The organism is Chthoniobacterales bacterium (genome assembly GCA_036569045.1).
In the GTDB taxonomy this organism is placed as follows: domain Bacteria; phylum Verrucomicrobiota; class Verrucomicrobiia; order Chthoniobacterales; family JAATET01; genus JAATET01.
Genome location: DATCRI010000064.1, coordinates 1 through 56,274, shown reverse-complemented (window position 1 = coordinate 56,274; position 56,274 = coordinate 1). Strand labels below are relative to the sequence as shown.

At 65.6% G+C, this 56,274-nt stretch carries 54 protein-coding genes and 1 tRNA gene (1 of these 55 only partly in view); 20 read left to right on the top strand and 35 right to left on the bottom strand.

What is annotated here, in order from left to right; translation table 11 throughout:
* The 5 genes from VIM61_12290 to VIM61_12270 form a co-directional block, all read right to left on the bottom strand.
* Window positions 1–684, bottom strand: partial view of an aldo/keto reductase gene (locus VIM61_12290; protein ID HEY8901182.1) — the 5' portion only. 504 nt of this gene lie to the left of the window's left edge; the window shows 684 of its 1,188 coding nt (coding positions 1–684); the start codon lies at window positions 682–684; the stop codon falls past the left edge of the window.
* A gap of 8 nt (window positions 685–692) precedes the next feature.
* Complete coding sequence (locus VIM61_12285; GenBank protein ID HEY8901181.1) at window positions 693–1,757, bottom strand: TRAM domain-containing protein; 1,065 nt, start codon at window positions 1,755–1,757, stop codon at window positions 693–695.
* Window positions 1,758–1,848: 91 nt separating this feature from the next.
* Complete coding sequence (locus VIM61_12280) at window positions 1,849–2,232, bottom strand: Hsp20/alpha crystallin family protein (GenBank protein HEY8901180.1); 384 nt, start codon at window positions 2,230–2,232, stop codon at window positions 1,849–1,851.
* Between the two features lie 26 nt (window positions 2,233–2,258).
* Window positions 2,259–2,696: an Hsp20/alpha crystallin family protein gene (locus VIM61_12275; protein HEY8901179.1), complete on the bottom strand. Its 438-nt coding sequence runs from the start codon at window positions 2,694–2,696 to the stop codon at window positions 2,259–2,261.
* Window positions 2,697–2,905: 209 nt separating this feature from the next.
* Window positions 2,906–3,841 carry a type II secretion system F family protein gene (locus VIM61_12270; protein ID HEY8901178.1) on the bottom strand — a complete coding sequence of 312 codons (936 nt, stop codon included), beginning with the start codon at window positions 3,839–3,841 and terminating at the stop codon, window positions 2,906–2,908.
* A 62-nt stretch (window positions 3,842–3,903) separates the two neighbouring features.
* Here VIM61_12270 and ribD point away from each other — a divergent pair, with 62 nt between their 5' ends.
* Window positions 3,904–4,929, top strand: a complete 1,026-nt coding sequence (gene ribD / locus VIM61_12265; protein HEY8901177.1) for a bifunctional diaminohydroxyphosphoribosylaminopyrimidine deaminase/5-amino-6-(5-phosphoribosylamino)uracil reductase RibD — start codon at window positions 3,904–3,906, stop codon at window positions 4,927–4,929.
* A 15-nt stretch (window positions 4,930–4,944) separates the two neighbouring features.
* Here ribD and trpB read toward each other — a convergent pair whose 3' ends face one another.
* The 3 genes from trpB to VIM61_12250 form a co-directional block, all read right to left on the bottom strand.
* The gene (gene trpB / locus VIM61_12260) at window positions 4,945–6,159 is read right to left on the bottom strand and encodes a tryptophan synthase subunit beta (protein ID HEY8901176.1); all 1,215 of its coding nucleotides are present in this window, start codon (window positions 6,157–6,159) and stop codon (window positions 4,945–4,947) included.
* 50 nt (window positions 6,160–6,209) lie between these two features.
* Window positions 6,210–8,996 (bottom strand): hypothetical protein, encoded by a 2,787-nt coding sequence (locus tag VIM61_12255; protein ID HEY8901175.1) that lies wholly within the window; start codon window positions 8,994–8,996, stop codon window positions 6,210–6,212.
* 73 nt (window positions 8,997–9,069) lie between these two features.
* On the bottom strand, window positions 9,070–10,017 hold the full coding sequence (locus tag VIM61_12250; protein ID HEY8901174.1) for a hypothetical protein: 948 nt from the start codon (window positions 10,015–10,017) through the stop codon (window positions 9,070–9,072).
* Window positions 10,018–10,173: 156 nt separating this feature from the next.
* Here VIM61_12250 and rnhC point away from each other — a divergent pair, with 156 nt between their 5' ends.
* A complete protein-coding gene (gene rnhC / locus VIM61_12245; protein ID HEY8901173.1) occupies window positions 10,174–11,091 on the top strand; it encodes a ribonuclease HIII in 918 nt (305 codons plus the stop codon).
* 78 nt (window positions 11,092–11,169) lie between these two features.
* On the opposite strand, the gene VIM61_12240 is transcribed toward rnhC, so the two are convergent.
* The 4 genes from VIM61_12240 to VIM61_12225 all read right to left on the bottom strand — a co-directional run bounded on the left by VIM61_12240 (window position 11,170) and on the right by VIM61_12225 (window position 13,048).
* Window positions 11,170–11,646, bottom strand: a complete 477-nt coding sequence (locus VIM61_12240; GenBank protein ID HEY8901172.1) for a hypothetical protein — start codon at window positions 11,644–11,646, stop codon at window positions 11,170–11,172.
* 7 nt (window positions 11,647–11,653) lie between these two features.
* A complete protein-coding gene (locus VIM61_12235) occupies window positions 11,654–12,130 on the bottom strand; it encodes a hypothetical protein (protein HEY8901171.1) in 477 nt (158 codons plus the stop codon).
* A 61-nt stretch (window positions 12,131–12,191) separates the two neighbouring features.
* Window positions 12,192–12,638, bottom strand: coding sequence for a DUF2383 domain-containing protein (locus VIM61_12230; protein HEY8901170.1), 447 nt, complete (start codon window positions 12,636–12,638; stop codon window positions 12,192–12,194).
* Between the two features lie 149 nt (window positions 12,639–12,787).
* Window positions 12,788–13,048, bottom strand: coding sequence for a helix-turn-helix transcriptional regulator (locus VIM61_12225; GenBank protein HEY8901169.1), 261 nt, complete (start codon window positions 13,046–13,048; stop codon window positions 12,788–12,790).
* Between the two features lie 444 nt (window positions 13,049–13,492).
* On the opposite strand from VIM61_12225, the gene VIM61_12220 reads away from it, so the two are divergent.
* The 5 genes from VIM61_12220 to VIM61_12200 all read left to right on the top strand — a co-directional run bounded on the left by VIM61_12220 (window position 13,493) and on the right by VIM61_12200 (window position 17,020).
* Window positions 13,493–14,179, top strand: a complete 687-nt coding sequence (locus tag VIM61_12220; protein ID HEY8901168.1) for a hypothetical protein — start codon at window positions 13,493–13,495, stop codon at window positions 14,177–14,179.
* 150 nt (window positions 14,180–14,329) lie between these two features.
* Window positions 14,330–15,454, top strand: a complete 1,125-nt coding sequence (locus VIM61_12215; protein ID HEY8901167.1) for a helix-turn-helix domain-containing protein — start codon at window positions 14,330–14,332, stop codon at window positions 15,452–15,454.
* Window positions 15,444–15,944, top strand: coding sequence for a hypothetical protein (locus VIM61_12210; GenBank protein ID HEY8901166.1), 501 nt, complete (start codon window positions 15,444–15,446; stop codon window positions 15,942–15,944). Before VIM61_12215 ends, VIM61_12210 begins: the two co-directional genes overlap by 11 nt.
* 250 nt (window positions 15,945–16,194) lie before the next feature.
* On the top strand, window positions 16,195–16,536 hold the full coding sequence (locus VIM61_12205) for a hypothetical protein (protein HEY8901165.1): 342 nt from the start codon (window positions 16,195–16,197) through the stop codon (window positions 16,534–16,536).
* Between the two features lie 88 nt (window positions 16,537–16,624).
* Complete coding sequence (locus tag VIM61_12200; protein ID HEY8901164.1) at window positions 16,625–17,020, top strand: VOC family protein; 396 nt, start codon at window positions 16,625–16,627, stop codon at window positions 17,018–17,020.
* A gap of 209 nt (window positions 17,021–17,229) precedes the next feature.
* Here VIM61_12200 and VIM61_12195 read toward each other — a convergent pair whose 3' ends face one another.
* The 3 genes from VIM61_12195 to VIM61_12185 are packed head-to-tail and all read right to left on the bottom strand — an operon-like array spanning window position 17,230 to window position 20,772.
* Window positions 17,230–18,585 carry a solute carrier family 23 protein gene (locus VIM61_12195; protein ID HEY8901163.1) on the bottom strand — a complete coding sequence of 452 codons (1,356 nt, stop codon included), beginning with the start codon at window positions 18,583–18,585 and terminating at the stop codon, window positions 17,230–17,232.
* Between the two features lie 44 nt (window positions 18,586–18,629).
* A complete protein-coding gene (locus tag VIM61_12190) occupies window positions 18,630–20,051 on the bottom strand; it encodes a HAMP domain-containing sensor histidine kinase (protein ID HEY8901162.1) in 1,422 nt (473 codons plus the stop codon).
* A gap of 10 nt (window positions 20,052–20,061) precedes the next feature.
* The gene (locus tag VIM61_12185) at window positions 20,062–20,772 is read right to left on the bottom strand and encodes a response regulator transcription factor (protein ID HEY8901161.1); all 711 of its coding nucleotides are present in this window, start codon (window positions 20,770–20,772) and stop codon (window positions 20,062–20,064) included.
* A 174-nt stretch (window positions 20,773–20,946) separates the two neighbouring features.
* Between VIM61_12185 and VIM61_12180 the strand changes: the two genes are divergently transcribed.
* Both VIM61_12180 and VIM61_12175 read left to right on the top strand, forming a co-directional pair.
* Complete coding sequence (locus tag VIM61_12180) at window positions 20,947–21,291, top strand: hypothetical protein (protein HEY8901160.1); 345 nt, start codon at window positions 20,947–20,949, stop codon at window positions 21,289–21,291.
* 153 nt (window positions 21,292–21,444) lie between these two features.
* Window positions 21,445–22,011, top strand: coding sequence for a hypothetical protein (locus VIM61_12175; protein HEY8901159.1), 567 nt, complete (start codon window positions 21,445–21,447; stop codon window positions 22,009–22,011).
* A gap of 54 nt (window positions 22,012–22,065) precedes the next feature.
* On the opposite strand, the gene treS is transcribed toward VIM61_12175, so the two are convergent.
* Entirely contained in the window at window positions 22,066–25,398 is a 3,333-nt protein-coding gene (treS, locus tag VIM61_12170; GenBank protein HEY8901158.1) for a maltose alpha-D-glucosyltransferase, read from the bottom strand.
* Window positions 25,399–25,873: 475 nt separating this feature from the next.
* Here treS and VIM61_12165 point away from each other — a divergent pair, with 475 nt between their 5' ends.
* The gene (locus VIM61_12165) at window positions 25,874–27,604 is read left to right on the top strand and encodes a hypothetical protein (GenBank protein HEY8901157.1); all 1,731 of its coding nucleotides are present in this window, start codon (window positions 25,874–25,876) and stop codon (window positions 27,602–27,604) included.
* A gap of 158 nt (window positions 27,605–27,762) precedes the next feature.
* Here the strand turns inward: VIM61_12165 and murI are convergent, their stop codons facing one another.
* The gene (gene murI, locus VIM61_12160) at window positions 27,763–28,620 is read right to left on the bottom strand and encodes a glutamate racemase (GenBank protein ID HEY8901156.1); all 858 of its coding nucleotides are present in this window, start codon (window positions 28,618–28,620) and stop codon (window positions 27,763–27,765) included.
* Between the two features lie 207 nt (window positions 28,621–28,827).
* Here murI and VIM61_12155 point away from each other — a divergent pair, with 207 nt between their 5' ends.
* Window positions 28,828–29,805: a DMT family transporter gene (locus VIM61_12155; GenBank protein HEY8901155.1), complete on the top strand. Its 978-nt coding sequence runs from the start codon at window positions 28,828–28,830 to the stop codon at window positions 29,803–29,805.
* 17 nt (window positions 29,806–29,822) lie between these two features.
* On the top strand, window positions 29,823–30,338 hold the full coding sequence (locus VIM61_12150; protein HEY8901154.1) for a hypothetical protein: 516 nt from the start codon (window positions 29,823–29,825) through the stop codon (window positions 30,336–30,338).
* Here VIM61_12150 and VIM61_12145 read toward each other — a convergent pair whose 3' ends face one another.
* The 4 genes from VIM61_12145 to polX all read right to left on the bottom strand — a co-directional run bounded on the left by VIM61_12145 (window position 30,339) and on the right by polX (window position 34,253).
* Complete coding sequence (locus VIM61_12145; protein ID HEY8901153.1) at window positions 30,339–31,004, bottom strand: carbohydrate-binding family 9-like protein; 666 nt, start codon at window positions 31,002–31,004, stop codon at window positions 30,339–30,341. It abuts the gene before it with no gap.
* 3 nt (window positions 31,005–31,007) lie between these two features.
* On the bottom strand, window positions 31,008–31,397 hold the full coding sequence (locus VIM61_12140; protein HEY8901152.1) for a Rid family detoxifying hydrolase: 390 nt from the start codon (window positions 31,395–31,397) through the stop codon (window positions 31,008–31,010).
* A gap of 56 nt (window positions 31,398–31,453) precedes the next feature.
* Entirely contained in the window at window positions 31,454–32,404 is a 951-nt protein-coding gene (locus VIM61_12135; GenBank protein ID HEY8901151.1) for a hypothetical protein, read from the bottom strand.
* Between the two features lie 121 nt (window positions 32,405–32,525).
* Window positions 32,526–34,253: a DNA polymerase/3'-5' exonuclease PolX gene (polX, locus tag VIM61_12130; GenBank protein HEY8901150.1), complete on the bottom strand. Its 1,728-nt coding sequence runs from the start codon at window positions 34,251–34,253 to the stop codon at window positions 32,526–32,528.
* A gap of 111 nt (window positions 34,254–34,364) precedes the next feature.
* Here polX and VIM61_12125 point away from each other — a divergent pair, with 111 nt between their 5' ends.
* Entirely contained in the window at window positions 34,365–34,877 is a 513-nt protein-coding gene (locus VIM61_12125) for a hypothetical protein (protein ID HEY8901149.1), read from the top strand.
* Here VIM61_12125 and VIM61_12120 read toward each other — a convergent pair.
* Window positions 34,874–35,656: a hypothetical protein gene (locus VIM61_12120; protein ID HEY8901148.1), complete on the bottom strand. Its 783-nt coding sequence runs from the start codon at window positions 35,654–35,656 to the stop codon at window positions 34,874–34,876. The two genes, VIM61_12125 and VIM61_12120, sit on opposite strands and share 4 nt — an antisense overlap.
* Before the next feature lie 266 nt (window positions 35,657–35,922).
* On the opposite strand from VIM61_12120, the gene VIM61_12115 reads away from it, so the two are divergent.
* The 3 genes from VIM61_12115 to thrC all read left to right on the top strand — a co-directional run bounded on the left by VIM61_12115 (window position 35,923) and on the right by thrC (window position 39,236).
* Complete coding sequence (locus tag VIM61_12115) at window positions 35,923–36,726, top strand: methyltransferase domain-containing protein (GenBank protein ID HEY8901147.1); 804 nt, start codon at window positions 35,923–35,925, stop codon at window positions 36,724–36,726.
* 124 nt (window positions 36,727–36,850) lie between these two features.
* On the top strand, window positions 36,851–38,146 hold the full coding sequence (locus tag VIM61_12110) for a homoserine dehydrogenase (protein HEY8901146.1): 1,296 nt from the start codon (window positions 36,851–36,853) through the stop codon (window positions 38,144–38,146).
* A gap of 4 nt (window positions 38,147–38,150) precedes the next feature.
* A complete protein-coding gene (thrC, locus tag VIM61_12105) occupies window positions 38,151–39,236 on the top strand; it encodes a threonine synthase (protein HEY8901145.1) in 1,086 nt (361 codons plus the stop codon).
* Window positions 39,237–39,307: 71 nt separating this feature from the next.
* Here the strand turns inward: thrC and VIM61_12100 are convergent, their stop codons facing one another.
* Window positions 39,308–39,670, bottom strand: a complete 363-nt coding sequence (locus VIM61_12100; GenBank protein ID HEY8901144.1) for a hypothetical protein — start codon at window positions 39,668–39,670, stop codon at window positions 39,308–39,310.
* A 109-nt stretch (window positions 39,671–39,779) separates the two neighbouring features.
* On the opposite strand from VIM61_12100, the gene VIM61_12095 reads away from it, so the two are divergent.
* On the top strand, window positions 39,780–40,259 hold the full coding sequence (locus VIM61_12095) for an Lrp/AsnC family transcriptional regulator (GenBank protein HEY8901143.1): 480 nt from the start codon (window positions 39,780–39,782) through the stop codon (window positions 40,257–40,259).
* Window positions 40,256–41,443: an aminotransferase class I/II-fold pyridoxal phosphate-dependent enzyme gene (locus tag VIM61_12090; protein HEY8901142.1), complete on the top strand. Its 1,188-nt coding sequence runs from the start codon at window positions 40,256–40,258 to the stop codon at window positions 41,441–41,443. Before VIM61_12095 ends, VIM61_12090 begins: the two co-directional genes overlap by 4 nt.
* Window positions 41,444–41,495: 52 nt before the next feature.
* Here VIM61_12090 and VIM61_12085 read toward each other — a convergent pair whose 3' ends face one another.
* The 3 genes from VIM61_12085 to VIM61_12075 form a co-directional block, all read right to left on the bottom strand.
* Complete coding sequence (locus tag VIM61_12085) at window positions 41,496–42,122, bottom strand: L,D-transpeptidase (GenBank protein HEY8901141.1); 627 nt, start codon at window positions 42,120–42,122, stop codon at window positions 41,496–41,498.
* Between the two features lie 72 nt (window positions 42,123–42,194).
* Window positions 42,195–43,025: a Cof-type HAD-IIB family hydrolase gene (locus VIM61_12080; protein HEY8901140.1), complete on the bottom strand. Its 831-nt coding sequence runs from the start codon at window positions 43,023–43,025 to the stop codon at window positions 42,195–42,197.
* Complete coding sequence (locus VIM61_12075) at window positions 43,022–44,251, bottom strand: MFS transporter (protein HEY8901139.1); 1,230 nt, start codon at window positions 44,249–44,251, stop codon at window positions 43,022–43,024. Before VIM61_12075 ends, VIM61_12080 begins: the two co-directional genes overlap by 4 nt.
* A 70-nt stretch (window positions 44,252–44,321) precedes the next feature.
* Between VIM61_12075 and VIM61_12070 the strand changes: the two genes are divergently transcribed.
* Entirely contained in the window at window positions 44,322–45,218 is an 897-nt protein-coding gene (locus VIM61_12070; protein HEY8901138.1) for a LysR family transcriptional regulator, read from the top strand.
* 24 nt (window positions 45,219–45,242) lie between these two features.
* Here the strand turns inward: VIM61_12070 and VIM61_12065 are convergent.
* From VIM61_12065 to VIM61_12050, 4 genes are all read right to left on the bottom strand, one after another.
* A tRNA-Ser gene (locus tag VIM61_12065) sits at window positions 45,243–45,330 on the bottom strand.
* A 59-nt stretch (window positions 45,331–45,389) separates the two neighbouring features.
* Window positions 45,390–46,679: an aspartate kinase gene (locus tag VIM61_12060; GenBank protein ID HEY8901137.1), complete on the bottom strand. Its 1,290-nt coding sequence runs from the start codon at window positions 46,677–46,679 to the stop codon at window positions 45,390–45,392.
* A gap of 23 nt (window positions 46,680–46,702) precedes the next feature.
* Complete coding sequence (locus VIM61_12055; protein HEY8901136.1) at window positions 46,703–48,403, bottom strand: AarF/ABC1/UbiB kinase family protein; 1,701 nt, start codon at window positions 48,401–48,403, stop codon at window positions 46,703–46,705.
* Between the two features lie 49 nt (window positions 48,404–48,452).
* On the bottom strand, window positions 48,453–50,801 hold the full coding sequence (locus VIM61_12050; protein HEY8901135.1) for a hypothetical protein: 2,349 nt from the start codon (window positions 50,799–50,801) through the stop codon (window positions 48,453–48,455).
* Window positions 50,802–50,845: 44 nt separating this feature from the next.
* Here VIM61_12050 and VIM61_12045 point away from each other — a divergent pair, with 44 nt between their 5' ends.
* Complete coding sequence (locus VIM61_12045) at window positions 50,846–51,391, top strand: hypothetical protein (protein ID HEY8901134.1); 546 nt, start codon at window positions 50,846–50,848, stop codon at window positions 51,389–51,391.
* Here the strand turns inward: VIM61_12045 and VIM61_12040 are convergent.
* The 5 genes from VIM61_12040 to VIM61_12020 form a co-directional block, all read right to left on the bottom strand.
* Window positions 51,373–52,479: a DNA topoisomerase IB gene (locus VIM61_12040; GenBank protein ID HEY8901133.1), complete on the bottom strand. Its 1,107-nt coding sequence runs from the start codon at window positions 52,477–52,479 to the stop codon at window positions 51,373–51,375. The two genes, VIM61_12045 and VIM61_12040, sit on opposite strands and share 19 nt — an antisense overlap.
* Before the next feature lie 45 nt (window positions 52,480–52,524).
* Window positions 52,525–53,331, bottom strand: coding sequence for a DUF3108 domain-containing protein (locus VIM61_12035; protein ID HEY8901132.1), 807 nt, complete (start codon window positions 53,329–53,331; stop codon window positions 52,525–52,527).
* Window positions 53,318–54,049, bottom strand: coding sequence for an SH3 domain-containing protein (locus tag VIM61_12030; protein ID HEY8901131.1), 732 nt, complete (start codon window positions 54,047–54,049; stop codon window positions 53,318–53,320). The genes VIM61_12035 and VIM61_12030 overlap by 14 nt, the downstream gene beginning before the upstream one ends.
* Window positions 54,046–55,842 carry a BatD family protein gene (locus tag VIM61_12025; protein ID HEY8901130.1) on the bottom strand — a complete coding sequence of 599 codons (1,797 nt, stop codon included), beginning with the start codon at window positions 55,840–55,842 and terminating at the stop codon, window positions 54,046–54,048. The genes VIM61_12030 and VIM61_12025 overlap by 4 nt, the downstream gene beginning before the upstream one ends.
* A gap of 4 nt (window positions 55,843–55,846) precedes the next feature.
* On the bottom strand, window positions 55,847–56,274 hold a 428-nt coding region (locus tag VIM61_12020), incomplete at its 5' end, for a hypothetical protein (protein HEY8901129.1).

Here is a 56,274-nt window from a genome sequence, read left to right as displayed (position 1 = left end):
CGTGAGCGGCGCACAAAGCTCGGCGAGCTTTGGCGGCGGTTCGTAGAGCTTCCCGCCCTTGTCGTTCGGACTGATGATGAAGACGCCCATGTCCTGGCGCGTCGCCGCCTCGACGCACGGCCAGTTGATGCCGTTCACCCAATACCAGTGCAGGTTCACGTAATCGAACTCGCCCGTCTCGATCGCCTTGCGAATCACTCGCGGCAGTGCGTGCGTGGAAAAGCCGATGTGCCGCACGCGCCCATCGCGCTGGAGCTGGCGCGCCGCCTCGAGACAGCCGCCCGGGCGCAGGCTCTGGTCGAGCAGCTCGTCGGTATTGATGCCGTGGAGCGAAAGGAGGTCGACATATTCGAGCCCGAGGAGCGACATCGACTTTTCGAAGGTCTCCACGAATTCCGCGGGCGATTCGCGCGGGCTCACCTTCGTCTGCACGATGAGTTTCTCCCGCGGCAACGTCGGCAAAATCCGGCCGAGCTGCATTTCGGAGGAACCGTAACCCCGCGCCGTCTCGATGTGATTGATGCCCAGCTCGAGCGCGCGATGAATCGTCGCTTCGAGATTCGCCTGCCCTTCGGCGGGAATCTTCTCCGGCGCGACGTCGCTCCAGGAATGCTGGTAGCGCATCCCGCCGCAACTCAGCACCGGCATCGAAAGCTCCGTGCGCCCGAACCGACGATAGAACATGCCCTCCGTTACTCCACGCGGGCCAGCTCCGCCAGCACTTCGATTTCCGCCGTCTGCGGAAACATGTCGAACGGCGTCGCCGACACCAGCCGGTAGGAATTCGCCAACCCCTTCACGTCGCGGGCGAGCGTGGCGGGATTGCACGAAACGTAAAGAATCCGCGCCACGGGATAGGCCGTCAGCAGGTCGAGCACACGCGCATCCACGCCCTGCGCCGGAGGATCGAGGATCACCGTCACGCCCGCACCGTCGACCGTCGCAAGCACATCGCCGAGCTGATCGCCCACGTCTCCCTCGAGATAACTCTCGTTCGCCGCCGCGCGCTCGCGGGCCTGCGCCACGCTGCGCTCGTTCCACTCGATGCCCACCACGCGCTCGAACTTCGACGCCAGCCGGTTCGCAAAAAATCCGTCGCCGCAATAGGCATCGATCAGCGTCGCCCCGCCGCCGGCGCAGGCTGCGTCCACCGCCGCCAGCAGCAGCGCCGCGACCGCGTCGTTCGTCTGGTGAAAGCCATAGCGCTCGCGATGCTCCCGCAACGGCCGGGCGCCCTCGCGGAACCGCTCCTGGCGCAACTCGGTCAGCAACTGATTCACCCGCTCGGAGCCCAGCAGGCAGCGCTCGATATCGACGAGGCCCTTGCCGTCACGCCGATGAAAGCCGACCCGCCCGCCGACGCGATGCACCGTGATGCGGTTGCGATACCCATAGGGCAGCGGCGACGCCACGGCATCACGCACCTCCGGAGCGTCGATCCCGCCCAGCCTGCGCAACGTTTGCCGCACCTGCCCGGTCTTGAGCTCGATCTGATAACCGTAGTCGATGTGCTGATACGAACAACCGCCGCAGGTGCCATAATACGGGCACGGCGGCTTCACCCGGCGGGGCGACGCCTCCACCACGCGCACGAGCTCGCCTTCGGTGAAGCGCTTCTTCGCCGGGATCACACTCACCTCGACGCGCTCGCCAGGCACCGCATCCGCAACGAAACACACTCGCCCGTCGGCGAGGCGACCCACCGCCTTTCCGCCAAAGGCCACGTCGGTAATTTCAATGATTTCGGATGCAGACACGTTCCGAAGGTAGAGGGACCGCCGCCCGGAAAAAAGAAATCCCGCCGGCTTTTGAAAACCGGCGGGATTCCTGGAAACGCAGGCTCGGGCGTCAGCTCACCGCGATGCGACGCGGCTTCGCGCTCTCGGCCTTCGGCAGCCGCACAACGAGCAGGCCCTGGTCGATCGTGGCCTCGATGCGCGCGGCATCGATGGCGGGATCGAGTTCGAACCGGCGACGGTAGTCCGCCTCGGGCGACTCGCGATAAACGAGCCCTTCGCGGGCATCCGCACCGGCCCGACGGCCGACGAGCGTGAGCTTGCCGTCCTCGAAGGTCACCTCGACGCCGCCTTTGGAGACGCCGGGCATTTCGACCTCGAGCGTGTAGCCGTCAGCGTCCTGCCGGATGTTCACGGCGGGAGCGACGAAGTTCTGGTTCTGCGTCCGGACCGCTTGGACGGCGGACTCGGCGGGTTTTTCAATGATCTGGCTCATGGTGATTTTTCGGTGGAATGGTGGAGTTACTGGACGTTGACCTCGATCTTGCGAGGCCGGGCTTCTTCGGCCTTCGGCAGGGTGATCGTGAGCACGCCATCGGTGTAGGTGGCGGTGACGGCATCGCCCTTTACCGGGGCGGGAAGCGTGACCGTGCGGCTGAACTGGCCGACGAAACGCTCGCGGCGGACGGTTTCACCTTCGCGCTGCTCGCTCTCGGATTTCCGCTCTCCCGAGATCGTCAGATTGTCGTCGTGGAGCGCGATCTCGAAGTCGTCCTTCTTCAGTCCCGCGGCTTCGAGCGAAACGATCACGCGTTCGGAATCTTCGTGAATGTCGAGCGCCGGCGACCAGCCACGGCCCGCACGCGGGCCGGTCAGTTCAAAGGCAGAGTCGAAGAGGTCCCGAAGGGAGGTCAGCCGGGCGAAGGCCGGCACTTGAGGTTGATAGCTGATGAGTCTCATTTTGTGGAATCAGGTTGAGGTTGATGTTCTCAACTCCTCTTACAGCTTGGCGAATGCCGGACCGAAACAAGACAAGAAAACTCAACACAAGAGCCTGTATTTAAGCAACTTGCAGCGCAGAAATCTCAGAGTCAAATTTCGACAAAAGCGTCATCATGACTCATACGTCGCGTTATTTTACTCACAATATAAGTGCCAATTTGGCACTTCTATTGGAGGAGCGAGTTTACGGTTTGAAAGTAGCCGAGGTAATACGAGACGATTCTCCAGGCGACGACGAGCATCACAAGCAGGAGAATTCCCTTCCCGAGCGCGCCGGCGATCAGGTCGAGCCGGCGATCGAGTTGCTCGGTGAAGCGCGTGGCCTGGCGAGTCATTTCCTCGTCGAGCCGGCCCGACGTTTCGCCGATCTGGAAGGCCCGGTCGATGGCCTCCGGAAAAGCCCGCGTGCCGGCCACGGAAGCGCCCAGGGCGCCGCCACCCTGCACCGCGACCACGGCCGCCTCGGCGCCGTGTCGAAAGAGGGCACTCCCGCTCGCGTCGGCGGAGCGGCGCATGGCCGAGAGAATCCCGCCGCTCGCGCGCACGAGCATCCCCATCAGCATGCAAAAGCGCGAACCGACGAGGGCGACGCGCGTTCCGCCAATGCCCGGGATCGATTGCAGAAACTGGTCGACGGAGGCATTCGCCGCCCCGGCCTTCACCGCGAGTCGCACGAGCGCGACGGCCAGCCCGAACAGCACGTAAAAGATCGCGAGGAAGCCCAGCGCCTGCCCGAAAAACGCCTCGGGGCCGTCCGACATGAAGGCCGGCACCGCCAGGGCGACCGCGGCGAAATGCAGCAGAAAAAACGGATAGAGCACGCCGATGATCAGGCGTTTCCGGGCCCGCCCGAGCGCGGCGTAGTAGTCCCGCAGATAGGCCATCGCGTCGTCGAGGCGTCCCGAGGATTCGCCACCACCCACAATCTCGCGATCGAGCGCGCCGAAGACCGACGGCGTGCCCGCGAAATAACTGACCGCCGAGCCATCGCCGGTCGACGCTTTCATCGCGATCGCCGTCTCGCGCATCGCCGAGGATCGCGACCGGGCAACCACTTCGAGCGCGTCGGGCACCGATCGCCCGCTGCGGAGCAACTCGCTCATTTCGTGGAAGAACTGCTCTTTCTGCTGGAGGGAAAGGTGCATAGACGAGCTAGGCTCACCAAATGGTAGCACAGTCGACGACGGACGAAAGGCATATGCAGGCGGCGCTCGACGAAGCGCGGAAGGGCCTCGGCAAAACCAGCCCGAATCCCGCCGTCGGCGCGGTCATCGTGAAGGGTCGCCGGATCCTCGCCCGCGGCCACCACCACGCCGCCGGCCGGCCGCATGCGGAGATCGAGGCCATCCGCGCGCTCGCCTCGCCCGCGGAAGCCCGTGGCGCCACGATCTACGTCACGCTGGAGCCGTGCTCGACCCAGGGCCGCACGCCGGCCTGCTCGGACGCCCTCACGCGGCACGGCTTCGCCCGCGTCGTCTACGGCGCAACCGACCCCAACCCCGCCCACGCCGGCCGCGCCGACGCCATTTTGCAGGCCGCGGGGATCGCGGTGACGTCCGGAGTGCTCGCCGACGCGTGCACGAAACTCAACGCCGCGTGGAATCACTGGATCGTCACCGGCCGCCCCTGGGTGATCGCCAAATGCGGCATGTCCCTCGACGGCCGCATCAGTTCGCATCCCGAGTCGCGATGGATCACCAGCCCGGAAAGCCGCGCCGACGCCATGCGGCTGCGCGCCGGGGTCGACGCCATCCTCGTGGGCGGCGGCACCGTGCGCGCCGACAATCCGAAGCTGACCATCCGCGGCATTCCCGGCGCGAAGCAGCCATGGCGCGTGATCATGAGTCGCTCGACGACGCGCCTGCCGGCGGCGGCGCATCTTTTCACGGACCGCCACCGCGACCGCACTCTCGTTTTCTCGCGCGAAAAACTCGGCGCCGTGCTCGCCGCCCTCGGCAAAATGAACGTCACGAGCGTGCTGATCGAAGGCGGCGGTCGCACGCTCGGCGAGGCCTTCGACGCCGGCCTCGTCAACGAAGCCGTCATCTACATGGCGCCGCAACTTCTCGGCGGCCCGGTTCCCGCGGTCGGCGGTCTTGGCGTCGGCCGCAGCGAGGATGCCCCGCGACTTGCGGACGTCAGCTACACGCGAATCGGCGACGACGTCCGCATCCGCGGCCGCGTCGTTTGATCCGGGCGGCCGCCGCTACGAGGCGTCCATGCCGAGAAGGATCTTCGCGGCCTGGTTCACGTCCTTGTCCCCGCGGCCGGAGAGGTTCGCGATGATGATTTTATCGCGGCCCATCTGCGGCGCGACCTTGATCACGTGCGCAATGGCGTGGGACGACTCCAGCGCGGGAATGATGCCCTCCACCGACGCGAGCATCTGAAAGGCGGCGAGCGCCTCGTCGTCGGTCGCGTAGTCGTATTCGGCGCGGCCGATGTCCTTCAACCAGCAATGCTCGGGGCCGACCGCCGCGTAATCGAGACCCGCCGAAACCGAATGCGTGCCTTCGATCTGGCCGTCCTCGTTCGCGAGCAGCCACGTCTTCGCGCCCTGCAATACGCCAAGCCTGCCGCCCTGGAAGCGCGCCGCGTGCTCGCCGGGCCTGATGCCGTGGCCGCCAGCCTCGACGCCGACCATGCGCACGTTCTCGTCGTTGAGGAAGGCGTAGAAGAGGCCGATCGCGTTGCTGCCGCCGCCCACGCAGGCCACGAGCAGATCGGGCAGGCGCTCCTCGCGCTGGAGAATCTGCCGGCGCGCCTCGTCGCCGATCACGCGGTGAAAATCGCGCACCATCATCGGGTAGGGATGCGCCCCGTAGGCCGTGCCGAGGATGTAATGCGTCGAGCGGATGTTCGTCACCCAGTCGCGCATCGCCTCGTTCACCGCCTCCTTGAGCGTGGCCTGCCCGGCCGTCACCGCGACGACCTTCGCGCCGAGGAAGCGCATGCGGGCAACGTTCAGCGCCTGCCGCTCCATGTCGACGGCGCCCATGTAGATCACGCACTCGCAGCCGAAGCGGGCGGCCACGGTCGCGGTCGCCACGCCGTGCTGGCCCGCGCCGGTCTCGGCAATGATGCGTTTCTTGCCCATGCGGCGGGCGAGCAGGATCTGGCCGACTGCGTTGTTGATCTTGTGCGCGCCGGTGTGGAGCAGGTCCTCGCGCTTGAGGTAGATCTTCGCGCCGCCGAGCTTCTCGGTGAGGCGTTCGGCGAAATAGAGCGGCGTCGGCCGGCCGACGTAATTCGCCAGCAGGTCGGCGAGTTCGCGGCGGAATTCCGGGTCCTTGCGCGCGGCGGCGTATTCGTCCTCGAGTTCCTTCAGTGCGGTCCAGAGCGTCTCGGGCACGAAAATCCCGCCGTAAGGGCCAAAGTGTCCGCCCGCGTCGGGCATCGTGTCATATACCGAGGAACTCATACCCTCAACTTGAACGCTGCCGGCCAAAGTCGCAAGAGCGCCCGCCCGGCTCAGTCGGCGGGCAGGTGCAACGTCACCCGGTCGCCGGCCGGCAGCTCGACCGTAGCCGTGCCTTCGCGGGAATTCACCACGGGCGTCACCGTGGTTCGCCGGCCCCTCGCCTCGCAGACGATCGGCAATGGCGTCCCCGCTTTCGCGTCCGGGAACGTCCAGCGAATGGGCGCGTCGGCGGAGTAGCTCCAGGCGCCGCCAGCGTTCGAGATGCTGGCCGAGACCGGTTTGGAACCCGCCGACGCCAGCTCCTGCCTGCCCACCCGCAGCCGCTTGCCGCGTCCGAGATACAGCTCGCGGAGGCCTTCTGCATTCGTCGAGGCGACGGCGAAGGTTCCCTGGAAAAGTCCGCCATCGGGCGTCGCGTGCTCGGCATCGTCGACGGCATTGAGGATCACATCCTTTCGCCCCTGCAACTCGCGGTCGAGAGGCCGGCTCTCGACGACAAGGCCCACGAAGCTCCTGGATCCTGGCAACGCCGTGATCTTCGCGATCGATTTTCGACCGGCTTCGTGGGGCTCGAAGACCGCGACGAATGGCGCATTCCAGCCGTCCTTCCCCGTCTGTCGGACGATGATCGACGGCGTGGAGGCCGGCGCCTTGCTCGCGCCCGCGGGCGTCACGTCGACGAGCGTCGTAGGCGGCGCGTCGAATTGGAAAACGCTCCGGCCGGCGCCCCCGCGCATCCACATGTCCATGAAAAGCGTCGGCGAGGATTTCCCGGGAATCGTCCACTGCGCGAGGAAATCCCCATCGGCGTGCGTCCTGCTCACGTTGCGGAAGAACCGATAGAGCGCGGGATCCTTTTTGCCGAAGGCGGCGGGCTCCTCCGCCAGGGGACGATTGGCGGCGTCCGCGAGGCGCAGCGCGCTGCCGACGTTGTGGTAAAGGTAATCGTTATCCGGGAGCTTCGAGCGGAAGATGTCGACATAGTATCCGGTGGTCGCCGAGGTGCGCACGATCGCCACCAGCCGCCGCTTCTGGTCGGCGCCAATGTCCGCGAACGAGCACCACGGAGAGGTCTCCGTCGTATTCGTGAATCCGCCACGGGCCGGCGGCGGATCGATCGTGTGAACCGTGATCGGCCCCCGCGTGTAGCCGGGGAGGATCGTGTTGCTGCCGACCGCGGACTGGTGGTAGGCGCGGTCGTCGCTCCAATAGCTCTCGTAGGCCGAAGCGTCCGGACCGAGCGCCCAGCCCATGCCGTAGAGCTGCATCGCGAGGCCATTCTCGGAGAGATGCGCGCCCTTCCGGCCTCCGTAGAGCGTGGCCATGAGCGACGTCTTCGGATCGTTGCCGTTGCGCAGAACGACGTGCCGGTGGAAGGCGGAATACGCGGTGCGGGCCGCCGGCGTCGCGCCGCTCCCCGAGACATCGCCCACGTTCACGCAGATCCCAGTCCAGTCGACCTTGCTGCGATCGTAGATCCCCGCCTCCACGCCCTGGCGGATGGCGGCTGCCGCCGCGCGGGCATTCGCCTCGTCCTTCGTGCGGGTGTAATAGGCGAGCAGGTTCTCGAATGTCGAAAAATTCGCGGGGCCGCCGCGCATGTCGCCGAACACGACCAGATTCCCGCGGGCATCCATCCACGGGAACACCGCGAGCGCAGCCTTCTGCAGGGCCGGATTTTCCCTGATGATGTCCACGCCCTGGCGGGAGATCGGATGGTCGAACTGCAGGAGCGTATTGATCGTGCCGAAGGCGTAGCCGGGCGACTCGGGCCAGAGGCCGGTATCCTTGTCATAGGCGGCCACGATCTTCGGCAGCGCGTCGTGGTATTTCGTCGAATTCGTCGTGAAGAAGGGCAGGTAATAGTCCCGGCCGTGGCCATCGGCGTAGGCCTCGCTTTTCTCGAGCACGAGCATCGGCAACATCATCATGTTCCAGCCGTTCACGTTCCAGTTGCCATTATGCCCGCCTCTCACCCGTCCGATGTCGACGAACCGCTTGAACACGATGCCGGCCACCTCCGGCAGGCTCCTCCCGGTGGCCTGGAGCGCAGGCGCCGGATGCGCCTGCAGGTAATCGAAGAGGAAGTCGTAGACCGGGGCCGCGTGGAGGGCGAGGTCGTCGTGGATCTGCTCGTAATCGTAGTAGCCAAGGATTCCGCCGGGCTTGGTGCCTCCCGGTCCCTTGGACGATTTGCCCGGGTCGAGCACCGGCTTCATGTAATACGTGCCAACCAGCCAGGCGTTGAAAATATCGGCGGCGAACTTCGCGTATTTCTCCTCGCCGCTCACCCAGTAGGCGAAGGCGGCCTTCTCCGCGAGAGAGAGGATCTCCACGTTGTTCGACCGCACGAGATGCCCGGATTTCCGGTAGGGCACGATCACCGGCGGCTGGTCGGGATTCTTCCGGCTCAGCGCCTTCATGTCGCCGTTTTCGCTGTAGGGAATGCGATCCTCCAGCGGGACATTCTGGTAATCGTTCCAGGTGCGCATCCCCGGCAGGCGCACCGTCGGCACCGGCGCGTCCCCCGTGCCGCGATCCCAGTTCTCGTCCTTGATGTAGCACTGCGTGTAGCGCTCGCCCGGCTTCCAATACATCGCCAGCCGCGACACGATCCATTGCGGGTCGCTCTGGTGCCGGGTCACGTAGGGATCGATCGTCGCGAGCAGATTCCGGTAGGCCCCCGCCGCCCAGGCATGATCGCGGATCTTCGCCTGAATGGCGGGCTTGTCCGCGTCGGAGACATAGAGGCGGGGATGATCCTCGCCCGCCCGCGCCGCGGACAGCATCCCGAGCAAACAGGCGACACGAACAAGACGACGGAGGAAAACAGTCATGACGTTTGGGGGATCGCTCGCCGTGCGAGGCGGAGCGCGGCCAGCGATACCGAAAGTCTTCGCGGCCCGCAAGTCAACCCGCGCCCGGCGCACCGAGGGCCCGGATGGCCCGGCGATGCGGCGACGGGATCGGCACGGCATCGAGTTCCCCGAGCGGGAAGCCCCGCAGCGAGCGATCCCCTGCCGGCGGCGCGGCGCGCACCACCTCCATCTGCACGCGATAGCGCGTGATCGGATAGACCTCGACGTGATCCGGCGGCGCTCCGGGCTCCACCTCGGGCAGGATCCACATGCCCCGCCAGCGGCCCGCCGATTGCGCGAGAAAAATCCGCGTCCCGTCGGTGAAAAACGCCCGCCGCTCCGTCACGTTCGTCACCGCGGCCCGCGCCCGCTTCACCGGCAGCGACTCCGGCGCATCGGCCCGGCATTCCCCGCGGATCGGGCATACCCCGCAGAGCGGCGCGCGAGGCTTGCACACGAGCGCGCCGAGCTCCATCAGCGCGGAGTTCAGCTCCCGTGCTCCCGTGCCGGCCGGCTGCAACGCCAGGGCCGCCTCGCGCAAGGCCGCCTTGCCCGCCGTCGAATCGATCGCCTGCCGGATGTCGTTCCGCCGCGCCAGCACGCGCGCGACATTTGCGTCCACCACCGCTGCCGGCCGCTCGAAGGCAAAGGCCAGCACCGCGCCCGCCGTGTATTCGCCGATCCCCGGCAGCGCCCGCAGCGCCGCGAGATCGCCGGGAATCTCGCCGCCATGGCGCTCGACCACGGCCCTTGCCGCGCGATGCAGGTTCCGCGCCCGCGAATAATACCCCAGCCCCTGCCACCGCCCGAGCACCGCCTCCTCCTCCGCCGCCGCCAGCACCGCCACGGTCGGGAATGCCGCCATCCACCGCTCGAAATACGGAATCACCGCCGCCACCGTCGTCTGCTGGCACATGAACTCCGAGACAAGCACCGCGTAGGGATCAGTCGTCCGCCGCCACGGCAGATCGCGAGCGTTGGCCTGATACCAGGCTAGCAATTTTGGATTTGGGATTTGGGATTGGGGATCTGGCACTGCGCGACGGACCACGGATAGCACGGATTTCACGGATTGACGCTCCCCGTTTCCCCGCGCACTCGTTCACCTCGGCATTTCCCCATCCGAGTCATCCGTGCTATCCGTGGTCCCTTTCCTGTGTCCAACGTCACGACCTACACGTCCCCCCTCACCCCCGGGCAGGTGCAACTGCTCCGCGAGGCCCTCGTCGCGCAGCAGTTCGACTTCGAGGCAAAGCCCTACATGATCTTCAGCGCCCGCAAGGGGAAGCTGAACGTCGCCGTCTATGAGAAAGGCCCGAAGGTCGTCGTGCAGGGCAAGGACCTCGCCGACTTCATCACCTTCACCCTCGAGCCGCAGGTCCTCGGCGAGGCGAAGTTCGGCTACGACGAGGTTTACGAGCCCGAGAAATTCGAGCCGCACTTCGGCATCGACGAGTCCGGCAAGGGCGACTTCTTCGGCCCGCTCGTCATCGCCGGCGCCTACGTCGATGCCGACATCGCCCGCACGCTCAAGGAAGCCGGCATCCAGGACAGCAAGGCCATCGGCTCCGACAAGCGCATCCGCGAACTCGCCGCCATCATCCGCCGCACGCGCACCCCGCAGACCGTCATCATGATCGGCCCGGAGAAATACAATCAGCTCTTCGCAAAGTTCCGGAATCTCAACCGCCTCCTCGCCTGGGGCCACGCCCGCGCCATCGAGAACCTCTGCGAAATGCGCCCGGACTGCCCTCGCGCCCTCTCCGACAAATTCGCCGACGAGAGCCTCATCCAGCGCGCCCTCATCGACAAGGGCAAGGCCCTCCAGCTTGAGCAGCGCACGAAGGCCGAGTCCGACTACGCCGTCGCCGCCGCCAGCATCCTCGCCCGTGAGAAGTTCATCGACTGGCTGCAAAAGACCGGCGAAGGCCTCGGCGTCACGCTGCCTCGCGGCGCCAGCGCGCAGGTGAAAACCATCGCCCGCCAGCTCGTCGCCGCGAAGGGCGCAGACTTCCTCGGCACCGTCGCGAAGACGCACTTCAAGACCGCCGCCGAGGTGATCGACTCGGTCTGACCCAGGCCGCCGCCACCGGGTCGGCCCCCGTTTCCTCCCCCCTGGCCGGGATGTCGATCCCGCCCGGCGCGGCGCGGATCAGGCCGGCCGCACCGCGCGCATGCGCCTCACGGCCGCGACGCCGAGCGTGACGAACACCGCCAGCACGAGCAGCTGCGCCACCGCGAACGGCGGCTCCGATTGCGTGGGCGCCAGCGCCTTGAGCGCGGGCGTATGCTGAAAGAGCTGCGCCACGAGCACAAAGGCATTGAAATAAAGCGCCGTCACCGCCGCGACGAGGAACACCGTCTCCCAGCCGCCGGCCGCGCGCTTCACCCGCAGCGCGAAGATCGCCACCGCCAGCACGCCGAGCGACAGCCCGCCGACGGCGATGCCCGGCGTCACGCCATGAAACGGAAAGAAGAATCCCGTCACGCTCGTCGCCACCGTCGTGACGAGGAAGATCGAGCGCCAGCCCGGCAAGTGCCGGCCCGCCAGCCAGCCGCCCAGTGCGACGAAGCCCGAGGCGATGCCCGCCAGACTGATGAGAACGTGAACGAGCGTGAAGGTGTCCATCGCGCCCTTATCCCTCGCGGTTGTTCATGGGCTTCCCTATAGCGCGAGTTTCCTGAAAGGAAACAGAATTCCTCCGGCGGCGGGCCGCAACCGCCTTGCCCTTCTTCGGCGGCGGGATCACTCCGATGCGCGGGTCGCCCGCCGCGGCCAGGCGCATCAGTTTCTCCGCGACCGTCTCGAAGGCCTCGTCCGCCTCGGGCAGGTAGAGCCACTTCGGAAGCACGCGATGCGGCGCGAGCATGGGGAACTCCGCCCGCAGCGCCGCGTGGTGCTCGCGCGACGTCGCCACCAGCATCCCGCGCCACGGCTCCTCCTTCGCCATGAAGGCCGCCACCAGCCGCCCGTCGAGATACACCGCCTTCGCGCCAAACATCGCCCGCAGCGCGAAATCCGGCCGCGCCTCCAGCGGCTCCCACAGCCACGCATGGCGATACGGGATCACCACCCGCGCCGGGGAACGATCTCGGGAACCGGGCTTGCGCATGCCCCAGCCTGGGAAGCGCCGCCCGGTCCCGGCAATCAAAAAGGCCCACCGGCCCCGGCGGTCACGCCGTCTGCTGCAACCGCTCCAGCGCGGTGATATTCGCGAGGACGGGAGGCAGCAGCCGGGAGCGGATCAACTCCTTGCACTCCGGCAGCACGTCCTCGTCCTCGAGGCTCTTCTCGTAGTCGCCGCGGCCCGCGCTTTCCCCGCTCTTGAGCGATTCCAACGCAGAGCCTTCGCCGAAGAGGTTCGCGGTGGACTGGATCGCTGTCGCGAAGGCGCCCCACGCCCCGGCGTCCGCGTCGGGCTCCCCGCCCATCTCGCGCACATTCTCTTCGAGCAACCGCGCCGACGAGGCGTGCTGCTCGCGGATCCGCTCCAGCTCGAGCGAGACCTCCGCCCGGTCGTGGTATTTCTCGATCGCCTTGCCGTAGGTCTCGACGGCAGAGCGTTCGCCACGCAGGAGGGCGTTGCAGGTATTGATGCAGTGGGTGGGATTCGTGGTCATAAACGGAATTGGTTGAGGTGACGCCGCCACACCGGCGACAACCGGAGATCGGGCCTCGCCGGCGCCCCCGCCGTGCCCCCGGCCCACTTCCCCATCGGGCGCACCGCTGACGCGCCCGTCAGTCCCGCGGCGTCGCCCCCGCGGAGCAGCTACGCCCCCAGCGCCAGCCCGCCCAGCATCTGGGCCAGGCCGAGGAGCGCCAGCGCCCCGTCGCCGCCGCCCTTGCGATCGACGAAATGCCAGAAGACGCCGATGCGGTTCGCCACGCCGAGCTTCTCGTAGATGTGCTCGCAATGCTTCTCCACCGTCCGCGGGCTGATCCCCATGATCTGCCCGATCGCCTCGCTCGTCTTCCCCTCCCGCAGCCACTTCACGACCTCCTCCTCCCGTTTCGTAAGTCCCTGCCCCATGGTCCCTTGCCTCAGCAAAGACGATGCCGAAACCCGCCCGCCTCGTAAAAATACGTAGCTTTACGTATGGCCGGTGATCGTCCGGCACTGATACGGAGTTTTTCTGTGTTTCGACTGGCGCTTTTTTCTCACTGCCCACCGCTGGTCAACCTCCCACCAGCCCTGGTCGATCCTCCACCAGCCCTCGGCAGTCCCTCACCAGCGCTGGTGAGTCTTTCACCAGCCCTCGGCAACCCTTCACCAGCACTGGTGAGCTTTCCACCAGCGTTGGTCAATCCTCGACCAGCCCTGGTCGACCTTTCACCAACCTTGGTGAGTCTTCCACCAGCGCTGGTGCGCCCTCGACCAGCCTTGGTCAGCCTCTCACCAAGGCTGGTCGATCGCTGACCAGCCCGCCTTTACAGAGAAAACCCAACCCAAAACCCAAAAAACCCACCTCACACCATGGCCACCTCACCCTACCTCCCCGACACCGACGCCGGCAAAGACGCCTTCCTCACGAACTTCGCCCTCAAGCTCCCCGCCTACCAGACCGCCCTGCAGCTCAGCGCCGGGGACGTCACCGCCGTGCAGAATGCCGCCGCCCTCTTCCACTGGGCCCGCGTCACCCAGGAACAGACGGCCACCAGCGCCAAGCAATGGACCGCCTTCAAGAACCGCCTGCGCGACGGCGCCGTCGTCGCCCCCATCGTCCTGCCCGTGGACCCCGTCATCGGCGCCGCCCCCGCCCTGCCCGCGCCCGGCTACGGCATCTTCAAATGGATCGGCCAGCTCGTGCAGCGCATCAAGAACTCCCCCGCCTACACCGACGCCATCGGGCAGGACCTCGGCATCATCGGCGCCGAGCAGACCTTCGACCCCGAGGCCGCCAAGCCCGTGCTCACCCTGCGCCTCGTCGCCGGCGGCCAGCCCGAGATCGGCTGGAAGAAAGGCCCCTTCACCGCGCTCGAGATCGAGGTCAACCGCGGCACCGGCTTCGCCTTCCTCGCCATCGATACCGAGCCCGACTACGTGGACACCTTCACCCCGCCCGCCACGCCGACCATCTGGACCTACCGCGCCGTCTACCGCCTCGGCGAATCCATGGCCGGCCAATGGAGCGACCCCGCCGAAATCACCGTCGGCGGCTAAGCCCGAACCTCCAAGCGGCGGCGGCCAAAAGCCGCCGCTGCAGCGGATAAAAAGACAACATACTCTGTTGGTAATGGCATTTTATCGACATACGATAAAATACGAATTGACCAACACCGATGATCTGTGGTTCCTTGCGAAGTGCCTGCCATGGAACCCGCCGAAATATCCGCTCCCCCAGGGGATTTTTTGAAGACTGAACTCGAAAAGCGAGGATGGTCTCAATTGGATCTTGCATCAATTCTCAATCGACCAGTCGCTGCAATCAACGAGGTCATCAAAGGGAAACGTGCAATTACTCCTGAAATGGCAATCGCGCTTGCAGCTGCGTTTGGTATCCCCGCCGAAGAGTGGATGGCTCGTGAATCGGCCTTTCGCCTTAGCCTAGTTCGCAGCCAAGATTCGGATACTGGAAGGAAAGCGAAGCTGTATGAAATCGCGCCGGTCAAGGAGATGGAAAAAAGGGGATGGATCCCTTTCACCGACACCTTGGCTGAAACTGAAGCGGCTGTATGCCGTTTTTTTGGCGTTTCCGATCTGAACGACATCGTTGCGCCTCGCGCCTTCGCGAGGCAGACGCAGCGCGCGCTTGAATTTACTGGCGCGCAGACCGCATGGCTGCGGCGAGCGTTGCAGTTTGCGGAAATCCTGAATGTCCGCTCTTTTGACCATTCCAGATTTGTCGCGGCCTTACCCGAAATTCGACAGGCCGCAAGCTCCCTCGAATCGATAGGCGCAGTTCCTAGACTTCTCGCCGAGCTAGGCGTGCGGCTGGTAATCGTTGAAGCACTGCCAAAGTCGAGAATCGACGGGGCAATGTTTTGGTTGGAAAAATCGGAACCAGTGATCGTCCTAACGCTTAGATATGACCGGATCGATTGGTTCTGGCACACCCTTGCGCACGAACTCTTTCATATCGTGAATAACGACCATGAGTCCATTGATTCAAATCTCGTCGGCGAAACGAAGAATCAATTTCTGGATGAGATGGAAGATCGTGCTGATAGGCAGGGGTCCGCGTGGCTTATCGATAACGAGAAGCTTGAATCCTTCATCATTCGAACGAAGCCTTTTTATTCTAAAGTTAAAATCGTTCAGTTCGCAAAGCGGCTTGGAGTTCACCCTGGAATTGTAAACGGACAGCTGCAACATCGCCGTGAGGTTGGGTGGCACGCAAACCGCGAGATGTTAGTTAAAGTTAAAGATATACTCACAACCGTCGCCTTAACCGATGGCTGGGGAAAAACCGTCAAACTAAAGAGCGATGAGCTATAATAAACGTATTTTAGAGATGATAGAGGCCTACCGCCGCGAAGTCGCGGACGGTGCCCTCAATCCCCGAGAGATTGCTGCTTACTTGATCCGGGCAGGTAAATGGGAACCATCCCTGAAAGAAGCGATGTCCATCCTTTCCGAAGACATTAGCGATGCCATGCGAACGCAATACGCGATCGATTCAAAAGGACGTCGCGTTCGAAGGAAGCATTCTGTTCGCCATGTATCGAAGGACGCCAACGGCAACTCCAAGCAAATGGTCCTTTGGTATGACATCGAAATTGCGCCTCCGCAGTTTATGTTTGAGAGCTTCCAGCAACGACGCGGCTCAATCGCCGATGATTGCTGGCAATTGAAGCAGGATGTGGACAGCTACAACGAAAACTACAACAAAGCAGCGCCGATCCAAATTATGCTCGATTTCACGGACGATATGGCAGACCGCCAAGCCGACCTCGAGGACGGAGATTCCGGAGCGAAGGCAGCGTAGATATCGTTCAAGAGGTTAGTGCCAGGACTGTAGCTAATTTTACAGATTCTCATAAGCGATTCCTCCGGGATTTTCGTGGCGTCCGGGAAGCAAGCTCTGGAAATATTGGAGCAAGACGACCACCACTTATTTCGCGCCGATCAGCACTCACTATCGGCCGTTTAATTTTCCGCCTGCCTTTGAGTCGCTGCGAAATAAGTGTCCTGAAATCACTTCCCCATTCGTCGTCTTTTTAATCTCCAAAAGAACTATGGCCAAATATCTGATTTCCTTTCCCGCTGCGGCGATGGTCGTGCCGGACACCGAGTTGGCGGCGGTGGGCCGCGATGCTCACGCGGTGATCGAGGAGGCGAAGGCGGCTGGCGTCTACGCTTTTGCCGGCGGCATCGACGAAACAGTGCCACCGGCCCTTGTGTCGGCCGATGGCATCGCCGTCGAGGGAGGCTATCCGTGGGCGCCGCCGCTCAACGGGGGATTTACCGTGCTGGAGTTGGAGTCCCGAGAGGAAGCCGTGGCCTGGGCCGCCCGCATCGCGAAGGCCTGTCGTTGCCAGCAAGAACTGCGGGTCTTTGGGTCTGATCCCCAATCCTGAACCCGAGGGTTCGCGCTCCGAAGTCGAGTTGTCCTGACGTCACGCCCCCGTTTGTCGTCTTGATGAACCAACCCGAATCCCAATTCCCATGAGCCGCACCATCATCAGCCATTTCGCCACCAAGGACGTGCCACGGGCCCGCGCCTTTTACACCGCCCTCGGATTCCCCGTGGACGAGGAGATGAGCGGGGAGACGCATGTGTGCATCGTCCTGAGCGACACCATCAAGGTGATGTTCTCGGCGGAGGCCACGTTTGCGACGTATTCGCCGAAGGCGGTCTGCGACACCTCGAAATACCTCGAGGTGCTGAACTGCCTCACCTGCGCCAGCCGGACCGAGGTGGACGAACTGATCGCGAAAGCCCTGGCGGCCGGGGGCACGACCTTCGAGGAGGCGGAGGACCATGGCTTCATGTATGCCCACAGCTTCATCGATCCCGACGGCCACGGCTGGAACCTCATCCACATGGCGGAGGCGAGTTAGCTTCTTTTCACCGCGGAGGACACGGAGCGCGCGGAGGGGAGATGGCGGGGGGCGAGGACTCTTCCCACATCGATCAAAAAACAGGTCGAGAACCAGCGGAAGATTCGCCAGAACCAGCCGCGCGTCTCATCGGAAGAAGCGCGGAGGCAATTCGAGCGGGTTCAGAAGGGCTCCGTCAGTATCGGGCAGAATATCGGGCGCATGCCAACCTAGCTGGGCGGCAGGGTGGAGCTGGGGCGGGGCTCGCGGACCGGGGGGAGGATGAGGTTCAGCAGCAGGGCGGTGAAGCCGCCGCAGGTGACGCCGGATTCCACGAAGAGCTTCACGCCGGAGGGCAGCGTGGCGAGCCAGTCGGGCTGGCTGGGCAGGCCGATGCCGACAGCGAGGGTGAGCGCGACGATGAGGGCGTCGCGCTGGTCGAGGCCCGAGAGGAGGATGAGGCGCAGGCCGGAGACGGCGACCATCCCGAAGAGGAGGATGGCGAGCGCGCCGAGCACGGCGGGCGGCATGGCGGTGATCCATCGGGCGACGGGCGGGAGGAACCCGAGGATGGCAAGCAGCAGGGCCATGAGGGGGCCGAGGCGGCGGCTGGCGACGCCGGTGATCTGGATGACGCCGTTGTTCTGCGCGTAGGTGGTGCTGGGGAAGGCGCCGAAGACGGCGGAGGCGATGCAGGTGAGGCTGTCGGCGAGGATGCCGCCGCGCATGCGGGCCCAGTGGCCCGGCCCGTGGGTCTCGAGGCCAGAGAGGTGGGAGGTGGCGGTCATGTCGCCGAGGGATTCCAGCAGGGAGACGACGTAAAGAAAGGCGAAGGGCAGGAGGAGTTCCCAGCGAAAGGCAAGGCCGTGGGCGAAGGGGTGCGGGATGGTGACGGCGGCCATCCCCTCGCCCGGCGGGACGTGCAGCCAGCCGAGGGCGGCATAGACGAGGTAGCCGGCCGCGACGCCCAGCAGCAGCCCGGCGATGCGGGCCCAGGCGCGCCCGATGATCTGGGTGACGAAGATGATGGCGAGGACGAGGAGGGCGACGGCGATGCCGCCCCAGGCGGGCGCGCCGGGCGCGGGCGGCGCGAGGATTCCCGGCAGCCCGGTGGGCAGGAGCGAGAGGCCGATGAGCAGGACGACGAGCCCGGAGACGAGCGGGGTGAATACGCGCTGCAGCCGGGGCAGCGCGGGGGCGAGGAGCAGGCCGATGGGCGCGGCGGCGAGGGCCATGCCAAAGGCCAGGGCGAGCCCGCCCTGCTGGACGCACAGGATGAGGATGGGCAGGAAGGCGAAGCTGGTGCCGGTGACGCTGAGGAGGCCGGAGCCGAGGAAGCCGGGGCGCGTGGTCTGCAAGAGCGTGCCGAGCGCGGAGGCGAGCAGGGCCATGCTGACGAAATACGCGGTTTGCTCGGGCGGGAAGTGGAGGATGCCGGCGAGGATGAGCGGCGGGGTGATGGTGCCGACGAGCATGGCGCCGACCTGCTGGATGCTGACGACGAGCGCGGGGCCGGGCGGCACGCGGTCCTCGAGGCCATGGAGCATCGGGGAGCTGGCGAGGGGGGACGGCGGGGTATCGGTCACGGCGTGATCTCAGCAAAGCCCGTGCCGGTTCGCGGGCGGGGGAGTCAGCGCGGCTCGCCCGGCGCGGCGAGGCGGATGGTCACCTCGAAGCCACGGGGGCTGAGGTTGCGCCCCTCGACGGTGCCGCCGCAGGAGGTGACGCAGGTTTTCACGATGGCGAGGCCGAGGCCCACGCCGCCGGTCTCGCGGGTGCGCGAGGTATCCACGCGGAAGAACGGGTCGAAGATCTGCGCGAGCATTTCGGGCGGCACGCCGGGGCCGGAATCCCGCACGGCGACGGTGACGGCGCTGCCGCGGCGCTCGCCGTGAATGGCGATGGGGCCGGCGGCCCCGGCGTGGCGCAGGGCATTGCGCACGAGATTTGCCAGCGCGCGCTCCAGCAGCTCGGGCTCCGCCATGGCGGGAAGCTCGGCGGGCATCTCGAGGGTCACGCCCCCGGCGGCCTCGCGCTGGACGACGCGCCCGGCGATGCGCCGAACGTCGACCGGCCGCAACTCGGGAGCGGCGCCGCCGAGCGAGGCCTTCGAGAAGGACATCAGCTCGTTCACGAGCGCGGACATGTGGTCGGCCTCCTCGCGAAGGTCCCCCAGCCGCTCGCGCTGGGCGGGGGCCGCCCGTTCCTCGAGGATGCCGAGCGCCATCTGCATGCGGGCTAGCGGGGCGCACAGCTCGTGGGCGATGTCGCCAAGGAACCGCCGCTGGCCCGAGACGTAGCCATCCAGCCGGGCGGCCATGCGGTTGATCTCTTCGGCGAGCGCGCCGAGTTCGTCGCGGGACCGCACCGGCACGGCCTCCGCGAATTTCCCCTCGGCGAAACGCGTGGCGCCGGCGCCCATTTCCGCAATGGCCCCGGTGATCCGCCGCACGAACGGGAACCAAAACAGCGCGGACCCCGCGACGGCCGCCAGGGCGACGGCCAGCCACGGGCGCACGTCGAAGAACAATCCGCCCGCACTCAACGACATCGACTCGATCACAAGGGTGCCCGGCGGCTCGGGCGGGCGCCGCCCCGGAAGGTCCACGCGCAGGAGCGCCCAGTAGCGCAGCGGGTCCGCCGTTTGCACGAGCGTGCGCGGCGGCATCGGGCGTCCTGGAGGGACGCCTTCGCGCGGGCCGGGACCGGGACCGGGACCGGGCCGGCGGCCCACCAGGGCACGCACTCCAGGGGGAAACTCGTGCAAGCCTCCCGCGAGCCATTCACCCGCCGGGCCGAGCAGGGTGAAGGTCACCCCGTAGGCGACATCGTAGCGATGCAGCACTTCGCTCCATTGTTCCGGCGTGCGGCCGCGCAATTCGCCGAGGATCAAATGGCTGGCCGTCTCAACCTGATCGCCAGCTCGGCCGGACAGGAGGGCATCGAGCCCGAAACCGAAATGCGCCTGCAGGAAGATGACGAGGCCGACGGCGATGAGCAGGAGGTTCAGCAGGAACCAGCCGAGGATCTTCGTGTAGAGCGGGAGGCGCATGGCGGGGAGATCAGGCCGGGCGGCGCAGGAGGTAGCCAGCGGAGCGCACGGTCTGGATGAAGCGGGGATCGCGCGGGTCGTCCCCGAGCTTCTTGCGCAGCGCGGAAATGTGGACGTCCACCGAGCGGTCGAACACGTCGTAATCCCGGTCGCGAATTTCCTCGAGAAGCTGCTCGCGCGTGCGGATGCGGCCGGGCGTGCGGGCCAGCGCGGCGAGCAGGTCGAACTCGACGGGCGTGAGGGTGAGCGGGTGGTCGTCCAGCACGACGACGCGGGTGCCGAGGTCCAGCCGCAGCGCCCCGACGACGAGTTCGGCGGCGGGCTCCGCAGCCGCGCGGCGGGCGCCGCGGCGCATGACGGCCCGCAGCCGGGCAAGCAGCTCGCGCGAGGAAAAGGTCTTCGGCAGGTAGTCGTCGGCCCCCATTTCCAGGCCCACGATGCGGTCGGCCTCCTCGCCGCGGGCCGTGAGCATGAGCACCGGCGTGTCGTGCGTCTTGCGCAGCTCGCGGAGCAGCTCGAAGCCGTCGAGGCCGGGCAGCATGACGTCGAGCAGGATGGCGTCGAAGGCTTCCCCGCGGGCCTGTTCGAGGCCCTCCGGCCCCGTCACGGCCAGAGTGATCGTATAGCCCATCGGCTCGAGATACTCCTGGATGAGCCGGCCGAGCTTGCGATCGTCATCGATCACGAGCACGCGGTGCGCGGCGGGGGCGGTGGCGGACATGCCGGAAAAATAACGCGGGGCCGGCGGCGATTACGCTCAGATTTACAAAAGATTTACAAATCTCCGGGCCCGCGCTCACACGGCCTTAACCTTCGCGCGGTCTATTGATTCCAGAACGGCCCGCCTTGCCCCCGAGAGATCGCGCCGCTCGCCTCAAATCCAAAACCACATCCAATGAAAATCCTGCTCCTCACTCCGATCCTTGCGCTGGGCGCGATCACCCTGCTCCCGGCCCAGCAGCCTCCGAACGGCGGCGGTCCCCACGGCGGCCCCAACGGCGAACACCGCCCGCCGATGCCCCCGCCGCCCTCGCCGCTCATCCACATCCTCGACACGGACGACGACGGGATTCTTTCCGCAGCCGAGATCAGGAACGCCCCGCAGGCGCTCCTCACCCTCGACAAGAACAAGGACGGCCAGCTCAGCCCCAAGGAACTCTGCCCGCCGCCGCCAAAACCGCCGCAGGGTGAAAAGCCCGCCGACGACCAGAAATCCGACGGGACCAAGGCAGACGAGTAATCCAATCCTCGGGAAGAACGCAGGCCGGTGGGAAATTTTCCACCGGCCTGTTTGCATTCCCCCGATCTCGAGACGCGGAATTTACCGAAACTTTACAAATCTCCGCATCGCCGCACACACAAGCTTAACGTCCGGATGTTTTCCTTGGCGCCGATGAAAACACCAATCCTCCTCGGAACAATCGCCGCTCTCACCGCCCTGCCCCTTATGGCGCAGGACGACTCCCAGACCAGCGGGGAAACCCAGAAAATCGATCGCAAAGGTCCGCCGCCCTCACGACTGGTCCTCACGCTCGACGCCGATCACGACAAGGTGATCTCGGCGGCCGAAATCGCGAACACCCCGGCCGCCCTCGCCGCCCTGGACAAGAATGGCGATGGCGCGCTGTCGAAGGATGAATTCGCCCGCCCGAAGCCGCCCAAGGACAAAACGGCCCAGGCGCGGGACGACGACGAAAAGCCCTCCTCCCAGCGCCCGCCCCCGCCCGATCCGCTCGTGAAGGCGCTCGACGCGGACAAGGACCGCATCATCTCGGCCGCGGAGATCGCGGACTCTCCCGCCGCCCTCGCCACGTTGGACAAGAACGCCGACGGCCAGTTGACGCCCGACGAGTTCGCGCCCAAGCCGCGGCGGAAGCCCCATGGTCCCCGTAACGGGGGATCGTCCAGTGACCAGAGCGGCTGCGGACCTTCACAGGACAGCCAGGAGTCCTCTCGCTAATTCCCCTCTCCGTTGATCGAGATTCGAGGGCGGCGCGGCTCGATCCCGCGCCGCTCAACCCTCGAGGATGCGCGCGATGCCGCGGAGCGGGACGCGCAACCAGTCCGGCCGATTGTTCAACTCGTAGCCGACCTCGTAGACGGCCTTGTCGAGCAGGTAGGCATCGAGCAGCACGGCGAGATCCTCGGAGTTGTGCGGCAGGAAGACCGTGTCGCCGGCCGTGGCGAGGTAGCTCTGCAGGAATGTGCGACTAATGAATTCATACCACAGGTCGGCCCACGGCGCGGCGGTCGGGATGTCGATGTCGCGCACGGTAATCTGCTGCGCCAGGGCGGTGTAGGCGGCGTAGTGAAACGAGCGCAGCATGCCGGCGACGTCCCGCAGGGCGGAACGCTTCAACCGACGCTCGCTGATCGGGCGCGCGGGCTCGCCCTCGAAATCGATGATCACGAAATCGCGGCCGGTATCGAGCACCTGCCCAAGGTGGTAGTCGCCGTGGATGCGAATCTTATCCATCACGATTTTCCGGCCCACGATCCGAGCCATGCGACCGAGGATCTCGGACTCGCGGGCGAGCATGGCGCCGACCTCGTCCGTCGGCGCGGAACGCTGCCTCTTCGCGAGGAGCTGGAACGTGCGTCGCAGACCGTTGCGCATGGATTGATAGACGGAGCGCTGGTAGAGCGCGCTGAAGGGCTCGGGCTTGAACGCGGGATCCGTGCGCTCGCTCGCGAGGGCAATATGCATCTCGGCGGTGCGCTGGGCGAGCTGGCGCACGCGGTCGGGATACGCGGTGCCGAGCACGTGGACGAACTCGGGCGGAAACGGGTGCGGCGCCATGATCTCCGAGAGCGGCGAGAGGGCGACGCTGGGCAGCGGCGGCTTTTCCGTGAGGACGCGTTCGAGATACTGGCCGACGACGTTGAGCGTGAGAGACCACGCGTCGCCCTGGTTCTGCACGAGCGCCTGCGTCATGCACAGCATCCGCGGGGGCTTACCGGGCTCCTCGTAGGCCACGGCGCCGGCGAACGGCGGCACGCTCGGAAATCCTGCCCGCTCGGTGAGAAAACGGGTGACTTCGACGTCGGGATTCAGCCCCTCCTCGAGGCGGCGATAGAGTTTGAGGAACCACTCGCCGCCGAAGATGGCGGAGGTGTTGCTCTGCTCGGCGCGCAGGATGATCGAGGACATCGGCTCGCCAGACTCGACGCGGCGCCGCAGGGGCTTGCTCGCGAGGCCGGCGAGCTCGCCCGCCTGGCCCCTGGGCGAGAGGCCGCGGGTCATCATGGCGAGGAGCGCGGCGCGGAAGTTCGGCTCGTAGAGAGCGTCGAAGAGGATCGTCGCGTGGCCGTCATCCTGGAACTGCGCGATGATGGCCTGCGGATGGTCCTGCCGCAACGCGTGGGCCGCGTCCCCTTCGGCAATGGCGATCGGCAGCACGTAGGTCTCGTGGCTGCCCTCGACGTAATTCACGTCGATCAGAAGAATGCGGGCGTCGCAGCCCTCGGTGTCGACATGGATGATGTCCGCGAGCTTCATGTCGCGACGGGCGAGGGCCTTCCCGCCGAACCAGCGGCAATTCACCACGTAGGCCGGCAGCACGTCGCGCTCGAGCAGGCGGCGCCCCTCCGGGCTGAGCAGCTCCTTCCACGTGAAGCGGCCCGCGAAAGCCGGCGTCGGGCGCTTCTCCGGCATGTTCGTCACGTCGGCGAGCTGCTCGAGCTGCAGCCAGTAATGGCCGTGCGGCCCGAGCGTGAGGAGATAGGGCGCGTCCTTGACGATCGGGAATTTGTTCTGGCTGAAAAGCTCGGTCGGCGTGTGGCCGGCGTAGGCTGAGAGATCGAGCTCCACGACCTGCGAGTAGCGCGAGAGATTGACGACCACGAGGATGACCTCGCCCTCGTATTTGCGGAAGAACGCGAGGACCTTCGCGTTGTCGGGAAACAGGAACTCGATCGTGCCGCGGCCGAACGCCCGGAAGCGCTGCCGCATGGCGATGGTGCGCCGCGTCCACCACAGCAGCGAGGAGACGTTGCGCTCCTGGTTGTCCACGTTCACGGCCTCGTAGTGATATTCCGGGTCGATCGTGACGGGCAGGAAGAGCTGCTGCGGGTTCGCGGACGAGAAGCCGGCATTGCGATCGGGGCTCCATTGCATGGGCGTGCGCACGCCGTTGCGGTCGCCCAGGAAGATGTTGTCCCCCATGCCGATCTCGTCGCCGTAGTAGAGGATCGGCGTGCCCGGCAGCGACAGGAGCAGGATGTTGATGAGCTCGATCTTACGGCGGCTGTTGTTCAGAAGCGGCGAGAGCCGGCGCCGAATGCCGAGATTGATGCGGGCCCGCGCATCGGTCGCGTAAACGCGATACATGTAGTCGCGCTCCTCGTCGGTGACCATCTCGAGCGTGAGCTCGTCGTGATTGCGCAGGAACATCCCCCACTGGCAGGTCTCGGGAATCGCGGGCGTCTGCTCGAGGATGTCGATGATCGGGAAGCGATCCTCCATCTGCAGCGCCATGAACATCCGCGGCATCACCGGGAAGTGAAAACACATGTGGCACTCGTCGCCCACGGGGGCCCCGTCCTTGGATTGCCCGAAGTAGGCGACGGCGTCCTCGGGCCACTGGTTCGCCTCGGCCAGCAGCATGCGGTCGCTGAACTTCGCGTCGATGTGCGCCCGGAGCTTGCGGAGGAACTCGTGCGTGCGCGGCAGGTTTTCGCAATTCGTTCCCTCGGCCTCGTAAAGATACGGCACGGCGTCGAGCCGCAGACCGTCCACGCCCATCCCGAGCCAGAAGTCGATGACCTTGAAAAGCTGCCGGTGCACGAACTCGCTCTCGAAATTCAGATCCGGCTGGTGGGAGTAGAACCGGTGCCAGTAGTAGGCGCGGGCAACGGGATCCCATGACCAGTTCGACGTCTCGAAGTCCTGGAAAATGATGCGCGCGTCGGTGTAGCGGTCCGGCGTGTCGCTCCACACATACATCTCGCGCTCGCGCGTGCCCGGCGCCGCCCGGCGCGAGGCCTGGAACCACGCGTTCTGGTCCGAGGTGTGATTGAGCACCAGCTCGGTGATCACGCGCAGGTCGCGTTTGTGCGCCTCGCGCAGGAAATCGCGAAAATCCTTCAGCGTGCCGTAGGAGGGATTCACGCTGAAGTAATCCGCGATGTCGTAGCCGTCGTCCTTGAGCGGCGAGGGATAGAACGGGAGCACCCAGATCGCGGTGACGCCGAGATCCTGAAGGTAATCGAGCTTGCTGATGAGCCCGCGGAAGTCGCCGATGCCGTCGCCGTCGCTGTCGGCGAAGGTCTTCACATGCGTCTCGTAAATGACCGCGTCCTTGAACCAGAGCGGATCGCCAGCGACCGGGATAGCTTGTTTCGACATCGTCATGGTTCGTAACATATCGAGGTTCCGGCTGTGCGTATCAACCGGCGTCAACAGATGAGCCGAGGCGTCGCCGCCCGCAGCTTCAGCTCTTTTCGCGAGTCGAGCCGTCCGATGGCGTTTGTCCGCCAAAAACGGCCTTGCTCGCCGCGGCGAAAAGCATCTCACTCGGGCAGCGATGAAAAGGTGGTTCCCCCTCGCCGCCGCTTTCGTATGCGTCTTCCTGGCCGGATACGCATGCGCCGTATTTTTTTCCAACGTCTCCGGACGCGCGACACCGGCGGGAGACTCCGGACCAGCCGGAGCCTCTCAGGACCGACGCCCGGCCGACTCGAGCCACCCGAGCCCTGGCGCACCGCTTCCCTCCAAAGGCGGCGGCGCAGCGGTGTCGAGCGCGGATCTTGTCGCAGAAATTTCCAATCTCCTCGGCGAAACGTCTTCCGACTACCCGGAGCAAGCCGGCCGGCTATGGTGGTTGACCAGGAGCATTACCCGCGAAAACGCCAGACAGGTCGCGGACGGTCTCCGCGGGCGCACCGCTGGAAACGAGTCGGTCGCGCTCGACGCGGTAATCCGCGCCTGGGTCGCGGTCGATCCCCAAGCCGCCATCGAATACGCTCAGAAACTTCCCCTCAAGGCGCGCCAATCTCTCGTGCAGAGCGCCCTGATCAAATGGGCCGGCAGCGACTACGAGTCCGCCCGGCGCTGGGTCGGGCAGCAGCCGGAGGGAGAAATGAAGCGTCAGGCGGACGGTATCCTCCTTTCGGCCCTCGCCCAAAGTGATCCCGAGGCGGCGCTGAACATCGCATTGCAGCCGGCGGGCGGACGCCGTTCCGAGGAGGCCATCTACCCCATTTTCTCGCAACTCGTGAAACGCAATCCCGCCGAAGCCGCGGCCCGGGCCCTCCAGCTTCCCTCCATGGCAATGCGCGTCGCCGCCATCATGGTCGTCGCCGATCAATGGAGCCTGATCGACCGCGAAGCGGCCATGAATTGGGCCAATGGCCTGCCGGATCTCAGCTCCCGGCAACAAGCGGCGTCCGCGGTCGCCCAACAATGGGCGCGCGCCGATTTCGACGGCATGCTGAACTGGCTCGACCGCCAGCAGCCCAGCACCCAGCGCAGTAACGTGGCCCGCAATCTCCTCTACTCCATTGCGAACGAAAGTCCGGAAAAAGCCCTCGCCCTGACGGAAATGGTGACCTCCATCAGCGATCAAAACGAGATGCTGCGCAGCATCGCCCAGCGATGGGCGCAAACCGATGCCGCCGCCGCCCGGCGCTGGGTGGAATCGCAAACCGACCCCTCCGTGAAAAAGGCAGCCCTGCGCGGCCTCATCCAGGGGCTGGCGAACGAAAACCCGGAAGCCGCCGCCCAGCTCTTCGAGAGTTTTCCCGACGGCGAAAACCAGGCCAACGCCATCGCCTCCATCACCTCGAACTGGGCCCGACGCGACGCCCCGGCAGCAGCCAAATGGGCGGCCTTATTGCCCTGGGGAGAAAGCGCGAAAAACGCCATGCGAGAAATCGCCGCCAACTGGACCCAAACCGACCCCAGGAGTGCCGCCGCCTGGGCCGCCACCTTGAAGGACGGGCGCGGGCTCTGGGCCTCCCTTGAATCCGTGGCGTCGAACTGGGCCCGACAGGACCCCGCCGCCGCTGCGCAATGGGTCGCAAGCCTCCCCGCGGGCAGCGGCACGAAAGGCGTCTACCGCGAACTCGTCTCCAGTTGGGCCCAAAACGATCCCGCCGCAGCCAGCCGCTGGGCCATGCAAATCGCCGAAGGTCCCGCTCGCGACCAATCGATCCGGACCATTGCATCAAGCTGGTCCCAAAGCGAGCCCGCGGCGGCGGCGGAATGGACCCTTGCCCTTCCGAGCGGAAACTCCCGGAGCAGCGCTCTTGGCAATGTGATGCAAACCTGGGTCCGACAGGATCCCGACCGAGCGTTGCAATGGTTTGCCCGCGTGCCACCGGGCAAAGAACGGGACGACAGCATCGCCAGCTTTTCCGGAGCCCTCGCGGCGTCAAATCCTCAGCTGGCCATGGACTGGAGTTCCTCGATAGGCGACGCCAGGCAAAGACTGCAACGCCAGCAGAAACTGGCCGAAACCTGGATGCGCAACGATCCGCCAAAAGCCCGGGCCTGGGTCGCCGGCTCCAGCCTGCCGCCGGAGCTGAAAAAGCGCCTGCTCACCCAGCCGTAGTGAGGAAAACCGCCGCGTTCCAGCGGATAGCCGAAGCGCTTGCGAACATCCACAGGAAATACTCCCGCGAAGACGCTGCCGAGCGGAGGCGAAATATTGCGAAGGCGGAGCTGATGGGCGCTCCTACCCGGCTGGCTCCTGCTCGCCGCGGCCTTCGCCTACGCCGCCGCCTGCACCGCGCGCAATTTGACGTCGCCGATCTCGAGCTCGAGCGCCTCCTCGGCCACGCGAAGGAAGCCCTCCGTCGCGTCGGTGAGCGCCACCTGCAGACTGCCGAGCTGAAGCTCCGGGGCGGCCAGGCCCCGCTCGTGCAGGATGTCGTTCACCGCGAGCGCGCAATTGTGCGCCGAGTCCACCAACGTCACGCCCTCGCCCGCCACGCGCCCGATCGCCGCGCGCAGCAAGGGATAATGCGTGCAGCCGAGCACGAGCGTGTCGATCCCCTCGTCCAGCAGCGGCGCGAGATAGCGATGGAGAACCTGATCCGTGATCGGGTCGTCGAACCACGCCTCCTCGATGAGCGGCACGAGCACGGGGCAAGGCTCCGCGAACACCTCGGCATCCGGCGAGAGCGCGTGGATCGCCTGCTCGTAGGCGCGGCTCGCGATGGTCGCCCGCGTGCCGATCACGCCGATACGACCATTCCGCGTGGACCGCACCGCCGCGGCGGCGCCGGGATCGATCACGCCCTGCACCGGCAGGTTGAGGATTTTCTTGAGGCGCGGCACGCCGAGCGCCGAGGCCGTGTTGCACGCGACGACGATGAGCTTCGCCTGCTCGGCGAGCAGCAGCCCGGCGATCTCCACGCTGTAACGCTCGATCGTGCTGCGACTCTTGCCGCCGTAGGGCACCCGCGCCGTGTCGCCAATGTAGAAAATTTTTTCCGCCGGGAGCAGCTTCTGCAGGGCGGCGACCACCGTGAGCCCGCCGATGCCGGAATCGAAAACGCCAATCGGCCCCGCGGACGGATGCGCAGCCGGCTCATCCACGGCCGCCGGCAAATCAGGTAACTCCATGCCCGCGACGATAACCAAGGCTTGTCCTTCCCACAAGACGCCGCCACATTCCGCGAACTCCATGGCGAAGCGAATTCCACTCCTTATCTGGCTTGTCGGCCCTCTCGGTCCGGCCCGGAGGAATTTCGCCCTCGCCTAGCGCCTCGCGAATTTTTCCCTTCCGCAGCCCGCCCGAGATTCCCTCTCCGGCGGGCTTTTCTTTTTTCCATGAAAACCACCACGGCATCACCCACGACCACCCACCCCGGCGGCCCGCTGGCAACCTTTGCCATCGTCGCGGGCAGCTCGATTCTCTTTTGCTCGAAAGGCGTGGTCGCAAAGCTCGCCTACGCCCACGGCGCCGACGCCCTCTCCGTGCTCACGCTGCGCATGGGCATCTCGCTGCCCTTCTTCATCGCGATGGCGCTCTGGTGGTCCCGCCACGCGGAACGGCTCACCCGCAGGGACTGGGCCCGGCTGGCCGGCCTGGGATTCATCGGCTACTACGTCTCGTCGCTGGTGAACTTCACCGGCCTGCAATACGTGAGCGTCGGCCTCGAGCGCATCGTGCTCTACACCTACCCGTCGATGGTGCTGGTGATCTCGGCCTTCGTGCTGCGCAAGCGCGTGCCGGCGATCACGTGGACGGCGTGCATCATCGCGTGGCTTGGGATCGTCGCGGCCTTCATCGGGGAAACGCATGCCCCGGTCGGCAACGACCGCACCACGTTCGGCACCGCCCTGATCTTCGCCAGCGCGTTCACGTATGCGCTGTTCATTCTGTGGAGCGGCGGCGTGATCAAGCGCGTCGGCGCCATGCGTTTCGCCGGCATCGCGGGAAGTTTCTCCTGCGTGTTCATGCTGGCCCATGCCTTCCTGGCGCGCCCGATTACGCCGATATTCCACCTGCCCACCTCCGTCTATGGCGACGGCGCCATCCTGGCGATCCTCGGCACCGTCGCCCCCACCCTGCTCCTGAGCGTGGGGCTGCGGCGGACGAACGCGCAGCGCTTCGCGATTATTGGCACGGTGGGACCGATCGCCACCCTGTTGCTGGCCTGGGCGGTGCTGGGAGAACGTCCGAACTTCGGCCAGATTCTCGGGTTCGCCCTGACGATGGGCGGCGGCCTGGCGGTCAGCCTCATGAAGGCTGAACCCGCCCCGCGGAAAGATCCCGCCAGCCGCGCAACCGACAGCGCGAACTAGAGTTTCATCGTTTGAATATGAAACGGATTCTCCTTCCCTCCCTCCTGGCCGCGGCGCTGCTTCCCGCCGCGTGTTCCCGCAAGGCGCCTCCGGCGGAAACCACCGCGACCGCGCCAGCTCCCGCCGAGGAAACCGCTTCCACGGTCACCGCGGCAACTCCCGCCCCGGATAACGCCGGCGGCAATCGTCCTGGGAGCGGTCCCGGTGGCGGCGGCAATTTCCAACAGCGCGCCGAGCAACGCATGCAGCAGATGAAGACCGAGGTCGGACTCACCGATGACCAGATGCAGAAGATCCGCGCGATCACCGAGTCGCAGTTCGCCTCCCTCCGGCTGGGGATGGATTCCTCGATGAGCCGCGAAGATCGGCGCGCAGCCTTCCAAAAGGCCCGCGAGGCCGCCAACGCCCAGATCGAGCCGCTTCTCACCGCCGAGCAGAAGCCGAAATGGGAAGCCTTCCAGCAGCAGATGCAGGCCCGTCGGAATGGCGGGGGGCAGGGCGGCGAAGGCCGGAGGAAGCCCGACCAGCAGTAATCAGCGGAAATTCAATTCCGCCTCGGTCCATTCCTGCGACCGGTGGAAGTCCAGCTCGCCGTGCGGGGCGCTCGCGGATACCACCGGTCGCAGTCTTCCCCTCGTGTAATCGTAGCGAGCGAAGTTCACCCGCAGCCGACTGCCATTCCACGGCGGGCTTTCCTCGAAGATCCTCCGCAGCGGAATCTCCGCATACGCCTCCCATCCGCCTCGCACCTCGCGCGTGCGCGCCCGGATGCGCCAGCGGCTGACCTTGTAGCCGAGCAGCGGATCGGGCAGCCCCGCCCAATCGAGCGGGATGTCGCGCATCGGCTCCGGCCACCGGAGCTGCAAAATCGCCCCGCCCGGCGTGATGTGAAATTCGAAATACGCCCGCTGGCCGGACGGCTGCAGGAAGATCTCGAACGTATCGCCGTGCGGAAAGGCCGGCATGTTGAAATGCGTGACGGGATTGAAAACATCCCGATCCCGGAAGGTCGCCAGCACCGCCAGCGACATCCCTTCGAGCGCGACGCGCACCTGCCCCGCCGCGAAAAGCGGCTCCGGAGCGCCCCGCCACGCCTGGCTGAGAACCAGCGCGGGACGCCCGCGAAACCGCCGGCGCAGCGCCTCCCAGCCCGGCTCGCCCGCGGGCGGCAGCGGCGTGAGAGGAATCGCTGCGCCCATGAACTAGCCGAGCGCGACGACGGCCTCGATCTCGACGTCAAAGCCGAGCAACTGAGCCCCCACCGTGGTGCGGGCCGGCTTGTGCTCGCCGAAGAACTTCGCGTAGATGCCGTTCATCTCGGCAAAATTTTCCTTCGTGAGGTCCGCGAGGAAAACGCGGCATTGCACGACCTGCGCAAGCGTCGCGCCGGCGGTCTTCACGACGCGCTCGAGATTCGTGAGCGTGATCTCGGTCTGCTCGGCGACCGTGCCGCGAACGATTCCTCCGGCGGAGGGATCGAAGGGGATCTGCCCTGAGATGAAGAGCGTGCGCCCCTCCGTGATCACGGCGGGCGAGTAGGGGCCAATGGCGGGCGGACCGCCGGGAATGATGGAAAGGAGTTCTAACGACATCCCGTCTGCTTACCTGATCGCTGGCGCGTGGTCGAGCGGCGCGAATTCGTCCCGGTCTATTTTCGCAAAATGACGACCTTCCTCTGGTCGATCACGGCTCCCACAGCGTTTAGCAGGCGCACTTTTATGAAGTTTTTGCCCGGGGCAAGCTTGCGGACCCGGAAGGACCACTGGGTCGAGGACCCTCTCGCCGCCGCCCAGCGTCGCTTTCCCGGGGCGCGCACCTGGACCCTCACGTTGTCGTCGGCCGCCTGCGTGCCACGGAGGGTGTAGGAGGATTTCCGCGTGCGATGCTGCTGCCACCGGCCACCGGAAAGAGTCGGCGCCGGAAAGGCCTCGACCGAAAACGAGTCGGCCAGCAGGTAGTTGTCCCCCGCCGTCCCGGTGGAATTCACGATCCACCCAAAATCGAACGCGCCCAGGTTCAGCGACCGCCCCGTGGCGTTGAACGTGCGATTCGAGAACAGCGAAAAGGTCGATCCGTCGGGGTTCGTCGCGATCGCCGACGCGAGGTTGGTCGAGAAGTCGATCGTCCAGGTGATGCGAAAATAGACGCCGGCGGAAAAATGGCCGGGAAGGACATGGTCGACATTGCCGCCATCGTTGTAGGCCAGCGAAAAATCCGCGTTATTAAACAAGATCACGCCCAGCAATTCGCCGGCCGCATTGTAGAGCACCAGGCCGAAGGCATCGAATCGGGAGTTGGTCGAATCGACGATCGCCATCTGCGTGTTGATCTTCACGATCGGCAATCCACGCGCCACCGGATCGAACATGAAACTGCGTTCAACGAAGGAAGCGCTTCCTGCCGGCGGAGTGTAGCCGAGATAGACCGCGCCGCCATCCGAGGCCACCGCCGCCGAGCCATTGCCGGGATCGCTCGCATACCACCCGTCCACGCCCGACCAATAGCTCGCCGCCACGAACGGCGGATTGTTGAACGACGTCTCATACAGGACGATCGAGGCCGACGCCCCCTTCACACCCGCCAGGACCAGGACCGCCACGAAAATCGCCGAAGTCAGCCCGCTCAAAAAATCCGCCCCCACATTTCGGCTCATAAAAAAGCAGCCACTTATACCCTCGGCTTCGAGAGGGCAAAGCTTTTCACTTCCCCGCGCGGGAGCGCTACCGCTTCAGGAGTTCCGTCATCTTCGACAGCGGCAGGCAGTTCACGACGTCGTCACGCGTGAGCCAGCCCTTGCGCGCGAGCCGCACACCGAACACGAGATCCTGCAGACCGCGCGTGGAATGCGCGTCGGGATTGATCGCGCATTTCACGCCTTTCTCCCGTGCGAGCGGCCACCAGCGCCAGTCCATGTCGAGCCGACGCGGGTTCGCATTCAGCTCGATGATCGTGCCGGTCTCGGCCGCGGCCTCGATCACGGCCGGGACGTCGACCTTGTAGGCATCGCGCGTCGTGAGCAGACGCCCGGTGAGATGGCCGAGCATCGTGACGTGCGGATTGGAAATCGCGCGAATGATGCGTTTCGTCATCTCGGCCTCGCTCAGCGTGAACGAGGCGTGCACCGAGGCGACGACGTAATCGAGCGTGGCCAGCACATCGTCGGGAAAATCCAGCGAACCGTCCTTGAGAATGTCGCACTCCGTGCCGGCGAAGAGGCGGAATCCGTCGAACTCCGCGTTCAGTCGGTCGATCTCCGCGCGCTGCGCGGCGAGGCGCTTCGCGTCCAATCCGTTCGCCTGCACCGAGCTTTTGCTGTGATCGGCGATGCCGAGATATTCGAGCCCGAGCTCCCGCGCCGCCTCCGCCATTTGCTCGAGCGTCGCGCGGCCATCGCTGGCCGTCGTGTGATTGTGAAAGGTGCCCCGCAGGTTGTGCAGTTCGATCAGGCGCGGCAGGTCTCCACGCTGGGCCGCATCGATCTCGCCGCGATCCTCGCGAAGCTCCGGCGGAATCGCCCGCAGGCCAAGGGCGCGGTAGATGTCGCCCTCCTCGCGCACCTCGGGCAGTGGCTCGACGAGCTTACGCCCCTCGGCGACGCTGAAGCGGTATTCGTTGAGCGACCATCCCCGCTCGAGCGCGCGGCTGCGCAGGCGGACATTGTGCTCCTTGCTGCCGGTAAAATACTGGATCGCGAAGGGAAACTCGGCGGCGGTGACCACCCGAAGATCGCATTGCAGCCCGCTCTTGAGCACGACGCTCGTCTTGGTCGCCCCGGCGGCGAGCACGCGATCGACGAACTCGTGCGCGGCGAAATCCTCGCTCACAAGCTGCGCCTCGCGGGTGGCGACGATGAGATCGAGATCGTGAACGACCTCTTTCGAGCGCCGGTAGCTGCCGGCAATTTCTGCGAAGAGCACCTCGGGATGCGACCGCAGATCGTCGAGCAGCCGCTGGGCGACGCCCGCAACATCGCCGAGCAGGAAGATGCCGGAGTTCTTCTTGCGATGCTCGATCGCCGCGAGAATGTTCGTCTCGGTCTTCTCGCCAAAGCCCGGCAGGGCAGCGATCCGGCCATCCCGGCAGGCGCGCTCCAGCCCGCTCAACGACGAAATTTTCAGCGCGTCGTAGATCGCCTTGATCTTCTTCGCACCGAGGCCTTGCAGCTCGAAAAGGAGCAGGATGTCCGGCGGGAACGAGTCGCGCAGTTCCTCGTATTGCGGGAGGCGACCGGTCCGGACGAGCGTCGTGATCTTCTCCGCGATCGCCTTGCCGATGCCATCCACGGAGTCGAGCCGATCCTCGGCAATCAGGGTTTCCAGCGGCTCGCCGAGCGTCTCGAGTGCCCGCACGCCATTTGCGTAGGCGCGCACCTTGAACGGATTTTCCCCCTTGAGCTCGAGCAGCCGGCCAAAGTTTTCGAGCACCTCCGCGATTTCCTCTTTCGTCATCGGGTCCGTTCTCCCGCGCGACGCCGGTGCTGACAAGTCACTTTCCGCGCACTAGGCGTGCCAAAATTTTGACACCGCCCGCCCGGGGAAATAACTTCCGGCATCGCCTTCATGAAAAGTCCCCGCCTTGTTTCGCTTCTCGCCGCGATGCTCTGCCTCGGCGCGGACGTTTCGGCCGCACCGAGCCTCGTCAATCTCGCCGGTTCCTACACCGGCAAGGCGACCTCCACCGGCGGCGGGCAGACATTCACCGCGCCGGCCACGCTCACGTTCACCGGAAATCCCGGCTCGCCCAGCGGCACCTTCCTCTTCAACGGGATTCTCGCGCAGGCGGGATCGGCGGAACCCTGGGCGGTCACGCACACGCTCAAGTTCAACAGCAAGGGCAACGCCCACGGTCGCGTGACGCTCGGCACGTGGCGCGGTCACGGCGGAGGGAAGATCATCGCCTCCGGCCGGACGATGCGGGTGAAACTCAAATACCGCATCAATGATAACGGTCGCACGTTGATCAACCTCAACGGCAAGGTTTCCTTCCACGGCAGCCGGGCGAAGTTCACGGCCAGCGTGACGTCCAGCGATCCGGCCTTCGCCGGCAAGTTGAAGGTCACCGGCAAGCGCTAGCCGCCCGCGTAGCCGGCGACGCGATTACGCCAGCCCGGGAGCCACTGGGACTCGTGGCGCGCCTTGGGAGAATTCTCCACCCGGCGAGTCAGCACGACATTCGCCGCCCGCGCAAATTCCGGGAGCGCCGGGCCGGACTTCATCGCCGCCAGCACCTGCATCAGGCCCCAGCCCTGGCCCGCGTAACGCTCGGTCGGGCTCACGCCCTCGCCCTTGAAGTTCACGTAGTCGATGAGCGCATACATGCCCATCGGCTCGGCCGCGACGCGGTAGAAGTTTGCGCGAATGCGCTCCCGCTCGCTCTTCGGCGCCGCCGCGAGCATCTTCGGCAGAGCCCGCTCCAGTCGCTGCGCGCAGAATCGCGCCTGCAACGCGACGGTATCCGCGAGCAGGGCGCGGAGTTGCTCGAGCCGCGGCCCGTCGAACTCCGCCATGAACGCGGCGCGCGTCTTCCAGGGGCAGGGTCCGCGCAGCCAGGCCGGAACCTTTACGCCGCCGCTCGCAAGGAAGCCCACCAGCGCCGGAAAACTTTCCTCGAACGGGCCGCGCCCGCCGGCGGGATACCAGATGAAATGGCCGATGCCCAGCGACGCAAAATCCTCGCCGCGATTCCACGACGTCAGCCCGCTCACCGTGCCCGCGCACTCGTTTTTCCAGATGCGCCGCCCGATCGCGAGCGCCTGGGAATCGGAAAGCGACACCGTCTGCGCGAGCGCGGCGCCGAGCGTCAGGGCGAGAACGAAGATCATCCGGGAGAGCATGGCGAAGAGCCTACGCATCCACCTGCCCGCCGCCAAGCGGCAGGATTGCCCGTTGACAAATCCCGCTTCCCGGTCTACGTCTCCACCCAGTGTTGAAGCACATCGCCATTCTCGTAGCAGTCTCCGCCGTCGTCGTTACCGACGCCGCGGGTCTGCTTCGTTTGGATTGATGCCTCACCACCCCTAACGAAAAACCAGCAAACCCACGGCACTCGACGGCCGTGGGATTTTTATTTTCCGCGGGCGTCGAAGGCCGGGGGTCACCCAAACCAAACCCACCGACCATGCAAACACTCGAAGCTCCCACGCGACCGCCCCGGCGACCCCGCGAGCCCTATACCTATACACCGGGCCAACGCCCCAGTCCCACCGCCGCGTTCCTCGCGGTTCCCACCGGCGAATCGCCCGCAACCTTCGTGCTGCCACTGCTCGACCGTGGCCTCGAGGTGCTCGACGCCGGTTGCGGCGCCGGCACGATCACGCAAAGCCTCGCCGAGCACGTGCTGCCCGGGCGCGTGACCGCCATCGATCGCGATGCCGCCCAGGTGGCCCGTGCCTCGCGCCTCGCCGAGGGTCGCGAACTGACCAACGTGCGCTTCACCACCGCCGAGGCCGATGCCCTGCCGTTTGGCGACGCGTCGTTCGATCTCGTGTTCGCGCACGCCCTCTTCGAGCACGTGATGGACCCGAAGGCGGCGCTCCGCGAAATGCGTCGCGTGCTGCGCCCCGGCGGTTTCATCGCGCTGTGCAGCCCGGATTGGGACTCGTTCGAGATGCGCCAGGCGACTCCGGCCGCCGAGGCCGCCCTCCAGGCCTGTCGGGATCTCATGGACACCGAGGGCGCCAATCCTCGCGCCGGCGGACAACTGGCCGCATGGCTCACCGACGCCGAGTTTGCCGTGCTCGAGCAGGGGCAGCGCTTCGAGAACTACGGACCGGCCGTTCGCATCGCCACCCACCTCGCGCTCCAGCTCGACGCCGCCGGGAACCCTGGTGCGGCTCACGCCCTCATCGACTGGAGCACGGAACCCGGCGCCGAATTGCTCGGCTGCTGGCGTCACGCCATCGGAATGAAGTGGAATCGCTGAGGGGGGCGCGAAATGCGGGGCTCTCCGCCGCTCGGGCGGAGGCCCTCGGAATCCAACTATCGGTCCACCCGGAGCAACTTCCGCTTTACCCTCGCCCGACGGTCGGTGAATCTCCTCGGTTCACATGGAAAAGATCGGCATCGGACTCGCGGGCTTCGGCACCGTCGGCGGCGGGGTTTACAAGAACCTCGAGGCAAACCGCGCCCTGCTCACGCAGCGGCTCGGCGCGGAATTCGAAGTGCGGCGCATTGCCGTGCGCGACCTCGGCAAGGCCCGCGGCGTCGACGCGCCCGCCGAACTGTTCACCACGGATCTCCATGAACTTCTCGCCGACCCGAAGATTCTCGTCGTCGTCGAGCTGATCGGCGGCATCGACGAGGCCCTCGCCTTCGTCCGCGGCGCCCTCGAGGCCGGCAAGATCGTCATCACCGGCAACAAGGCCCTCCTCGCCGAACACGGCGCCGAGCTCTTCCAGCTCGCCCGCGAAAAACGCACTCCCATTTTCTACGAAGCCGCTGTCGCCGGAGGCATCCCCATCATCAAGACGGTGCGTGAAGCCTTCATCGCGAACCGTTTCGAGAGCATCCACGGCATTCTCAACGGCACAAGCAACTACATCCTCACGCGCATGACCGCGGCTGGCCTCGACTTCGCCGAGGCCCTGGCCGAAGCCCAGTCGCTCGGCTACGCGGAGGCCGATCCCACGCTCGACGTCAATGGCTGGGACGCCGCGCACAAGGCCATCATCCTCGCATCGCTCGCCTACGGCTTCTGGGTGCGCTCCGAGCAGGTCTACGTGGCCGGCATCGACCGCCTCACCAGCGAGGATATCGAATTCGCCGCCTTGCTCGGCTACACGATCAAACTGCTCGCCACGATCAAGACGGACGCCACGAACGCCATCGAGGTGCGCGTCTGCCCCACCCTCATTCCCAAGAGCCACGTGCTTGCGTCCGTGCAGGGCGTCTTCAACGCGATCTGGCTGCGCGGTGATGTCGTCGGCGAGGCCCTGTTTTACGGCCGCGGCGCCGGGCAGGATCCCACCGCGAGCTCCGTCATCGCCGATCTGGCGGAAACCGTCGTCGCCATTCAGGCCCCGCGCCGCTGCTACGGCTTCACCTCGCACGACCTCTACGGCAACCTCAAGCCCGTCGAGGACGCCGTGTCCCAATTCTACCTCCGCCTGCTCGTCGACGACACGCCGGGCGTGCTCGCGCAGATCGCCGGAATCCTCGGCGATGCCGGCATCGGCATCTCTTCCGTCATCCAGCCGGAATCCCACGAGCCCGGCCCGCTGCCCCTCGTCCTGATGATCCACGACGCCACCTTTGGCCGCATGCGCAGCGCCGCCGCTCGCATCGGCGCCCTCGCCTGCGTGAAGACCGAGCCCATGCTCCTGCCGGTGGAAAATTTTTCCTGATTTCATGAAGTTTCTGCCCAACGATCGCGGCGTCATCGCCCGCTGGCATGCCTACCTCCCCGTTTCCGAGGCCACGCCGGTCATCTCGCTCAACGAAGGCTCCACGCCGCTCATCTATTCCCCTCGCCTCAGCGAACTCTCGTCGCGTCGCGTCTTTCTCAAATACGAGGGGCTCAATCCCACGGGCTCGTTCAAGGATCGCGGCATGACCATGGCCATGTCGAAAGCCGCCGAGGCCGGCGCCACCACGGTCGTCTGCGCCTCCACCGGCAATACCTCCGCCGCCGCCGCCGCCTACGCCGCCCGCGCGGGAATGAAGTGCGCAGTCATCCTGCCGGCCGGCAAGATCGCCATGGGCAAGCTCGTCCAGGCCTTTGTCTACGGGGCGACCGTCGTCGCCATCCGCGGCAATTTCGACGACGCCCTGCGCCTCGTCCGCGAACTCGGCGCCGACGGCTCGGTCGCCGTCGTGAACTCGATCAATCCCGCCCGCATCGAAGGCCAGAAGACCGCATCGTTCGAGATCATCGACGAACTCGGCGACGCGCCCGACCTTCACATCCTGCCGGTGGGCAACGCCGGCAACATCACCGCCTACTGGCGCGGCTACGGCGAATTTCACACTTCTGGAAAATCCACCCGCCTGCCGCGCATGCTCGGCTTCCAGGCCGCCGGCTCGGCCCCGATCTTTTACAACCGCGTTGTGGAGAATCCGGAGACCGCCGCGAGCGCCATCCGCATCGGCAATCCCGCCAGCTGGGAAGGCGCCACCGCCGCCATCAGGGACTCGGGCGGCGGCATCGACATCGTCACCGACGAGGAAATTCTCGCGGCCCAGGCCTGGCTCGCCAAGAACGAGGGCGTCTTCGTGGAGCCCGCCAGCGCAGCCTCGGTCGCCGGCCTGATGAAATGCCTCACGAGTCCCGGCGACAAATGCCCGCTGCCGGCCGTTCCCGAGGGCGGCACCGTCGTATGCACGGTCACCGGCCACGGCCTCAAGGATTCGGACACCGCCATGCGTGGTCACGGCTACGCGCCGATCGAGGCCGAGCCGGACATCGACTCCGTGCGTCGCGCCCTCTCCGCCTGAAAAACAAGGGAGCGCACGCTTTGCGCATGCGCTCCCCGAAAAACGGATGACCGCCGGAACCCGGCGATCGGTTAGATTTTTCCGAGCAGATTCTGCAGGGCCGAGGCGCTGTCGCCGATCGCCTTGGAAAGATTGTTGGAAGCCTTGCCGAGCAGCGCGTTGGCTTTCTTCTTCGCGGCGATGCGGCTCTTTGCCGTGGTCTCGGCGCCGGAGCGGATGCCCGTGCGGAGAACCGACGCGGCTTCGTCAACGAGTTTGAGCGCCTGTTCGGCGAGCTTGGCTTCACGGCCGGAAGGAATGCTCGTCGTCTTCGTATTCACCTTGGCGGCCGCGGTCTTTTTCGGCGTCGCCTTCTTCGGCGCAGGCTTCACGGCGGCCTTTGCCTTCGCGGGGGTGGATTTCTTCGGGGCGGGTTTCTTTTTTGCGGTGGCCATGGAGGGGAACATACCGACTTTCCTCTCAGGAAACCACCTGATTCAGAGCTCGGCGCGACATGGCTCCGCTTGCCAAGCGCGCAGGCGGCGTCCATGCTTTTCCGCTCCAATGGACGCGCTCATCGATCTCCTCAAGCACAACCCGCTCATGGCGCGGGAAGACGTGGCCCGCCTGCTCGGACTCACCGTGGAGGCCGTGAACGCCCGCATCGCCGAGCTCGAGCGTGATGGCGTCATCATTGGCTACCAGACGGTCATTAACCGCGAGAAATGGAATCCGGACACCGTCACTGCCGTCATCGAGGTGAAGATCACGCCCGAGCGCGACGGCGGCTTCGACCGCATCGCCTCGCGCATCTCGAAATTCGAGGAAGTCCAGAGCTGCTACCTCATGAGCGGCGGCTACGATCTGCTCGTGCTCGTCGAGGCCGGTAACCTCCGCCAGGTCGCCAGCTTCGTCGCCGAGAAGCTCAGCACGATCGACGCCGTGGTCTCGACGGCCACGCGCTTTCGCCTGAAGACCTACAAGGAAAACGGCGCCTTCCATCACTTCGACGTCGCGCCCGAGCGGCTGTCCGTTTCGCCATGAGCATCCCGATCGCCGACCACGTCCGCGACATCCCGAAATCCGGCATCCGCGACTTCTTCGAGATCGTGCAGTCCATGACCGATGTCATTTCTCTCGGCATCGGCGAGCCGGATTTCGTCACGCCCTGGCACATCCGCGAGGCCGCGATCTACTCGCTCGAAAAAGGCCGCACCGGCTACAGCTCGAACCTCGGCCTGCCCCGGCTGCGTCGCGCGATCGCCGATACCGTGCAACGCGCGACCGGTGTGCGCTACGACTCGCTCACCGAAGTTCTCGTTTCCGTCGGCGTCTCCGAGGCGATCGACATCGCCCTGCGCGCGATTCTGAATCCCGGCGACGAGGTGCTTTACCACGAGCCCTGCTACGTTTCCTACAATCCCAGCGTCGCCCTCGCGTTCGGCGTCGCCCGCGCCATTCCCACCCGCGCGGAGGATGAATTCGCCCTGCGTCCCGAGGCCCTCGAGGCCGCCATCGGCCCGCGCACGAAGGCCGTGATGCTCAATTTCCCGACGAATCCGACCGGCGGCGTGATGAGCCGGGCGCAGATCGAGGCGATCGCCGAAGTCTGCATCCGCCGCAATCTCACCGTCCTCTCCGACGAGATCTACAGCGAACTCACCTACGACGGTCGCGAGCATTTCAGCATCGTCTCCGTTCCGGGCATGAAGGAACGCACGATCTATCTTCACGGTTTGTCGAAGGCCTACGCGATGACCGGTTTCCGCGTCGGCTACGCCTGCGGTCCGAACGCCGTGATCGAGGCGATGATGAAGATCCATCAATACTCCATCCTCTGCGCGTCCATCACGAGCCAGGACGCCGCGATCGAGGCGCTCGAGCGCGGCGAACGTGCGATGCTACGCATGCGTCGCGAATACGAACTCCGCCGCAACTACGTCGTAAGCGCGCTGAACGACATGGGACTGGAGTGCTTCCTCCCGCGCGGCGCCTTCTACGTGTTTCCGAAGATCACTTCCACCGGGCTCACCAGTCAGGAATTCTCCATGCGGCTGCTCCGCGAAAAAAGCGTGGCCGTCGTGCCCGGCACGGCCTTCGGTCCTTCCGGCGAAGGTCACGTGCGCTGCAGCTATGCGACCGGTCTCGAGCAGATCAAGATCGCCATGCAGCGCATTGCGGAATTCGTCGCGGAGAATCGCGCGCAATCGGCCCGCTCCGCCGCCTGAATTTTCAGGGCGTCGAGAATCACGCGTCCTCCCGCCAGCGAGTGCGAGGAGCTCAAAGTTTCGCTCCGCGCAGCGAGGTCGCCGCGGAAGCAATCAGCCCCATGATTCCCGCGCCCGGGTCCGAGGGCAGCCGCCCGACCACGATGGAGACATCCGTCCCGACCGGCGTGGCCGCATAAAGTTCCATCACATCGGTCGAACGCATGCGGATGCACCCGTAGCTGACCGGTCGCCCGAGGCGCTTTTCATCGGGCGTGCCGTGAATGTAGACGCAGCGGCCGTAGGCGTTGCGATTGCCGGCCTCGAGGCCGTTCAGCCAAAGGATGCGCGTGACGATGGGGTCGCGGCCCGGCGCATTCGGCGCCAGGACCTCTCCCGTGGGACTGCGATGTTTGAACACCGCGCCCGCCGGCAGGCCATCGCCAATCTTGTCACTGACCTGAAGGTGGCCAATCGGCGTGCGATACGTCCCATAGGCATCGCCGACGCCAAATCGGGAGGTGGAAACCGGATAACGCCGAATCACTTCGCCGTTCTTTTTCAGCACTAATTTCTGCTCCGCAATGCTGACAACAATCTCGACCCGGTCCGCTTTTGGAGCCTCGTCGACGGCTTTGGCGGTCGAAATCGACAGCGTCAGAACGGCGAAAATGGCGAATAGCGAACGAGTTAGAAGCATCGGCAAAGTATTCAGGCAGAGATTGGGAGCGCGAAACATGCCAATCTTTCCAAAAAGTGCAAGGATCCTAATTCAAAAATATTTTCGGCTCCCTTCCCGGGTGCTCAACGCCAGGTTAACCGCGCGAGCGAACGCACTCTCCTCCGGCCCGGGCGGCGACACGAATCGCGCGGATTTTCGAGCGCTCTCGCGGCCGTGATTCATCGCGACCGAAAAGCCGGCCCAGCGCAGCAATTCCACGTCGTTGTTGCCATCCCCAAAGGCGAGCGTGCGCGCGGGAGCCACTCCCAGTTTTTCGGTGAGAGCCACCGCCCCGACGGCCTTGTTCGCCGCTGGCGCCAGGAATTCAAGGAGCTCCGGATCGGTCACGACGACGTGCGCCCGGCCTTGAAATTCGCGCTGGATATCCGGCGCGACGGCGGCAATCCGTGCCGCCCCCTCCGACCAGATCACCTTTTGGAATCCATCCGCGGGCAGCGATCGGAAGTCCGCAATGCGCGGCTTCCAGCCGGACTGGCTGGCGTAGAGGTCCGTCCACTCCGACTCGCGCTCGATGTAAGCCCCGTCGCGATGGTAGGCGATCAACGTCATCCCGAGTTCCCGGCCGCGGGCGGCAACCTCGGCCACCCGCTCCGGAGCCATCGCCATTTCCAGCAGCCATTCGTCAGTCCGCTGGTGGCGGACCACCGCGCCGTGCGAGGAGAGAGTCCAACCGGACTGTCCGATCTCGCGAAACGCGGCGATGTTTGCATGGTGCCGGCCCGAGGCCGCGACGACCTGCATGCCCGCCTCGCGGAGACGATCCAACGCCCGCCGGTTTGCGGGGCTGACCGTCTTGTCGGGACTCAGCAGCGTGCCGTCGAGATCGACGAACGCAAGGTCGTAGGCGCCGTGCGGGTTCATTGGTCCTCCTTCGTCAGCGAATTCCGCGCGGGGCTCACCGCGGCGACGCCAAGGGTCGCAATGATCGCGCCAAACAGGATGACGCTCGCAAAGGCCACCGGCAGGCCGGCCGCCGCCGCGACCAGGCCGATCACCGGCGGACCGGAGAGAAACCCGAAATAGCCGAGTGTGCTCACGGTCGCGAGGCCTGGCCCCGCCCCGCGCTCGTCCACGCGTCCCGCCGCGCCAAAGATCACCGGCACGAGATTCGCCACGCCAAAACCGACCAGCGCAAACCCCGCAAATACCGCCGGCCACTCCGGCACGAAGACCGCGACCGCAATGCCGGCAGCCATCAGCACTCCGCTCGCGCGAAGCGTGGCGATCGCACCCATTCGGGCGATGAGAACGTCCCCCAGAAATCGTCCGCCGGCCATGCAGAGCGCGAAGACCGCAAAGGCCATCGGCGCAAACGCGACCGGCACGTCCGCAATCGTGCGCGCATAGACCGCGCTCCAGTCGAGCAGCACCCCTTCGCTGAACAAGGCCAGGAAAGCGAGGGCCCCCAATCGAAGCAACCGACCGGAAGGCAGCGCGAACGCCCCCCTGCGGCCGATCGCCGGACTCGCGGCATCCGGAAGCAGACTCCCAAACGTCGACAGCACCACCGCAAAGAGCAGGACGGCCATGCCAATCATCAGTCCCGACGGCGCAAAGCCCTGATGCATTGCCAGGCTCAGCAAAAACGCCGCGCTCAAGCCACCGAGGCTCCAGAACCCTTGGAACGATGAGATGATCGGCCTGCCCACCGCATTCTCGACCGTGATACCCTGCGAATTCACGGAAACGTCCAGCGCCCCCTTCCACGCGCCAAAGAGCACCGCGGCGGCGATCAACCAACCGGGAGCAGGCGCAAGCGCGAGCAACGGCAGCGTGCCGGTGAACCCGAGTGCCGCCGGGAAAACCACGCGCCGGCTGCCCCACCGGGCGATCAACCGGCCGGCAAGCGGCATTGCGACCAACGCCCCCAGCACCAGACCGAACAGCACCGCACTCAGTTGCCCGGCCGACAGTGCGAACCGCTGCTGGAACGAGGGAATGAGCGCGGCCCAGGTTCCGAAAGTCATGCCGTCGACGAGGAAAAGCGCCGAGGTCGCGAGACGGGCGCGGCCGGCAGGGTTGCTGGTTGTCTGGGGAAAACACCGGTCGAGAGCCCACGGGGGCCGATTTGCGATGTCCTGATTCATGGCATCAGCATCCCGATCTCTTCGCGATTCCGCCAATGGCATGTTTTCATGACCGTGATAACATCTGGTTATGGAACTGCGCGAAGTTCGCTCCTTCATCACCCTCGCCGACCAGTTGCACTTTGGCCGGGCGGCGCGCCTGCTGAACCTCAGCCAGCCCGCCCTCACGAAGCAGATCCGTCACCTCGAGGGTGAACTCGGCGGCGACCTTCTCCTTCGCGGCCGCCATGGCACGAAGCTCACCACTCTCGGCGAAAACTTTCTGATCGGCGCCCGCGCGCTTGTCCGCGACAGCGACGAGCTCATCAATCTCACGCGCCGCGCGGCCAGCGGCAAAGGGGGACGGTTGCGCGTCGGCTTTGGATTTCACACGTTCGAACTCGTGCCCCGGGTGCTCGTGCGCCTGCGTCGGAGCCTGCCGGACGTGGACATCAGCCTGCGCGACATGTCGACGGCGGAACAGACCGAGGCCCTGCGTTCCGAGAAAATCGATCTCGGCTTCGTCCGCCTTCCTGCCGCCCGCGACCTCGCCTCGCTCCCGGTCGTGCAGGATCGGGTGATGCTTGTCTCGAGCGCCGCATCACGATTACCCGCGGACCTCGATCTCGCCGCGTGCCGCGATCAACCCTTCGTCCTCATTTCGCGCCAGCGTTCTCCATCCTTCCACCGCCATGTTCTCAGCCTCTGCGCCCGGCACGACTTCCACCCGCGCATCGTCCAGGAGGTGCCGGAAGTCACCACGGCGCTGGCGCTCGTGCGCGCGGGCCTCGGGCTCGCCATGATCCCGCAATCCTTCGGCACGAGCCGGTTTGCCGGCGTGCGGTTTCACATTCTCGAGGATGCCGAGGCCGGCTGGTCCGTCGGCGCCGCCTGGCGCGAGGGCGATCCCAATCCCGTGCTCTACCGATTTCTCGATCTCTTGAAGGTCGAAACGGGAAAAAGAAAGTCCGCAGCCGCCTGGGAATGACGGGACTGCCGCGGAGAAACCCGCTGGCGGAGAGGGGGGGATTCGAACCCCCGATACCTTGCGGTATACACGCTTTCCAGGCGTGCGCATTCGACCACTCTGCCACCTCTCCTTGCTTGCGGGACGGTGAATATTCCACGCGCGGCCGCGCGTGGCTATCGAAAAAACGAACTATGCGGCGGGTTCGCCGGCCAGGCCGAAGGCCTCGTGCGCAAGATTCGCGGCTTCGGCGATCTTCGCCTCGTCGATGATGACGGCGATCTTGATCTCGGACGTGGAAATCATCTGGATGTTGATCCCACCCTTGCCGAGCGCCTCGAAAAGCGTGGCCGCGACGCCCGAATGCGTGCGCATGCCGATCCCGACGACACTGAGTTTCGCAATGCCGCCCTTTTTCGTGATCGAGCCGGCGCCGACTTCCGCGACCACCTGCTCCAGCAGGCTGCCGAGCTTGTCGAGCTCGTCCTGGCTGAGGGTGAAAGAAATATCCGTCGTGCCGCTCACGGAAACGTTCTGCACGATCACGTCGATCACGACGCCGGCATCGGCAAGGGCGGTGAAGATGCGGGAGGCCGTGCCCGGCGTATCGGGGACGTTGGTAATGGTCACCTTGGCCTGATTGCGCTCGATGCTCACGCCGCGAACGACGACCTGCTCGAGATTGGGATTTTCTTCTTTCACGATGGTTCCCCGGTTGAGGTTGAAACTGCTGCGGACTTCGAACGGCACGTTGAATTTCTTGGCGAACTCCACGGAGCGCGACTGCATGACCTTCGAGCCGCTGCTGGCCATCTCGAGGAGCTCGTCGTAGGCGATCACGTCGATCTTGCGGGCATTCGGCACGATGCGGGGATCGCAGGTGTAGACGCCGTCCACATCGGTGTAGATCTCGCAATTGTGCGCCTTGAGCGCCGCCGCGATGGCGATGGCGGTGAGGTCCGATCCGCCACGGCCGAGCGTGGTGATGGTGCCCTGGAGAGTCTGCCCCTGGAACCCGGCGACGATCACGATCGTGCCGTCGTTGAGATATTTGCGAATCTGGCGCGGTGTGATGTTCGCAATCTTCGCCTTGGTGTGAATGCCGTCCGTGAGGATGCCTGCCTGCGCGCCGGTGAGCGAAATGGCGCGGCCGCCGAGGGCGTTGATCGCCATCGCGGTGAGCGCGATCGTCGTCTGTTCTCCCGTGGCAAGCAGCACGTCCATCTCGCGCTCGGTCGGACGATCGGACACGGCGCGGGAAAGTTTGATGAGGTTGTCCGTCACCCCCGACATCGCCGAGACGACGGCGACGACGGAATTTCCCTCGCGCTGGGTGGCGAGGATGCGGCTGGCGACATTGCGAATCCGGTCGGGGGTGCCGACCGAGGTGCCGCCGTATTTTTGAACGATGAGGGCCATGAACTGCTGGTGCGCGAGACAACGCGGGCCGGAAATGATCCGCAGCCCGCCGCGAGGCGTCAAGTTCCGGTTTGACCCCGCCGAATTTACAGGCCGCCGTGCTTCCAGATCGAAAGCACGAGGCGCAGGCACATGTAGGCGCCCCAGATCAGTCCGACCATGCCGATGACGGGCACGTCCCAGATGCGCGGGGGCAGGCCGGAAAGAATGAGGATCGATGAACAGATCAGCACGGAGGCGGCAAGGATGGCGTTCGTCAGCCGGTTCGCGATCGAGTCGAGCGTCTTGCGCAGCGGCTCGAATCCCTCGGGGTCGATCTTGTGCTGGAGCGGAATATTGATCTGTCCGCGGCGGAGACGGTCCCACAGCGCGCGAAATTCGTAGGGGAAGTCCTCGAGAAAATCGACCGATTCCGCCGCGAGCTTCTTGAGCAGGTCGAAGATGTGGAACGGATGGTATTTGTTCTGGATGAGCTTCGAGGCATAGGGCTCGCCCAAAACGACGAAGTTCAGCTGCGGGTTGAGGGAGCGACCGATGGCCTCGACCTGCGAGAGCGCCTTGATGCCGAGGTAGAAGCTGCCCTTCATCCGCAGGTGGTTGTTGCGCAGCAGATCGAGCAGGCTGTTCAGCACGTAGCCGAGATTGATGTCCGACAGCGGCTGATTGAGATGCTGGTCACTGAATTCCTCCACCTCGCGAAGCATCCGGTCCTGATCCGCGACAACGCCTTCCTCGGACATCTCGATGATGGAGCGCATGACCTGCCGGTGGTTCTTTTCGGCCAGGCCGGCGATGAGATGCGCGACGCTCGAGCGAAAGCCGGGCGAGAACGCGCCCATCATGCCGTAGTCGTAGAGCCCGACCACGCCGCCTTCGAGCACCGTCATGTTGCCGGGATGCGGATCGCCGTGGAAGAAGCCGAACTCGAAAATCTGCTGATAGATGAGCACCGAGATGTCCTCGGACAGCTTCACGGGATCGATGCCATTTTCCTCGAGCACCTCCGTGTCCCCGACCGGAAAGCCGGAGATGAACTCGACCGTGAGAATCTTCTCGCGGGAAAACTCGCGGAGGACCGCCGGCACGGCGATCTTGTCCGACTCGGCGAATTGTTTGCCGAAGCGCTCGGCATTCGCCGCCTCGTTGGTGAAATCCAGTTCCTTGCGCAGCGTGTCCGCAAACTCCGTGATCACCGCGACGGGATTCAGCGCGGAGATTTCCGCGACGTGCTTGTCCACGAACTTCGCGATATCGAGAATGATGGCGAGGTCGCGCTCGATGATCGGCTGGATCTCGGGCCGCTGCACCTTCACCGCGACGATCGCGCCCTCCTGCGTCACCGCGCGATGGACCTGCGCAATCGACGCTCCGGCCAGCGCCTCGTCGTCGAATTCCTTGAAGGCCTTGCTGACCGGGATGCCGATCTCCTCCGCAAAGATTGCCTTCGCAATTTTCCCGGGAAACGTCGGCACGCTGTCGTGCAGCTTGCAGAGTTCCGCATAGAAGTCGTCGTTCACCAGATCGCGGCGGGCGCTCAGGATCTGGCCAAACTTGATGAACGTGGGGCCAAGCTCCTCGAGCGCGAGGCGCAGACGCTCGGCGGGCGGCTTCGAGAGCAAACCGGTCTCGTGCACCTGCAGCTCGGCATTCTCGATTCCCATCAGGCGCTGAAGGGCGACCAGCTTGAGCACATCGGCAAAGCCGTATTTGAACAGCACGCGAAGGATCTCGTTGTATCGCGGCAGATGCGACGCGAATTCAACGGCGGAACGAAGCTGGTGGATCACGGGATGTCAAAGCACACCAGAACCCTGCCAAGCTCAACGCAATTCAGCCTCAGGCAGGCACCCAGGCCAGCGCCGCGAGGCGAATCCGCACGCCGCCGCGACTGGGAGGGATCCAGATCGTCTCGACCGCCGGCTCGGCAAGCTCCGTGGCCAGCGCCGCCAGCTCGGTCTGAAGCTGCGCTTCCAGCTCGGCGCGCTTCGCGCTGGCGGCTTCCAGCCTGGCCTTCGCCTGGCCGACGTCCTCGTATTCCTTCATGGAGCGGCCCACGCCGCGCGCTGCGGTGGAGGCCCGACCAAGCGTGGATGCGCTGATCGCCTTCCGCCCGAGGAAAGCTCCCAGCACGGTCGTGCCGATCGAGAGCAACGTCTGCATTCTCGCCTGGCCAGCCTGCGCTTCCTCGCGAGCCACGACGTCCGCGGCCCGCTGGACCTGCTGCTGCAGGGTCTCGAATTTCTTCGCGTAGCTGGCGCGCAGGGCATCGGCGCGGGCATCCCGGGATTCCCGCGCCTTCAACGCGAGGCGGGCGCGGAAGTCGCGTTCCGATTCATCCGGTTTCGACTCGAGATCGAGCGACTCGCAGCGGAACAGCTCGAGCGCGCGGTTGCCCGAGAGCCACGCCGCGGCGTCCTTGCCCCATTCGGCGTAGCGTTTGGCCGCGCGAGCCTCGGCCGGCACGTCGGCATAGGCCCCCTCGCCCGCCACCTCGGAGAAACCCTCCGCCGGGGCGCTTTCCGCGGCCTCCCAGTCCAGCCCCGTGAGCGCGCTCCCGAGCGGAACGAGCCAGGCTTCGTCGGATTGCGAATCGACGCCCCGTTTCGCATCCCGGTAGCGCAGGGTCGCCGTGAAGAAGAAGCGTGGCGTCCAGCCGGCAACCGACGTTCCGGAGGCAAAGACCTGCGTGACGTCCTTGAGGACCGGCGGACCGGACTCCGCCCCCGGGGCCGCTGGAAGCGAAGCCGGTGTCGGCGCGGGAGTGGGGGCCGCAGCGGCGACGGGCGATTGCAGCCGGCGAATCTGATCCCGCGTGAGCGGACCGCAGAGATACGAGAGCGTCCACCGCGTCTCGAAAAGCGTGGGCGCGGACTCGTGGACATTCTGCATGACGAACCGGCGCTTCCCGAGATTCGCGAGCAACGCCTCAAGCGCTTCGCGATCCGCCGCACCGGCATCGCCGAGTCCATCGAGCAGACGGGAACGGTCGCGTTCCGTCTGCAGGCGACCGATGAACCACGTGCCGGCATTCGCGAGGCCCTTGTAATCGAGGTCGGAGGGATTCTGCGTCGCCACCACGACCCCGAGCCCGAACGCGCGAGCCTGCTTGAGCAAAGTCAGCAACGGTTTCTTGCTCGGAGGATTCGCAATCGGCGGGAAGTAGCCGAAGACCTCGTCCATGTAGAGCAGGGCGCGAAGGCTCGTCGTGCCAGGCTGCGCGCGCATCCAGGAAACGACGGCATTCAGCAGCAACGAGACGAAGAACATTCGTTCGGCGTCGCCGAGATGGGCAATCGAGAGCACCGCCAGCCGCGGCTTGCCCGCCGGGGTGAACAGCAGCGATTGCACATCGAGCGGCTCGCCCTGCTGCCACGCGGCGAAGCCGGGAGACGCCACGAGATTGTTGAGCGCGAGCACGAGCTTGAACCGCTCCTTCTCCGGATAGAACGCCTCGAGGTCGAGCACGCCGACCGAAGGGAACGGCGGTTTCTGAATTCGCCGGACCAGCTCGACGAGCGACAGCGATTCGCCCGCCGACCACGCATTCGTGAGGATCGTCGCCAGCAGGGTTTGCTCGCGGCTCGTCATCGAATCGCCGGAAATCCCGGCCAGACCAAGCAACGCCGAGGCCGTGGATTCCACCTGCCCGGCGAACAATTCCGCGTCGTCCCGCACGGCGACGTCCGGCGCGGCAAACGAGGCCAGCACCGAGATCGGTCGCCCCGCCGAGCTGCCCGGCGTGTAGATCGCGACCTCGACCGCGGCCTGCAGACGCTCGATGCGCGCGCCGTCCTCGCCCCACGAGGCGAGTCCCTCGCGCCATGCGGTCGCCTGTCTTTCCGCAAATTCATCCGGAGACACGCCGGCCCTCGCCGCCTCGTCGTTGGACACCCACGGCCGAAAATCCGCGGGACGCAGCTGCGGAAATTGCAGCGCGAGATTCGTCAGGTCCCCCTTCGGATCGATGATCAACGCCGGCACGCCGTCGATGGCCGCCTCTTCGAGCAACGCGATCCCCAGTCCCGTCTTACCGCTGCCGGTCATGCCGACGCAGACCGCGTGGGTGACGAGATCGCGGGAGTCGTAAAGGAAGGGGGCGTCAACCGGCTTCTGCGTGGCCGGATCGACGGGGCGTCCGAGGTAAAACGCGCCAAGTTTCTCAAACGTCGCGGCGTCGAGGGACATGGCTTTAGCTTCCCTCAATTCCGCAGCCGTGCCTATTGAATTTCATGACACCGAACTGGTTTGTGGCCTGGCCCGTGAGCGGCGCCGCCGAATGGATCGCCGCGCTGGAAAAGACCGCGCCCGGCGGCCTGCGTTTCTCCGTCCCGGACGACCTCCACGTCACGCTCGCCTTTCTCCATCGGTTCGAACCCGGTCTCGTCAAAAAGATCTCCTCGCTCCTCAAGGGATTGCCGCTGAAATCGGTCGCGTCGCTGGCGCCCGACCGTCTCACCGCCCTGCCACAGCCTCGGCGATTCTCGGCGCTGTCGTTCAACTTCGCTGACGGCCGGATGGAAGTGGAGGCGCAGATCACCAAATGGCGCGACCGCATCTGCCGCGAGGCCGGGGCGAAGATCGAGACCCGTCCCGTGTTCCCCCACCTCACCATCGCCCGGCCGGAACGACGCATCGGAGAGGCCGACCGCGACGCCGCGTTGGAATGGGCGGAACAACTTCCCTCGCAATCCGCCATCAAGCTCCAGCTCGAGCGCCCGCGCATCTACACGTGGGCTACGGGAGACTCCGCCTCCCGCTACGTGCGCCTGGACTGACGACGCGGCTTTGCCAGCCGCTGCCGCAGCAACGCCAGCACCGCCGCTTCCTCCGGTCGCAACACTCCCAGTTTTTCACGCATTCGCGTCTCCACCCGCTCGCGCAGCACCTCCGCCAGCGAGCCGTCGAGGTAGCTCTCGAAGATGCCGGGATGCACGTAGCACTTGCGACAAATGGCGGGAGTGTTCCCCAGCTGCGAAGCGGCGCGCTCGATCGCGGCGATGATGTTCCGCTTCGCCTGCGCATCACTGTCGAATTCCCGCAGCTCGTGCAGCGCCATCGCCGCGAGCACGGTGCCCGCCCAGGTGCGAAAATCCTTCGCGGTGAAATCCTCTCCGCTGATCTCCCGCAGATACGCATTCACGTCGCCGGATTCCACATCCTGCAGCGCACCATCCTCCGCCTCGAACTGGAAGAGGCGCTGCCCAGGCAGGTCCTGCAAGCGCGCGACCACTCGCGCGAGTCGGCGATCGGCGAGCCGGATCGCGTGCTTCTTCCCGGCCTTGCCGCGGAAGCGAAAGTGGATCGTCGTTCCCCTCACGTCGACATGCCGGTTCCGCATCGTGCTCAGCCCAAACGATTGGTTGGTCCTCGCATAATCCTCATTGCCAACGCGGATCAGCGTCAGCTCCAGCAATCGCACCACCGTGGCGAGCACCTTTTCCCGATCGAGCGTGCGCCGGCCGAGATCCCGCTCCACGCGACGCCGGATTCGCGGAAGCGCCCGCACGAAATCCAGCATCCGCTCATACTTCACGCCGTCGCGCACCTCGCGCCACCTGGGATGGTAGCGGTATTGCTTGCGCCCGCGGGCGTCCCGACCGGTCGCCTGGATATGGCCATTTGCGCGAGGGCAGATCCAGACATCCGTCCATGCCGGAGGGATCACGAGGGCGCGAATGCGCCGCAATTCCCCGGGATCCTTCACCCGTCGGCCTGCCGCATCGACATAGGCAAATTCTTGCTTCGCCGGTTTCCGATGAATCCCCGGATTTTCGTCGCTGACGTAACGCAACCCAGCTTCACGCGCCGACGCCTCCGGATGCAACAACCCCGATCCCGCCGCCTCACTGACAACATCGCTCACGTCCCCGATTCGCACTTCCGCGCCGCCGCGGTCGCATCGGGAGAGCTACAACCGCTTGAACTCGGTCAGCTCTCCGTAAACGAAGCCGACCATCACGTTCACCTCGGCCCGCAGCGGGATGCGCAAATCGTCATCGGACACCCAGATCGTGCCGGAGCGGAACTTCGCGTATTTCACGGCCTTCGTGGGCCGCTTGCTCTCCACCTCGAGCCGACGCACCTCCAGCGATAGCCGCAGCGCAGGCCAGTTGCGCCCCATGCATCGCACCGTCTCCCGCCCCTCGACATGCACCTCGGCGACATACGGTGAATCTCCCGGGAAGCAGACCAGTCCGATGGTATCACCGACCTCGAGCGGCTGGCTCCGCACGAAAAGCACGCCGCCAATGACGTCGTAGATCGGCGCAAAGGTCAGCCGTTTCCATTTCCCGGGATCCTTGGAATCCGAAGTCTTGCGCATGCGGCTCAGCCCCTTCGCATCGTAGCGCACCTGGGTCTCGACGGTGCGTTTGCGATACCGCTCGAGCTGCGCGATCCGAATCGGCCGCAGCGGTTGCGCCTGCAGCGTCGCGGAATGCTGCGCATCGAGCGGCCAGAGCGCCCGCGCGAGCCCTTCGGTCCCGCCGCGCACCCTCGCCTCGTATTTGTCGCCGCGATTCTCGATCGTCGCCTCGGCTTTCGCGGCTTCCAACACATTCGACCAGCCGAATTTGAACTCCATCCGCACGCCGGGCAGCGCCGGAAACTTTCCTGGCGTGGCGGGCTCCAGTTGCGAACGCCAATCCGTTTCCCCCGCCCGGGCAGGCGCGACGATCAACAGGACGACGGCGAGAGCGGCGCTAAAAAACTTCACCGGGCACGATAGGGGCAAGCCGCTCGGTTTGCACCCAGCCTTTTGCTCCGTCGGCCAGATCGACATAGGCCCACGCCCCCCGCGGTGATCGCACCCCCACCGGGGAACCCGCCGGCAACGTGGCGACCACGCTGGAATTGTTCGCCGGCGCGCTGAGAACCTCCGCGCCATCCTTCGCCGTCACGATCGCAGGGCGCGTCGCGCCAAGGCGGACATCCGAAAGCCAGCCGACCGAAACCGCCGCTCCGCCCGCCACGATCGCCAGCACGGCGAGAGCGATCTTGCCCGTCCGCTTCGGGAAACGGAACGCCGCCAGCAGACCGAAGGCTCCCAGCCACACGGCGACGACGCCGGCCACGATCCACGCGTCGGGATGCGCGACCGCGCTCACGACGCTCAGCCACGACGGCGCGGGAAGCTTCACATTGTGGGCTGCCGCCAGCAGCGCGAGAGAATTCCGCGCCGGCTTGAGGCCCGGATCCAGCAGCAGGGCGCGTTGGTAATTCAGCGCCGCGGAAACCGGCTCGCCGGCTTTCTCGTAGGCGAGACCCAGGTCATAGAACTGCTCCGCGCTTGGCTGCCCGGTCGCCACGGTCGTTTCGAGCTGCCGGGCCGCATCGGCAAACTTCCCGGCATCGAAGTCGGCCTTCGCATCGGCCGCCAGCGCTCCGGAGCCCGCCATCAGCGCGAAACAAGAAATCAGAACCCACGTTTTCATCGGCAAACCTTCCGCAGCAATCCCATCACGCGCCGCTGCTCCGCGGCGTCCACTTTGGCGGACACCCCGCCGCCGCTGAACTTGATCTCGTCCGCGCGGGCGAGCACCGCCCGCAGCTCACTCGTGTCGTGGCCGCGGGATTCCAGCGCATCGATCAATTCAAACGCCCCGCTCTCGCCCGCAAGGGCCGCCTGCGTCGAGAGCACCGCGTGGGCTTTCGGGTAAAAATCCTCCTCCGCGATTCCCGATCGCCCGAGGTCGGCAATCATCCGATCACGTTCCCGCACCTGCGCCGCGCGCGCTGCCGCCGGTCCGCGCCGGGAGCGTTGCACGAGAGCGCCGGTCAGCAACGCCAGATAAGCCAGCGCGGCAACTCCATTGACGATCCAGAATGCCGGCTGCCGGACCACGGACTCCCAGGACCGCGGCGTGGCATGGGCGATCCACAGTCCCGTCGCATCCGGCGCCGCCGGGGCAGTCGGTTCGGGCGTGGCGCTCGCATCGGCCGTCGCCGCGGCCACGGCCGGCGCAGCCGCCGCCTCCACCGCGATCGGCTCGCTGCGAAGGGTGAAGTATTTTTCCTTCGCCGGATCGAAATACGAAAACTCGGCGACCGGCGTGTGCGTCCGAGGCTCCTGCGCAACGATCGGCGTCTCGAACGTCTTCGTGCCGCTCAACCCGAGCGTGTCGGATTTCTCGAACTTGTCCGTGGGCGGATACACGCGCCAGCCGTCCGTATCGACGAGCTTCGGCTCGCCCATGCCACTGAAGTTTCCGCGTCCGGTGATCGCCGTTTTCAAGGTCACGGGATCGCCTGCCGCCGCCTTGGTTGCGTCCGTGCTGGCCGCGAGCGTAAACTCCCCCACTGCGCCGGAAAAACTGTCGGGACGGCCCGCCGCCGGGAGCCCCTTCACGCGGATCCCCTCCGGCGTGCTCTCGACCTTGATCTCCTGCTCCTCGCTGAGCCCCTGGCCTCCGAACATCTGGCTGAAAATGTCGTTCATCGCGGGCGGTGCGGCCGACGAGGGCACTCGCGCAATCGCCGGCAGCGAAGCCTTCGGCGTCTCCAATTCCCCGCTCTTCACCGCGGTGATCGCGGTCTTGAAGGACAGCACGTGATAGGTCGTGTCGCCGACGACTTCCTCGGTCTGCCGCGGCGGCGAAAACTTCTCGACGGTGAAGCCCTCCCCGCTCACCTGCGGTTCCTGGCCGGTCAGCCGGAACGAGCCCTGCTCGTTGAAATAGAAGCGCACGTCGACGGGCACGACCTCGCCGACATAGATGCTCTTCTTCGGCACCAGCACCTCGCCGAAATACATCTTCCCGTCGTCGCCCGTCGCCCGGGCCCGCGAACGCGGCGACTGCCCGGCGGGAGGCGCGGTCGCAATGCCCGCCGAGCCGGCATTGCCCGTTCCCGGCTGGACAACAAGCTTCTGCGGGGCGGTGCGCTGCTTCTTCCCATCGACCGTGATCTCGATCGAAGGGATCTCGAACGTGCCTTCCCGCATGGGAACGATCGTGTAGGCGTAGGAACTCGATGTCGTCAGGCGACCATTGATGACCTGCACCTGGATCGAGTTCGAGCGGCCAGCCATCCGTGCGTCGAGCCCGGCGACATCGATCGATGGCGGCATGATCACGTTCGTCGTGCCATCGATCCTCACCTGCAATTGCACCGGCGTGCCGACCGAGGTTTCGTCGGCCGAGAGCTCGGCCGTGACGGTGGCAGCGGTCAGCACACGCAGCGACAGGGCCGCAGCGGCAAGGATGAGGGCGGGACGAAGCTTATTCACGAGGTTACCAATCCTTAAAGACATCTTGATTCTGCTGGCGTTCAAGCAAGCGCACGCGCTCCTCCTCGCCCTGCATGGATCGTAACAAAGCTCGCGCCTGCTGTTCGGACATTTCTCCGTCCTTCTCCTCAGGCTCGGCCGGCGCGGCCGGTTGCTCTTTCTGATCGCCGGGTTTCTGGTCGGGCTGCGCCTTGAGGTCGCCCTCCTTCTTCTCTCCGGGAGTCGGCTGGGGCGTGGACTGCGGCTTGTTTCCTGGGTTCTGATTCTGCGGTTGAGACTGCGATTGATCCTGGTCGCCTCCCTTCGGCTCCGAAGGAGACCCATCCTGTTTCTGGTCCTGTTTCTGGTCCTGTTTCTGGTCCTGTTTCTGGTCCTGTTTCTGGTCCTGTTTCTGGTCCTGTTTCTGGTCCTGTTTCTGGTCCTGCTTCTGGT

Excerpts from the sequence above, each read along its gene's own strand:
- VIM61_12280 (HEY8901180.1), bottom strand. The coding sequence starts at position 2,232 with ATGAGCCAGATCATTGAAAAACCCGCCGAGTCCGCCGTCCAAGCGGTC.
- VIM61_12075 (HEY8901139.1), bottom strand. The coding sequence starts at position 44,251 with ATGAATCAGGACATCGCAAATCGGCCCCCGTGGGCTCTCGACCGGTGT.
- VIM61_12210 (HEY8901166.1), top strand. The coding sequence starts at position 15,444 with ATGAGCTATAATAAACGTATTTTAGAGATGATAGAGGCCTACCGCCGC.
- VIM61_12145 (HEY8901153.1), bottom strand. The coding sequence starts at position 31,004 with ATGGGCGCAGCGATTCCTCTCACGCCGCTGCCGCCCGCGGGCGAGCCG.
- VIM61_12125 (HEY8901149.1), top strand. The coding sequence starts at position 34,365 with ATGAAAAGTCCCCGCCTTGTTTCGCTTCTCGCCGCGATGCTCTGCCTC.
- VIM61_12100 (HEY8901144.1), bottom strand. The coding sequence starts at position 39,670 with ATGGCCACCGCAAAAAAGAAACCCGCCCCGAAGAAATCCACCCCCGCG.
- VIM61_12050 (HEY8901135.1), bottom strand. The coding sequence starts at position 50,801 with ATGTCCCTCGACGCCGCGACGTTTGAGAAACTTGGCGCGTTTTACCTC.
- treS (HEY8901158.1), bottom strand. The coding sequence starts at position 25,398 with ATGTCGAAACAAGCTATCCCGGTCGCTGGCGATCCGCTCTGGTTCAAG.
- murI (HEY8901156.1), bottom strand. The coding sequence starts at position 28,620 with ATGGAGTTACCTGATTTGCCGGCGGCCGTGGATGAGCCGGCTGCGCAT.
- VIM61_12185 (HEY8901161.1), bottom strand. The coding sequence starts at position 20,772 with ATGTCCGCCACCGCCCCCGCCGCGCACCGCGTGCTCGTGATCGATGAC.
- VIM61_12240 (HEY8901172.1), bottom strand. The coding sequence starts at position 11,646 with ATGGACACCTTCACGCTCGTTCACGTTCTCATCAGTCTGGCGGGCATC.
- polX (HEY8901150.1), bottom strand. The coding sequence starts at position 34,253 with ATGACGAAAGAGGAAATCGCGGAGGTGCTCGAAAACTTTGGCCGGCTG.
- VIM61_12030 (HEY8901131.1), bottom strand. The coding sequence starts at position 54,049 with ATGAAAACGTGGGTTCTGATTTCTTGTTTCGCGCTGATGGCGGGCTCC.
- VIM61_12275 (HEY8901179.1), bottom strand. The coding sequence starts at position 2,696 with ATGAGACTCATCAGCTATCAACCTCAAGTGCCGGCCTTCGCCCGGCTG.
- VIM61_12090 (HEY8901142.1), top strand. The coding sequence starts at position 40,256 with ATGAGCATCCCGATCGCCGACCACGTCCGCGACATCCCGAAATCCGGC.
- VIM61_12180 (HEY8901160.1), top strand. The coding sequence starts at position 20,947 with ATGAAAATCCTGCTCCTCACTCCGATCCTTGCGCTGGGCGCGATCACC.
- VIM61_12255 (HEY8901175.1), bottom strand. The coding sequence starts at position 8,996 with ATGACTGTTTTCCTCCGTCGTCTTGTTCGTGTCGCCTGTTTGCTCGGG.
- VIM61_12225 (HEY8901169.1), bottom strand. The coding sequence starts at position 13,048 with ATGGGGCAGGGACTTACGAAACGGGAGGAGGAGGTCGTGAAGTGGCTG.
- thrC (HEY8901145.1), top strand. The coding sequence starts at position 38,151 with ATGAAGTTTCTGCCCAACGATCGCGGCGTCATCGCCCGCTGGCATGCC.
- VIM61_12085 (HEY8901141.1), bottom strand. The coding sequence starts at position 42,122 with ATGCTTCTAACTCGTTCGCTATTCGCCATTTTCGCCGTTCTGACGCTG.
- VIM61_12045 (HEY8901134.1), top strand. The coding sequence starts at position 50,846 with ATGACACCGAACTGGTTTGTGGCCTGGCCCGTGAGCGGCGCCGCCGAA.
- VIM61_12120 (HEY8901148.1), bottom strand. The coding sequence starts at position 35,656 with ATGCGTAGGCTCTTCGCCATGCTCTCCCGGATGATCTTCGTTCTCGCC.
- VIM61_12095 (HEY8901143.1), top strand. The coding sequence starts at position 39,780 with ATGGACGCGCTCATCGATCTCCTCAAGCACAACCCGCTCATGGCGCGG.
- VIM61_12220 (HEY8901168.1), top strand. The coding sequence starts at position 13,493 with ATGGCCACCTCACCCTACCTCCCCGACACCGACGCCGGCAAAGACGCC.
- VIM61_12230 (HEY8901170.1), bottom strand. The coding sequence starts at position 12,638 with ATGACCACGAATCCCACCCACTGCATCAATACCTGCAACGCCCTCCTG.
- VIM61_12175 (HEY8901159.1), top strand. The coding sequence starts at position 21,445 with ATGAAAACACCAATCCTCCTCGGAACAATCGCCGCTCTCACCGCCCTG.
- VIM61_12140 (HEY8901152.1), bottom strand. The coding sequence starts at position 31,397 with ATGTCGTTAGAACTCCTTTCCATCATTCCCGGCGGTCCGCCCGCCATT.
- VIM61_12235 (HEY8901171.1), bottom strand. The coding sequence starts at position 12,130 with ATGCGCAAGCCCGGTTCCCGAGATCGTTCCCCGGCGCGGGTGGTGATC.
- VIM61_12205 (HEY8901165.1), top strand. The coding sequence starts at position 16,195 with ATGGCCAAATATCTGATTTCCTTTCCCGCTGCGGCGATGGTCGTGCCG.
- VIM61_12200 (HEY8901164.1), top strand. The coding sequence starts at position 16,625 with ATGAGCCGCACCATCATCAGCCATTTCGCCACCAAGGACGTGCCACGG.
- VIM61_12155 (HEY8901155.1), top strand. The coding sequence starts at position 28,828 with ATGAAAACCACCACGGCATCACCCACGACCACCCACCCCGGCGGCCCG.
- ribD (HEY8901177.1), top strand. The coding sequence starts at position 3,904 with ATGGTAGCACAGTCGACGACGGACGAAAGGCATATGCAGGCGGCGCTC.
- VIM61_12150 (HEY8901154.1), top strand. The coding sequence starts at position 29,823 with ATGAAACGGATTCTCCTTCCCTCCCTCCTGGCCGCGGCGCTGCTTCCC.
- trpB (HEY8901176.1), bottom strand. The coding sequence starts at position 6,159 with ATGAGTTCCTCGGTATATGACACGATGCCCGACGCGGGCGGACACTTT.
- VIM61_12080 (HEY8901140.1), bottom strand. The coding sequence starts at position 43,025 with ATGAACCCGCACGGCGCCTACGACCTTGCGTTCGTCGATCTCGACGGC.
- VIM61_12115 (HEY8901147.1), top strand. The coding sequence starts at position 35,923 with ATGCAAACACTCGAAGCTCCCACGCGACCGCCCCGGCGACCCCGCGAG.
- VIM61_12270 (HEY8901178.1), bottom strand. The coding sequence starts at position 3,841 with ATGAGCGAGTTGCTCCGCAGCGGGCGATCGGTGCCCGACGCGCTCGAA.
- VIM61_12190 (HEY8901162.1), bottom strand. The coding sequence starts at position 20,051 with ATGCGCCTCCCGCTCTACACGAAGATCCTCGGCTGGTTCCTGCTGAAC.
- VIM61_12215 (HEY8901167.1), top strand. The coding sequence starts at position 14,330 with ATGGAACCCGCCGAAATATCCGCTCCCCCAGGGGATTTTTTGAAGACT.
- VIM61_12070 (HEY8901138.1), top strand. The coding sequence starts at position 44,322 with ATGGAACTGCGCGAAGTTCGCTCCTTCATCACCCTCGCCGACCAGTTG.
- VIM61_12110 (HEY8901146.1), top strand. The coding sequence starts at position 36,851 with ATGGAAAAGATCGGCATCGGACTCGCGGGCTTCGGCACCGTCGGCGGC.